Raw genomic sequence first — 57,671 nt, 5'->3', positions numbered from 1 at the left:
GGCTAGTCGCGGCAGGTCTTCCTCCCGCACACCGAGTTGGCGCAGTCCACGCGGCACGCCCACCTGGCGGGCGAGCGCGTCGATGCGCGACGCGACGGCCTCGACGGCCTCGGGCGCGGCACCGCGCGCCTCCTCCAGACCGAGGGTCGCGGCGACCTGGACGAACGGCTCGGGATCGTCGGCACCGTTGAACCGGATGACGTGCGGCAGGAGCACGCCGTTGATGACCCCGTGCGGCAGGTCGAGCAGACCGCCGACCTGATGGCTCATCGCGTGGGCGGCACCGAGGATCGCGTTGGTGAACGCGAGTCCGGCCTCGAGACTGGCCTGGGCCATGGTGGCGCGAGCGGGCATGTAGGTCGGGTCGTCGATCGTGCGCGCGAGCGTGCCGGTGACCATGCCCACCGCCCGCAGTGCGTGATGGTCGGTGAGGGGGTTGTGGGCGCGGGAGACGAACGCCTCGATGCCGTGGGTGAGGGCGTCGAGTCCGGTGGCGGCGTTGAGGTCGGCGGGCATGGTGGTGAGCAGTCGCGGATCGATCACCGTGAGGTCGGGGACGAGCGACCGGCCGATGATGGTGATCTTGCTACCGCGCGCGGTGTCGGTGACCACGCAGAACTGGGAGACGTCGGCTCCCGTCCCGGACGTCGACGGCACCATGACCATCGGCGGGATGGGCAACGGCGCACGGTCGACGCCCTCGTAGTCGAGGATGTTGCCGCCGTTGGCGGCGAGGATCGCGACGCCCTTCGCAGCGTCGATCACCGAGCCACCGCCCAGCGCGACGAGGACGTCGCAGCCCCGCGACCGGTACAGCTCGTGGCCGGCCGCGACCTCGTGGTCCTTGGGATTGGGGGTGAGACCGGCCCACACAGTGGCGTCGACCCCCTGATCACGCAGGTGCTGCAGGAGTTCGTCGACCCACCCGGCCTCGATCAGCCCCGGGTCGGTGACGAGCATGGGGCGGACACCGCCGAGCCGAACCGCGGCGTGGGCCGCTTCGACGAGCGAGCCCTCCCCGAAGACGATCTCGGGAGCGTGGAACTTGACCAGGGCAGGCCCCGAAGCGGGGTGGTCGTCCCGAGGGGTCGCGGAAGCACGGGGATGGGTCGTGTTCTGGTGTCCCGGCATGACGACGGCCACTGTTCACTCCTGACGATCCGCACGATCCGCGCACCTGTGTGATCCAGCTTACGGTGCACGGGTTGTCGGGCGGAGCGGGCACGGGACGCACCGGACCGATGGGGAGGTCGGCACCTATCCCACAGGGTAGGTCACGGGCGTCGATCAGCGCTCGGCGCCGACTCCGTCACTGCCCGCCGGTATCGCCCATCACGGCGCCCTCGCGGCGGGGGTCGGCGCCACCGACCCATCCCTCCCCCTGACGCAGCAGCGCGCTCAGCCCACTGGACTGCGGGGCGACGGACACCTCGTGGCCCATGTCGCGGAGCTGCTGCACGAGCGGATCGTTCGCTCCGTCGTCGGCACCGTCGATCGCCGGATGTTCGCCGCCGACCCCGGTGACGGGGGTGTTCGCGGCGCCGAACGACACGGCCGAGACGGCCTGCTGCGGGTCGAGTCCCCAGTCGAGGGTGTTCACGAGTGTCTTGACGACGAACTGGATGATCACCGAGCCGCCCGGCGACCCGACCACCATCCGGATGTCGCCGCGACCGCCGTCGGGGGTGCGATCGAAGACGAGCGTCGGGGCCATCGAGCTGCGCGGCCGCTTGCCGGGTTCGACGCGGTTGGCGACGGGCAGTCCGTCCTCGTCGACCGGTTCGGCCGAGAAGTCGGTGAGCTGGTTGTTGAGGAGGAAGCCGTCGGTCATGTGGAACGAGCCGAAGGCCGACTCGATCGTGGTCGTCATGGATGCGACGTTGCCGTAGCTGTCCGCGACCGAGATGTGGCTGGTGCCGTGCTCGGGGCTCTGCGGCGGCATGCCGAGGGGGACGGGGCCGAAGTCGCCGGGCTGCGCCTTGCCCATGCTCTTGCCGGGGTCGATCAGCCCTGCGCGTTCGGACAGGTAGTCCGGGTTCACCAGGGTCTCGAGCGAGCCACCCGGCAGGGGCACGAAATCGGCATCGGCGACGTACTTGTCGCGATCGGCGTAGGCGAGTCGTTCGGCCTCGGAGATCAGGTGCACCGCGTCCGCGTCGGGGACGCCACCGTCCGCGTCGACGTCGGACGGTGGCAGTGACGCGAGGTCGAAGTTCTCGAGGATGCCGAGCGTCGCAGCGACCGCCATGCCACCCGAGGACGGGTTGGGCATCCCGCAGATCTCGTACTCGCGGTAGGGCGTGCACAGTGGTTGCCGTTCCTTCGCCTCGTAGACGGCGAGATCCTCGAGGGTCATCGTTCCGGGTGTACGCCCGCCGGAATCGGTGCCGGTGGATTCGACGATGCCGGCCGCGATGTCACCGGTGTAGAAGGCGTCGGCGCCGTCGGTGGCGATCGCCGAGAGTGTCTTGGACATCGCCGGATTCGTGAGGATCTCACCTTCGGGCTTGGGCGAGCCGTCGGCCTGCAGGAAGTAGGCGCGGGCCTCGTCGTCGACGGCGAGCTGCTCGGCGGAATCGGCGATCGACTGCGCCAGACGGTCGCTGATCACGATGCCCTGATCGGCGAGATCGATGGCGGGGCGGAACAATTCGCCCCAGGCGGCACTCCCGTGCTCCGCGTGGACGGTTTCGAGCATCCGCACGACGCCGGGCACGCCGATCGAGCGGCCGCTCGCACGCGCGTCGGGGCGGGGTTCGGTGCGATCGGTGTCGCTGATCCAGCGTAGATAGTTCTCGGTCGCGGACATCGGTGCCGTCTCGCGGCCGTCGTATGCCTTCACCTCACCGGACTCGGCGTCGTAGTACACCAGGAACGCTCCGCCGCCGATACCCGACGACTGGGGTTCGACGAGACCGAGGACCATCTGGGCGGCGACGAGTGCGTCGGCCGCGGTCCCACCGTCGCGCAGGACCTCGCATGCCGCTTCGGTGGATGCGGGATTGGCCGTCGACACGGCGAAGGAGGAGGTGGTCACCGCGGTCATGCCGGCGCGGTAACCGGTCGCGATCTCGGGGTTCGTGGAGATGTCGCGATCCCCGGTCTCCGTCGCCGGCTGCGTATCGGTGATCGGGGTGCCGTTGGGTTCGGCGGTGCAGGTCGCGGCTGCCGCGGTCTCCTGCACGTCAGCTGTACCGCCCGACTCCATATCGCCCGCTTCCGTATCACCCGACGCGGACGTACACGCGCCGAGGAGGGTGATCGAGACGGCCGCGGCGAAGACCGCGCGGACACCGGACCGGACTCTCGAGGGCAGGACCATTCACCGACCGTAGCCGGGCGCGTGAGTGCCCGTAGGGAATTCGACCGCGATCGGTTCGCGTCCGCGCTCCGAACCCCTTGACACGGTCGTGGTCCGGGGAGCATCCTTTATTCAACCGGATGGTTGATAAACCGGAAGGTTCATAAACGGAGGCGATCGTGTACGACGACGACGGGGACGACACCGCGCTCGACCTGGCGTTCACCGCCCTGGCCGATCCGGTCCGCCGCCGCATCGTCGCCCGGCTCAGCCGGGGCCCGGCCACGGTCACCGAACTCGCGGAACCCTTCGCGATCACCACACAGGCGATCTCGAAACACATTCGGGTGCTCGAACACGCAGGGCTCGTCACGCGCACGCGCGACGCCCAGCGCCGGCCCGTCCACCTGAACCCCGCACGGCTGGAGATGCTGACCTCCTGGATCGACCGCTACCGGTTGGTGAAGGAGCAGCAGTTCCGCGGTCTCGACGCCGTGCTGGCCCGGGAAGCGGCCCCCGATCGGCCACGGGGTGCGTAGCCCACCCCGATCCACACAGCGTGCGTAGCCCACCCCGATCCTTGGAGGACCATCATGAGCAGCAACGCAGTCGCCCTCTCGATCCCGGAGGGCGTCCCCTTCATCGATTACGAGCGGGAGTTCGACTTTCCCGTCGAGGACGTCTTCCGCGCCCACAAGGACCCCGATCTCGTCGCACAGTGGCTCGGCCCGCGCGGCCTGGAGATGAAGATCGAGGAGTACGACCTCCGCACCGGCGGTTCGTACCGCTACGAACACTCCGACGACAGCGGCAGCTACCGCTTCGCGGGTGTCTTCCACACCGTCCGCGAGAACGAGCTCATCGTCCAGACCTTCGAATATCTCGGGTTCCCGGACGTGGTGAGCCTCGAGACGCTCACCTTCGTCGACCTCGGGAACGGCCGCTGCAAGCTGGTCGGCCATTCCGTGTACCCGAGCCAGGAGGCTCGCGACGGAATGGCGGAATCGGGTATGGAGACCGGCCTGACCGAGGGCTTCGAACGACTCGAGGAGCTGTTGGCCGGGTCCGCGAAACGGTGAGCGCCGTTCACCGCAGGGCGTGGCCGAGTTCGGCGGCGCGCGCGAGCAGTTGCGCGCCGTCGCGGGCGACGACCACCTCGTCGCACAGTTCGGCGTAGTCGGGCATCGCGCAGGTCGCCTGTGTCCAGTACCGCTCGGGTTCGGGCGTGATCCACGCGAGGCGGTGCACGCGGCGACGGAGTTCCTCGAGCCGGTCGGTGCGCGGGGGCAGGCCGTTGCAGCGCCCGTCCCCCACCACCAGCACCGATGTCCGGCCGTCGATCGATCCGGAGTGCTCGGTGAGCAGTTCGTCGAACGTCCGGCCGTAGTCGCTGCTCGCTTCGAGATCGACTGCGGGATGGGCGAGTACGGCGGCCAGGGCACCGTCGCCGCCGGCGGCCAGCAACTGTGTCGTCACGTCCACCGGACGATCGACGAAGGCGACCACCCGGCACCGGTGCGCCCGCCCGTGCATCGCCTGGGCGAGCCGGAGCGTGAACGCGGTGATCGGACGGACCGACAGCGAGACGTCGGCGAGGACGAGCAGTCGCACCCGGTCGGGGCGGGGCGCGCGGACGACGAGCCGGAACGGCACTCCGTCGGTCCGCATCCCCGCTCGGGCGGTCCTGCGCATGTCGAGCCGTCCGCGGGTCCGCTCACGAGGATGGGGCCGGACCGGTCCGCGCATGCGGCGCAGCACCTCGTGGCACGCGAGCTCGATCTCGGCACGATCGATGCCGGCGGCGTCGTGCGATTCGGGTGCCTCGACGCCCTCGGCGCCCGGCACCGCGGCGGCGAGCGAGGCGACGAACGCCTCGACCGCGTCCACGAGTCGCGCGAGTTGTGAGGCGGAGAGAGGTTCGTCGAGGACCTCTCCCCCGTACGTGCGGTGCGGGTCGTAGGCGTCGAGCCACGCGAGGATCGACGCCGGGTCGTCCCACGACAGCGATCCGACGACCGCGGCCCCGGGTTCACCGGACAGATCACCCACCGTCGTGGTCGCCGCATTCTCGACGTCGATGGTGTAGGTGACGCCGCGACGGCCCGAGTCCGCACCGGTGTCCACCGACAGATCGGCATCGGACGACGTCATCGACACATCGTCGTCGTCCTTGTGCGGGTTGAACCCCTTGCGGGCCTCCGGGGTGTCGAAGTGGTCGCCGACCTCGGCTGCGCGGTCGTTGTACTCGGCGTAGCGCGCGATGCTCGGGTCGTCGCCGATCTCGAGCGCCGCCGGTAGGGATTCGGCGAACTGCGCCCGGGCGGGGCCGCCGCCGCTCGCGGCGATGGCGGCGTCGACCGCACCGAACAACTCGTCGAAGGCGCGCTCGAAACCGGCCCGCTCGTGCGGGTACTTGGCGCACACCGCCCGCAGGCACGAGCGCAGTGAATCCCGTTCGCGGACGGGGACCAGGTCGAGCACCCGGCGCACCTCGATGCTCTCCGCCGGTGACGCCGCGACACCGTGGCGTCGCAGGAGCAGGCCGAACACCGCCGCTACCACGTCGAGCACGTAGCGGGGGCGACGCTCGTCGAGCGCGGTCACCCGTGTGATCCAGGATGCGTGCATTGCGGGGTCACCCCCGCAGTCCGCTGCCCGCGGCGTCGCGACCGCCACCACCGCGTCCCCGGAAGACGGCGGTCGTGGTGTTCGCCGGGCGTGATGCGACCGTCACGCGTTCACGCACCGGAACAGGTTCGGGCGCACTCGCTTCGGACGCGATCGGTTCGGACACCGCGGTTGCCGGTGCCGCACCGCCGAGCCGGGTCTTCGCGAGGTCGACGTCGCCGGTGTACTTGAGCAGCGTCGCCAACAGCACGTCGCGCATGCCGCCCAGCGAATCGGGGTCGTCGGCGTCGTGCCCCATCACCGTCGCCGCACGCGCGGCGTCGATGACCTCCGAGATCGAGGGCCTCTTGCGCAGCGGCAGGTCGCGCAGGCTCCGGGACAGGTCGACGATCTGGTGGGCCGTTCCGGGGCGCACGTCCGGCACCCGCGCGGTGACGATCTCGCGTTCACGCTCGGGTGTCGGGTATCCGACGTGGTAGTGCAGGCAGCGACGCTTGAGCGCGGGCGACAACTCGCGAGTGTCGTTGGAGGTCAGGATCACCCACGGTGTGGACCGGGCCGTGAACGTGCCGACCTCGGGGATCGTCACCTGCCGTTCGGCGAGCACCTCGAGCAACAGCGCCTCCATGGACTCCTCGGTGCGGTCCACCTCGTCGACGAGCAGGACCACCGGCTCCTCCGAGAGCACGGCCTCGAGCAGCGGACGGACCGACAGGAAGGTCTCCGAGTACAGCCCGAAGTCCTGCTGCGCGAGAAACGTCGACGCGTCCGCGAGGTCGGCGTGACCGGCGAGCAGTTCGCCGATGCGGTCGCGCAGCATCTGCACGTGCAGCAGCTGTTTGGCGTAGTCCCACTCGTAGAGGGCGCGGCTGTCGTCGAGCCCTTCGTAGCACTGCAGTCGAACCAGTTTCCGGTCGCCGACCGCGGCGAGTGCCTTGGCCAGTTCGGTCTTGCCGACCCCGGCGGGGCCTTCGAGCAGCAGGGGCCGCTCGAGTGCGGTGGCGAGGTGCACGACGGTCGCGAACTCGTCGTCGGCGATGTAGTCGTGCCGGCGCAGCGCATCCTTCAACTCGGCGCCCGAGGCGAACGGGGTCATCCGGGGTCTCCTTCTGTGGCGTGGTCGCAGCGGAGCAGGGCGCTCCCGGGGCGCAGGGGACGCCCCGGGAGCGCGGGTTCTCAGTAGGACCGGTTGATGCAGTGGTCGACGACCGGGATCATCGAGTCGACGGTGACCTCGCGGGGATTGCCCGGGGTGCACCAGTCGTCCTGGATGTGCTCGGAGATGGCGCGCACGGTCTTCTCGTCGCCGCGGATCGTGTCTCCGCGACCCGCGTACTTCTTGGTGTTCATCTGGTTCTTCTCGTACGAGTCGGTGCGCACCTGACCGAAGTTGTCGGGGATGCCGACGTCCTTCGCGAGACGGATCGCCGCTTCGACCGCCGCGTCGGCGGCCTGGACGGTGGTCATGTTGCGGGTGTCCACGCCCATCGCGGTGGCGATGCGGGCGTAGTGCTCGTAGCGGGAGGGCAGGTTGTACTCCCACACGCGCGGCAGGGCGATGGCGTTGTTGAGGCCGTGGTGGCTGTCGAAGAAGGCCGAGACGGCGTGCGAGATGGAGTGCACGATGCCGAGGCCGCCGGAGTTGAAGGCCTGCGCGGCGATGTACTGGGCGTTCATCATGCCTTCGCGGGCCTTGAGGTTGCGCGGCTCGAAGACCGCTTCACGCAGGTGCTTCGCGACGAGCTCGATCGAGTACAGGGCGTTGCCGAGCGACGGGGCGAAGTCAAGCCGGGAGACGTACGGCTCGGAGCCGTGGGCGAGGACGTCGAAGCCGCAGTAGGCGGTGAAGTGCTGGGGGCAGCTGTAGTAGAGCAGCGGGTCGTCGATCGCGAGGGTGACGATCGTGGCCTCGTCGAAGCCGACCCACTTGTGTGGGTGGTCCATGTCGGAGGTGTCGGTGATGACGTAGGCCCAGGACGTCTCGGAGCCGGTGCCGGCGGTCGTGGAGACGGCGATGTGCGGCGGATTCTCCTTGTTGGTGGACTTCGCGAAGCCCTCGAACTCGTTGATGTTGCGGCCGTCGTGGGCGATCACGACGCGGGCGCCCTTCGCGGCGTCGTGGCTCGATCCGCCACCGACGGAGATGATCGAGTCGCACTTCTCCTTCTGGTAGAGCGCCGCGGCCTCCATGACGTTGTAGTCCTTGGGGTTGGACTCGACCTTGTCGTAGAGGACGACCTCGACGCCCTGGTACTCGATCTTGCCGATGAGCTCCTCGATGATCCCCGATCCGCGCAGGCCGGTGGTCATCAGCAGGGCGCGTTTGAAGCCGAGGTTCTTCGCCTCGACGCCGAGGATGTCGTGGGCGCCGACACCCATCAGCGCGCGGGGGAAGGGATGGAATTCCTTGATCGGGAAGTCCCAGATCTGATTGAGCTCGATTGCCATGGTGTATCTCCTCGCAGAGGGGGTGGAGCGGATCGGGAGTGTGATGTGGACCTCATCCGCGATTCACCATCGACCAGAGCTGCGAGGCGTGAAAGACGTAGCGGCCGAAACCGTCCGGTCGCCGTGGGGGTCACCGTCCGTTCGGGTAGGGCACCTCCCGCTGACCGGGTGGGCGCCGCACCCGCCCGAGCAGTGCCGGTACCGTTTTCCTCATCCCATGCGCGCTGGTAACCTTAATTAGAACACGTTCTAGATTCGGTCGTGCGCGGCCATCTTTGCAGGAGAGGACGAGACCCACCCATGACGACTGTCGAGGTGCCCCACGGCTCACGCTCGGTGATCCTCACCGTGTCCGCCGTCGTCGAGGAGACCGCCGACACGCGGTCGATCGTGTTCGCCGTCCCGGACGAGCTGCGCGACAAATTCGCCTACCGGCCGGGCCAGTTCCTCACCCTGCGCATCCCGAGCGACCGGACGGGCTCCGTGGCCCGCTGCTACTCGCTCGCGAGCTCCCCGTTCACCGACGACGCCCCCAAGGTCACCGTCAAGCGCACCGCCGACGGTTACGGATCCAACTGGCTGTGCGACAACATCGCGGCCGGACAGACCATCGAGGTGCTGCCGCCCGCGGGTGTCTTCACCCCGAAGTCGCTCGACCACGACTTCCTGCTGTTCGGCGCCGGCAGCGGCATCACCCCGGTGATCTCGATCCTCAAGTCCGCGCTCACCCAGGGCGGCGGCAAGGTGGTGCTGGTCTACGCCAACCGCGACGAGAAGTCCGTCATCTTCGCCGAGGAGCTGCGGGCTCTCGCGGAGAAGTACCCGACGCGCCTGACCGTCGTGCACTGGCTCGAGTCCGTCCAGGGTCTGCCCACCGCCGACCAGCTCGCTGCGATCGCAACGCCCTACGAGTCGTACGAGGCGTTCATGTGCGGTCCCGGACCGTTCATGGACACGGTCCACCAGGCACTGAACATCGTGGGCATGCCCCGCGCCCGCGTGCACGCCGAGGTCTTCAACTCGCTGTCGGGCGACCCGTTCGCCGACCAGGCGCCGGTCGAGGTCAGTGACGAGGACGCCGCCGACGCCGCGACCGTCGAGGTCGAGCTCGACGGCGAGGTCCACAAGCTGTCGTGGCCGCGCAAGCAGACCCTCGTCGACATCATGCTCGCGAAGGGCATCGACGTGCCGTATTCGTGCCAGGAGGGCGAATGCGGATCGTGCGCGTGCACCGTGCTCGAGGGCAAGGTCGAGATGGAGAACTGCGACGTGCTCGACCCCGAGGACATCGAGGCGGGCTACATCCTCGGTTGCCAGGCGCGGCCGGTGACCGACCACCTCAAGATCGAGTTCTGATCCGGCGGACTCACGCCCCGCTGCTCACTCTCTCTGCGGAAGTGCCCGGCCCCTACGAACGTGCGGGGACGGGCACTTCCCGCATCCCGGCGGAGTCGGGTTTCGGCTTGCGCACGAGCACGCCGACCCCGGCCACGAGCGCCAGCACGGCGACGATCACACCGTAGCCGACGGCGGTGGACATCAGGCCGAACGATCCGGCCGCCACCCCGGCGGCCATCGCGGGCACCGAGAACGCGAAGTAGCAGACGACGAAGGTCGTCGCGAAGATCCGGCCGCGCTCGTGGGGTCGGCCGAGGGAGCCGACCACGCCCATGGCCGCGACGAAGGTCGAACCCCAGCCGAAGCCGGCGACCGCGGTACCCGCGTAGTACACCGCGACCCATCCCGTGAGGAGCGCGGTGATCACCGCGGCCAGTCCCGTCGCGAGCAACACGGCCCCGAGGATCACGATGCGATGGGGGTCGCGGCGGGCCGTGGTGGTCGCCGCGACCGTTCCCGCCGTGAACAGCGTGCCGATCGCCAGACCCGCGGCGAGCCGGTTGTCGATGCCGAACACCGAGTCGACGATCGACGGCCCCAGCGACATGTACAGCCCGCCGAGCGCCCACGCCGACATCAGACTGGGCAGGATGAGCAGATAGCGGCCCCGGACCTCACGCGGCACCGACGCGCTCGGCACCAGGCTGCGCAGGGCGTCGCGTCGCGACGGGAAACCCACCGACGGCGACGTCTCCGGTACGAAGATCAGCGCGATCGCCAGCACGACGGCGAGAACGCCGACGACCGCATAACTCAGGACCGTCGGGAACGGCGCGAACTGTACGAGTACGCCGGCTCCCGCCGCACCGAGCGCGAGGCCGAGCGACGGCGCCGCGGTGTTGATCAGCGGACCGATGTGCCTGTTCGGCTGCATCTCGATCACGGCCGCCGCCAGCGCGCTCGTCGCCGCGCCCACCGCGAGACCCTGCAGGATCCGCGCGACGATCAGCCACCCCACCCCCGGGGAGGCGATGAAGACCATCATGCTCGCCGCGAGCAACAGCAGGGCCGTCACGATCACGGGTCTGCGCCCGACGTGGTCGGACAGCGACCCCACCGTCACGAGCGCCGCGAGCAGTGCGAGCACGTAGACCGCGAACACCACCGTGAGCATCGCCGCGGAGAATCCCCACATCTGCTGGTAGACGGGGTACAGCGGTGACGGTGCCGACGACGACGCGGTGAGGGTGAACGCTCCCAGGCCGACCACGGCGAAACCGAACGAGCGGATGCGGCCGCGGGGCTGTACGGGAGCAGTCATCGAACCTCCATAAGGTGATCGGCGTGTTCCACGCGGGAAACGAACGGCGTGTCCCACGCGGACACGAACGATGCGCCCCCGCGCGAATCGGTGAACACCCCTTCACCAACATACTTCGCTCGGCGAAGTATTCCTCCGGCCGCCCACAGGGCGCTCGGACACTCAGAGGGAGGTCGCGTCCTCGACGTCCTCGTCCCGCCTGTCGCCGGGCGCCGCGAGCAGGGCGCGACCGGCCGCGAAGACCGTCGCGGCCGACGGCAACTCTCCGGGCACACCGCTGCGGAAGACCTCGACACGGCCCGACCCCGAGGCGGGTCGCCCGAGCGCATCGATCCGGCGCAGCGTCTGCCGTGCGACGGCCTCGGCGCTGTCGAACAGGCGCACTCCGGCCGGCAGGTGTTCGGTGATGGTGTCGGCGACCAGCGGGTAGTGGGTGCAGCCGAGAACCACACCCTGGACGTCCCGAGGGGTGCGCTCGGCCGCGGAGGCGACCGCTGCGGCGACGGCCACCCGATCACCCGCATCGATCGCGTCGGCAAGTCCGTGACACGCCACGCCGACGACCTCGGACCCGTTCGCGAACTGTTCGATCAGATTCGCCTGGTACCTGCTCGCGGTGGTCGCCGCGGTGGCCCAGATCGCCACCGAATCGCACGCGGCGGCCGCGGGCTTGACGGCGGGGACCGTGCCCACCACGGGCACCGACGGACCGAGATCGGCCCGGACGTGTTCGAGGGCGGTCACCGATGCGGTGTTGCACGGGAGCACGACCACCTCGGCGCCGCGATCGACGGCGCGACGGGCGGTGGTGACGACCCGGTCGATCACCCAGTCCGGAGACTTCGGGCCCCACGGGGCGCCGTCGGGATCCGTCGACAACATGAGGTCGAGCTCGGGACGCAACCGTCGCAGCCACGCGGACGTCGGCAAGAGCCCGAGACCCGAGTCGATGAGCGCAACGATCACCCTACGAATCTAGCGGGTCGCGCGCGGCCGGCCCGACGGCGGTCGGTGCGGCGCGCAGCACCACTCCCCTAGACCGCCGCGGTGAGCAGCTCGTCGATCGGGGCGCCCGCGGCGATCTTCGCGCGCGACTTCATGACCAGCGCGGGCAGGCCGCCGCCCACAGCGCCGACGAGCCTGCCGTCGCGCTCGTAGTACGCGAGGAACTTGCGGCCGTCGTCGCGTACGACGTGCACCGTGTCGTCGGCGGTGACCGCACCGAGGCCCTGGATCTTGATGTCGTACTGGTCGCTCCAGAAGTAGGGCACCTGCGCGGCCGCCCCGGCCTCGACACCCATGATGGTCTTCGCGAGGACGGATGCCTGCTCGCCGGCGTTCGTCCAATGCTCGATGCGCCTGCGCCCACCGGCCGGTACCTGCCAGGACGCGACGTCGCCGACCGCCCACACGTGCGGGGTGGAGGTGCGGCCCGTGCCGTCGCACACGACACCGTTCTCGACCTCGACACCCGATCCCTCGAGCCACTCGGTGGCCGGGGTCGAACCGATGCCCAGCACCACGAGGTCGACGTCGATCTCGCTGCCGTCGCCGAGGACGGCAGAGGTGACACGTTCGTCGCCGCGGATCTCCGACAATCCGACGCCGGCACGCACGTCGACACCCTCGGCGGTGTGCAGGCGGGTGACAAGAGCACCGACCTCGGCACCGAGCACCGACGCGAGCGGAGTGGGCTGCGGTTCGACCAGCACGACCTCGACCTCGCGCGCCCGCAGGCTCGCCGCGACCTCGCACCCGATGAAACCGGCGCCGACGACGAGGGCGCGGGCACCCGGAACGATCGCCTCGCGCAGCGCGCGGCTGTCCTCGAGCGACCGCAGGACGTGGACTCCGGCAAGATCCGGCAGACCGGGGATGCGGCGGGGCCGCAGACCCGTGGCGACGACGAGTTCGTCGTAGCCGAGTTCGGTGCCGTCGCTGAGCGTGAGGGTGCGCGACGCGGTGTCGACAGAGCGGGCCGCGGCACCGAGCATCAGTTCGATGCGGTTCTCACCGAAGAACTCGCTCGGCCGGAGGGTCGTGTCGTCGCGATCGCCTCGCAGGACCTCCTTCGACAGGGGCGGGCGGTCGTAGGGCAGGTGCGTCTCGTCGCCGACGAGCACGAGTTCGCCCTCGTATCCGGCGCGGCGCAGCTCCTCGGCGGTACGTACCGCCGCCAGGCCGGCGCCCACGACGACGACGCGCTCCGGCGTACTCTCGGTCTCCCGCTCGTTCGACACCCTCGGCCCATCCTTCGCTTCGTCTGTGACACGCATGCGCGTGCCGCGCGGTAGTGATGCATCCCACCCTGCGTCCCACGTTCTTACCAAACGGCGACGGCGGGCGACAGACCTACGTCGGCCGTTAGAGTTCGAGGCACCGTGAGGACAATGGGATCCAGCACAGGATCGAGCACGGACCACGACCGGTACACCTACCTGGGAGCCCTCATGACCAGCGACAGCGGCGCAGGTATCAGCCGCATACAGTTCGGCGCCGGAACCTCCACCGGACCCGCCGACCCGCAGGGCCGCACGATCATCGCGGACGCGGTGGTGGCCAAGATCGCGGGGCTCGCGACCCGCGAGATCAGCGGCGTCATCGAGGTGGGCGCCGGCACCGCCCGCGTCGTGGGCGCACTGCGCGACCGCATCCCCGGTGCGCGCATCAACCACGGACAGGGTGTCGCCGTCGAGGTCGGTGAGCGTCAGGCCGCGATCGACATCGGCATCGTCGCCGAATACGGCGTTGCGCTGCACGAACTCGCCGTCGCCATCCGGCACAACGTCATCGCCGCGGTCGAGCGCATGACGGGACTCGAGGTCACCGAGGTCAACATCACGGTCTTCGACGTCATGCTCCACGAAGAGGCAGCGGCCCTCACCGACGACGCCAAACCCCGCGTGCAGTGAACCCCGGATCCGCGGCGCAGGCGAGCGCGGCCGACCTGGTCGCGGACGCCGCGCTGTCCGTGCCCGGCGTCGTGGGTCTGCACCGCGGCGCATTCGGGGAGGTCGCCACTTATCTGCCCGGGCGACGGGTCGAAGGTGTGCGGCTGACCGATCAGCTGTGCGCGGTGCATATCGTCGTGCGGATCCCCGCCGATCTCCCGGCCGTCGCCGACGCCGTCCGCGTCCGGGTGTCCCCGCTGGTGGACGTGCCCGTCCAGGTGACGATCGAAGACGTCCACGCCGGTGAACGAGAAGGAGCCCCATCGTGAACCACACACCCGTCAGCAACACCGTCGTCGGACTCCTCGCGGGGCTGCTCCTGGCCCTCGCCGGCATCATCGGCGGGTTCAGCGGTCTGCTGTTCGCCGTGCTGCTCGGCGCGCTCGGTGCCGCGATCGGCGCCCATCGTGACGGCCACCTCGACCTCGGCGCCCTGCTGAGGAGTCGGGGCCGTGGCTGATCCCACCGCGTCCGACGTCGGGACATCCGACGACACCGGGACCGGGGTCGTTCCCCCGGGCGAACGCGGCAGCCTCGTCGTCAAGGACCGTGCGATCGAACGCATCGCCGCGGCCGCCGCACTCGGCGTTCCCGGTGTGGTGCGGCACAGCGGAGGTGGCATCCTGCGTCTCACCGGCCGCGACCTGCCCCGGGCCGACGTCACCACCGGCGCGAAGGCCGTCGCGGTGAATCTCTACATCGCCGCCGAATGGCCGTACGACGCGGCGATGCTCACCCGCCGGGTCCACGACGCGGTCGAACGCCAGCTGCACGACCTGACGGGCATGCGCATCAGCGAACTCAACGTGCTCATCGTCGCGACCGCGCTCGTCGAGGACGGCGAGACCGACGAGGCGCAGCCACCCGTCGAGTACCTGGAATCCGACATCGTCGCGGCGCGGACCACTCCGCATCCCGACATCCCCACCGTCGCTCCCCTGCCACCGCTGGCGCCGCCCGCGGCCGCACCCGCCGCCGCGATCGTGGCGATCGCGGCGCTCGCCCTGTCGTTCGTCGCCGCCCGGGAACTGCTCATCGTCAACGGGACGTACGGCGGTGCCCCGTGGCTGCGCAACTCCTTCGAGTGGTTCGGCCGCCTGCACTGGCACACCTGGCTCGCACCCGTCGCGGGCGTCTGCCTCGTCCTCGGGATCGTCCTGATCGTCGTCGCCCTCAAACCCCGCCGCCGGACGCATGTGCCGCTGCAGGTCGCGGGGCCGGTGCCCACGGTGTGGATGCGGCGCACGGACGTCGCACGCATGTGCAGCGCCCACGCGTCCGCGCTCACCGGTGTGCGCACGGCCCGCACGGTCGTCGACCGTCGCCGTGCCGTGGTGCGCATCTCGATCGAGGACGGGACACCGGTCGACGAGATCACCGCGTCCGTGCGCGGCACGGTCGCTCCGAACCTCGCGGCGCTCGCCGACCCCGTCGAACTCGTGGTGGAGGTGGCTCGGTGAAACTCCGTACCGTGCTGGCGAATCGGCTCGTCACCTTCCTGGCGGGCCTCGCCCTCGCCGGCGCCGGCGCGTTCGCCCTCGCGTGGGTGTGGCAGGTTCCCCTGGCCCGAGAGCAACTCTCGCGTCTCGACCGTCCCCGCGTGACGGACGTCCCGGACCAGTCGTGGTGGACACCGGCCCTGTGGTCGGTCTTCGCGGGCGGACTCGTGCTCGGCATCGCGTTGCTCGCCGTCAACCTGTCGCGCCGGCGCACGTCGACCGTGCAACTCTATGACCAGGTCACCGACGCCACCCTCGGTGTCGAACTCGGTCCCGTCGCCGACGGTGTGGCAGCGGAACTCGCCGCCCTGCCCGGTGTGCGGGCCGTGCGCGGGCGCGCGGTCGTCGAACGCAACCTGCCGACGCTCTCGGTGGTGGTGCACGCCGACCCGACCATCGACGTCACCGAACTGACGGAAGCCGCCGAGGATGCCGCTCAGCGGGTCGCGCGGGCTCTCGGTGGGGCGCACGTGGCGACGCAGGTCCTGGTGCATCTCGACCCGGCTGTGGACGTCCACTGACTCCCTGCGGCCCGGGGCCGCTCAGCTTCGGGCCGCGTCCACGAGGTCGTGCTCGACGCGGTAGTCCACGCGCATTCGGTCCATCGCCACGTCGCGTACCTTGTATGCCCGCTGCGTGGTGCGTTCGAGATCCGGGTAGCGGAGTTCCTGGACGCGGTTGACGAGCGCGAGCAGCGGCCCGACGCGTCCGAGGACGTACTTGAGCGGGCTGTCGGGGATGTGCAGGGCGTCGGCGTCGGCGTCGCCGATGAACACCCGCTGCAGCGAGTGCATCACCGTGCGGGCGACCGTCGTCCGGATCGGCGCGGTGCCCGGCAGCAGGTTCGCCAGCTCCGGGACGAGATATTGCTCGGTCAACGCGGTGACGAACTCCCGGTCCTCGTCGCTGGGGCCGGGCGAGGTGAGCCGGTAGAGGTCCTCGACCGCGATGTGGTCGCGTTCGGTGCGCAGGCCCAGTTCCTCGCCCATCCCGATCACGTGCCCGACATATCGCCACAGGTGGTAGATGTCGTCGAGTTCGCGATCGGTGAAGCGCACCCCGAGGATCTGCATCGCCTCGACCGCGATGTGCCCGAACTCGGCCATCGTCAGCGCCATGTACGACTGCGGGATCGGCACTCCCCAGGCGTCCTCGTCCCACACTCCGCTCGCGAGGATGCCCTTGCGCACGTGGGCGTGGATCAGGCGCACCCGCACCGTGAACGCGAATCCGCCTCCGTCTCGGCGCATTCCACCGCGAGTGAGGACGTGCCGTAACCACTCCCCGACCTCGACCGACCGCACGGCCGGCTGACTCACATAGCGGCCCGTGAGCGCGAGAGGCTTTCCGGCGATGAAGTTTCCGGCACCGCGCAGCAGCGACGCGGCACCGAGCACCATGCCGAGGATCGGGGTGTGCCGCACGAGCGCGTCGGCGGCGTTGTCGATGCGGTCGTGGTCGACCCAGCCGGGTTCGTCGTCGAGGAAGGCGAACAGCTCTCGCAGGGATTCGGGTGCGTCGGGGACCGCGTCGACACCGTCGGCGAGTGCGACGCGCACGGCGTCGGTCGCGGAGGTCGGACCGAAGTCGTCGTTCACCACGGCGTCGGCCGGCGGGTCGGCCTGCCACATGCCGTCGAGCCAGCGCTCGCCGAGATCTGCGTATCGGCGCACCGCAAGGTCGGCGTTGACGAGATCACGTGGGATACGTCGCTCCATGCATCCATGGAAACACGAGGAATCCTCACTTACTATTCACTTTTCATGAGCTCCCCGAGAAGCAACAGAACCGCAGGCAGAACCCCTCGGAAGCGTCCTGTGCAACAGCGGAGTCACGACACTCGCAAGTTGCTCCTCACCTCTGCGTACGAGTTGCTCGAGCGCAGCCCCACCGCGCGGATCAGCACCACAGCACTCGCCGAGCACGCCCACGTGAGCATCGGGACGGTCTACCGGTACTTCCCCGACGTCGACGCCGTGCTCGACGAACTCCGCATGACCGCCGTCCACGCGATCACCACCTCGCTGTCCACCGCCATCGGGCGGGCGATGGACCAGGAGCCGGAGGAGGCCATGGTGACGGTCGTGGAGAGTCTCACCGCCGCGTTCGAGAAACACGCCGCGGTGCTCCGGGTGTCGTACACCTCGGAGGAGCTCGAGTTCGGGCTCGCGTGGGCCGAGGTCGAAGGTCCGCTGCGGCCGCTGGGACGCATCATTCCGGCGCGGCTGCGACCGGATCTCGACGACGCAGCACTCGACGATCTCGTGTTCATCGTGATGGGAGCGACGGCGAGCCTGTGCTCGCGGATCGCCCTCCTGCGGCCCCGGAGATCCGATCGGACGCGGATGATCGCGGTGACGGCGCGGATGCTTCTCGCCGCGATCGAGAGCGCTTGACGCACGGCCGGAAAACAGACTCGACGTCCTGTCGAACGGCACATACTGATAACCGTCGTCTTCACACCGTCGTCTCGACCGGGGAGAGTGCCGTGCGTCGACTACCGATCGTGTTGTCCGCCGTGATCCTCACCGTCGTGGCCGCCTGCGGCAACGACACCTCGGGCGAATCACCGCCCGCCGCAACGTCCGAAGCGACAACCTCCGGTGCGACCGCCACCGGCACGGCGCCCGCCGACGAATTCCAGGACGTGCTCGACCGCGTCCGCGAGGAGGTGGGCTTCCCGGGAGTCGTTGCGCGCGTGGTCACCCCGGAATACGAGTGGACCGGTTCGTCCGGCACGATCGGTGCGGGTCGATCGGAGGAGCCCGGCCCCGACGACCACACCCGCATCGGCAGCATCACGAAGACGATGACCATCACCGCTCTGCTGCAACTGGCGGAGGACGACCGCCTGTCGCTGGAGGATCCGATCGGCCGCTACGTACCGGGCCTGCCGAACGGCGACGTCGCCACTCTGGGGCAGCTGGCCTCGATGGTGAGCGGTATCCCCAGCTACACCTTCGACGAGGAGTTCCAGCAGCAACTCTTCGACGATCCGGAGGCACCGTGGACCCCGGACGAACTCCTCGACTACGTACGAGGTGACGCACCGAACTTCGCTCCCGGGGAGCGGTTCGAGTACTCCAACACCAACACGATCGCGCTCGGGCTGGTCGTCGAGCATGTTTCCGGGCAGAGCCTGCACGAGTACTTCCGGGCGAATGTCTTCGAGCCCCTGGGCATGGCCGACACCGTCATGCCCACCGACGCGGCCATCGCGTCACCGCACCTGTACGGGATCACCGAACAGGGACAGCCGGACGGGCAGACGGCCGATGCGACCGGATGGAACCCGTCGTGGGGATGGTCGGCCGGCGCGGTGATCTCCACCGTCGACGATCTCGAACTGTGGGGCACGGCCCTCGGGACGGGCGAGGGCGTCCTTTCCTCCGAGATGCAGCAGCTCCGCCTCGATTCGTTCCTGTTCGACGTCCCCGGTGCGACCGACACCCGCGCCTACGGCCTCGGGCTCGGTATCGAGAACGGCTGGCTCGGCCACACGGGCGAGCTCCCCGGTTTCAACACCTACGTGGGATACCTGCCCGAACGCCGGGCCGTGGTCGTCGCCGCGGTGAACAGCGACATCCTGACGGCCGACGGGGAGGAACCGGTGACCCCCGTGGCGAACCAGCTGAAGGAGATCGTCGGCTGATCGCCTGTGACCCGAAACGCCGAACGGCGTCCACGCCGGAGCAGAAACGCCGAACGGCGCCCACCCCGGAGGGTGGACGCCGTTCGAGCGTCAGTGAGGACTAGCTCACTTGATGATCTTCGTGACGCGACCGGCGCCGACGGTGCGGCCACCCTCGCGGATCGCGAAGCGGAGGCCCTCGTCCATGGCGACCGGCTGGATCAGCTTGACGGACATCTCGGTGTTGTCACCGGGCATGACCATCTCGGTGCCCTCGGGGAGGGTAACAACGCCCGTCACGTCCGTGGTACGGAAGTAGAACTGCGGACGGTAGTTGTTGAAGAACGGCGTGTGGCGGCCGCCCTCCTCCTTGTTGAGGATGTAGGCCTGGCCCTCGAACTCCGTGTGGGGAGTCGTGGTGCCCGGCTTGACGACGACCTGGCCGCGCTCGACGTCCTCGCGCTTGATGCCGCGGACGAGGAGACCGACGTTGTCGCCGGCCTGGCCCTGGTCGAGCAGCTTGCGGAACATCTCGATGCCGGTGACCGTGGTCTTGGTCGACTCGGGGCGAATGCCGACGATCTCGACCTCTTCGTTGACGTTGATCACGCCACGCTCGATACGGCCGGTGACGACGGTGCCACGACCCGTGATGGTGAAGACGTCCTCGACGGGCATGAGGAACGGCTTGTCGGTCTCACGGACCGGGTCCGGGATGGAGTCGTCGACGGCCTGCATGAGGTCGACGATCGACTGGACCCACTTCTCGTCACCCTCGAGAGCCTTGAGAGCGGAGATCGGGACGACCGGAGCGTTCTCGTCGAACTCCTGCGAAGCGAGGAGCTCGCGCACCTCCATCTCGACGAGCTCGAGGATTTCCTCGTCGTCGACCATGTCGGCCTTGTTCAGGGCGACGAGGATGTAGGGAACGCCGACCTGGCGGGCGAGCAGCACGTGCTCACGCGTCTGGGGCATCGGGCCGTCGGTGGCGGCCACGACCAGGATCGCGCCGTCCATCTGGGCGGCACCGGTGATCATGTTCTTGATGTAGTCCGCGTGACCCGGGGCGTCGACGTGCGCGTAGTGGCGCTTGTCGGTCTGGTACTCGACGTGGGAGATGTTGATCGTGATACCACGAGCCTTCTCCTCAGGTGCCTTGTCGATCTGATCGAAAGCGAAGCTCTCGTTCAGGTCGGGGAACTTGTCGGCAAGCACCTTGGTGATCGCAGCCGTGGTGGTGGTCTTGCCGTGGTCGACGTGACCGATGGTGCCGATGTTCACGTGCGGCTTGGTCCGCTCGAACTTCGCCTTCGCCACTGGATGTCCTCCTGGACTGTTGTTGCTTGCTGTATGCAGCAGTGCGGTTTGTATTACTTGGTCGTGCAGGTGACCGAGGGATAACCCGGAGGCTACTCGCCGGTCGCCTTGGCGATGATTTCCTTCGCGACGTTCGAGGGAACCTCTGCGTAGGAATCGAACACCATGGAGAAGTTCGCACGACCCTGGGTCTTCGACCGCAGATCGCCGATGTAACCGAACATCTCCGAGAGCGGAACCAGCGCCTTCACGACACGGGCACCACTGCGTTCCTCCATGGCCTGGATCTGGCCACGGCGGGAGTTCAGGTCGCCGATCACTTCACCCATGTAGTCCTCGGGCGTGGTGACCTCGACCGCCATGAGGGGCTCGAGGATCACCGGGGCGGCCTTGCGGGCCGCTTCCTTCAGTGCCTGCGAACCGGCGATCTTGAACGCCATTTCGGACGAGTCGACGTCGTGGTACGCACCGTCGATGAGGGTGACCTTCAGGTTCACCAGCGGGTAGCCGGCGAGCACGCCGTACTGCATGGCGTCCTGAGCACCCGCGTCGACCGACGGGATGTACTCGCGGGGGATGCGACCGCCGGTGACCTTGTTCTCGAACTCGTAGGTCGCGCCGTCCTCGCCGACGAACGGCGAGAGGCCGATGATGACCTTTGCGAACTGGCCCGAGCCACCGGTCTGCTTCTTGTGCGTGAACTCGAGCTTCTCGACCGGCTTGGTGATCGTCTCGCGGTACGCGACCTGCGGCTTGCCGACGTTGGCCTCGACCTTGAACTCGCGCTTCATGCGGTCGACGAGGATGTCGAGGTGGAGCTCGCCCATACCGCCGATGACGGTCTGGCCGGTCTCGTCGTCGAGCTCGACCGAGAAGGTCGGGTCCTCTTCGGCGAGCTTCTGGATGGCCGTCGACAGCTTCTCCTGGTCGGCCTTCGACTTCGGCTCGATGGAGACCTGGATGACCGGGTCCGGGAAGGTCATCGACTCGAGGACGATCGGGGCGTCCTGCGCGCACAGGGTGTCGCCGGTCGTGGTGTCCTTCAGGCCGATCATCGCGTAGATGTGGCCCGCGACCGCCTCGTCGACCGGGTTCTCCTTGTTGGCGTGCATCTGGAACAGCTTGCCGACGCGCTCCTTCTTGCCCTTGGTCGAGTTGAGCACCTGGGTGCCCGAGTCGATCCGGCCGGAGTACACGCGGACGAAGGTCAGCTTGCCGAAGAAGGGGTGCGCAGCGATCTTGAAGGCGAGAGCCGAGAAGGGCTCCTCCTTCGAGGGCTTACGACGCAGTTCCTCTTCTTCGTTACCGACCTGATGGCCGATGACGTCGCCGATGTCGAGCGGGTTCGGCAGGTAGTCGATGACCGCATCGAGCATGGGCTGGATGCCCTTGTTCTTGAAGGCGGAGCCGCACAGCACCGGGTAGAGCTCGGAGTTGACGGTCATCTTGCGGATGGCCGCCTTGATCTCGGCGACGGTGAGTTCCTCGCCGCCGAAGTACTTCTCCATGAGCTCTTCGTCGGACTCGGCGACCGTCTCGAGCAGCTTCTCGCGGTACTCGGCAGCCTTGTCGGCGAGGTCGGCCGGGATCTCCTCGACGGTGGCCTCGGTGCCGATGTCGGTGGTGCCACGCCAGGTGAGCGCCTTCATCTCGACGAGGTCGACGACGCCGTCGAAGGCATCCTCGGCACCGATGGGGAGCTGGAGGACCAGCGGCTTCGCGCCCAGGCGATCGATGATCGTCTGCACGGTGAAGTAGAAGTCCGCGCCCATCTTGTCCATCTTGTTGACGAAGCAGATGCGCGGAACGTCGTACTTGGCAGCCTGGCGCCAGACCTGCTCGGACTGGGGCTCGACGCCCTCCTTGCCGTCGAACACGGCGACTGCGCCGTCGAGGACGCGCAGCGACCGCTCGACCTCGACCGTGAAGTCGACGTGGCCGGGGGTGTCGATGATGTTGATCTGGTTCTTGTTCCAGAAGCAGGTCACAGCAGCGGAGGTGATGGTGATACCACGCTCCTTCTCCTGCTCCATCCAGTCGGTGGTCGAGGCACCGTCGTGCGTCTCACCGATCTTGTAGTTGACACCGGTGTAGAAGAGGATGCGCTCGGTGGTGGTGGTCTTGCCGGCATCGATGTGCGCCATGATGCCGATGTTGCGGACCTTGTTCAGGTCGGTCAGCACTTCCTGTGCCACAGGTAACCCCGCTCGTAGCTCGTGTCGGTCCTTGGGTGCGGACCACATGTTCTTGTGTTGTCAGCCGGCCTTTACGGGACCGACACAGTTGTGCGAGCAGCCGACCGGGAGGTCCGTGATGACGGCATCTCCCGGTCGGCGACGACTCACCAGCGGTAGTGCGCGAACGCCTTGTTGGCTTCAGCCATCTTGTGCGTGTCCTCGCGGCGCTTCACGGAGGCGCCGAGGCCGTTGCTCGCGTCGAGGAGCTCGTTGGCGAGCCGCTCGACCATGGTCTTCTCGCGACGCTGACGCGAGAACGTCACCAGCCAGCGCAGTGCGAGGGTGGTGGAACGACCGGGGCGAACCTCGACCGGCACCTGGTAGGTGGCACCACCGACGCGACGGCTGCGGACCTCGAGGGCGGGCTTGACGTTGTCGAGCGCGCGCTTGAGGGTGACGACCGGATCGGTACCGGTCTTCTCGCGAGCCTGCTCGAGCGCCTGGTACACGATGCGCTCGGCGGTGGACTTCTTGCCGTCCAGCAGGATCTTGTTGACCAGCTGGGTGACCAGCGGCGAACCGTAGACCGGATCGGCGATCAGCGGACGCTTGGGAGCGGGACCCTTACGTGGCATCAGCCCTTCTCCTTCTTCGCTCCGTAGCGGCTGCGGGCCTGCTTGCGGTTCTTGACACCCTGGGTGTCGAGCGAGCCGCGGATGATCTTGTAGCGCACACCCGGGAGGTCCTTCACACGACCGCCACGCACGAGCACCATCGAGTGCTCCTGGAGGTTGTGGCCCTCACCGGGGATGTAGGCGGTGACCTCGACCTGGGAGGTCAGGCGCACACGGGCGACCTTACGGAGAGCCGAGTTCGGCTTCTTCGGGGTGGTGGTGTACACGCGAGTGCATACACCGCGACGCTGGGGGCTGCCCTTGAGCGCCGCGCTCTTGACCTTGGCGGCCTTGTCGCGGCGGCCCTTGCGGACCAGCTGATTGATGGTTGGCATTAACCGGCTTTCTTCGTTGTCTGAAGCTGCTCACTTCGAGCAACCTCGGCTGTTCTGAAATTAGGGATCCATCGGTTGGGGCAAGAAAGCTGCTGCCCCGCACTCGCCCCTCGTGTGCACACGAGGTCGGGTGTGTCGCGTACCCCCACACAGGCAGCCGGGGGCTCGCTCCTGCAGATATCCACAGACCGCGCGCACGGCACTACCTCGCATAGGCACACAGACCGGCCCGGGCATGCCGGACACGACCCACAACGATACCCGGCGTGCGCGCATGAGGTCAAAGTGAGGAGCGCGCACCCTCCCGAGGATCCGCACACACCGTCAACTGCTGAGGTTCAGTGTGAGCCGGGCCAACGTAGCAGCAGCTTCACACGGGTCCGCTCCCCCGGAGGTGTACTGCACCCACCAGCCGAAGATGCCGGTCGTCGACGCCCCGGAACTGACCCCGCACGACAGCGGATCGCCGGGTCGACGCATCTGCAGTGCCCGCCGGCCCTCGATGGTCGTGTTCTCGATCTCGTAACCGAGTCCCTCGGCGGCGGCGCGTTCGTGGTCGAGGGAACCGGTCTCGAACCAGTTGAAGGTGACCTTCACTACTCCCGTGGGTCCCTCACCGTCCCAGCGGCAGATCGCACCGAAGAATCCGCGATAGACGTAGTCCGCGCCCACGGCCTCGGCGATCTTCTCGTCGGCGACGGCATCGCACTCGGTGAGCAGCCGGGTGAACTCGGCGCCCGTGCCGCCGCCGATCCCCTCCGGGACGGCCCGCCCCTCGATGGTGCGGGTACATCCGGTGAGCAGAGCACCCGTCGTGAGGACGGTCGCGAATGCGGCGCACCAGCGGCGGGCGTTCACTTCTGCACCCTTTCCACACTCGTGGTGGCCAGGCCGCGAGCGACGACGCAGGCGTCGGCGACGGGCGTGAGGTTCGAGTACGAGACCGACCAGTGGACGAAGTCGCCGCCGAACTCCACGCCGATCTCGCACAGCGTCGTCTGCCCCAGGTCGTTCTGATAGGACCCCATGAAACCGGACCGTCCCCCGATCTCGACGTCGGCAGCGGGCCGGCCGATGAGATCGGAGCCGGCGCGTTCGCGGCCGATGGGACTTCCCCGGTACCACGAGAAGCTCACGCTCGGGCCGCCGACGTAGATCTCCCACTCGCAGCCCACCGAGTTGCGCGTCACCGTCGTGAAACTGCCGAGACCGAAGGCCGCCGCCACCTCGTCGTCGGACATCGCGCCGCACTCGTCGAACAGCGGGCCGGGGTCGGTGACGGACGCGGTCGGCGAGGTCTCGACCTGTCCGGCGTCGTCGGAGTTCCCGCACGCCGCCGCACCGAGACCCATGAGACCGGCCGTCGCCACGGCAGCCGCCGTCCTTCCGATGCGCGGGAGAGGCATGGCGGGAAGACTACCGAGCCGGGCCCGCCTGTGTGCGACGACCCGAGGACTCCCGGAGCACCTCGTCGAGCTGCGCGGCCCAGTGCCGGACGATCTCCCGCCGGCGGGCCGAGTCGTCCGTCAGCACGTCGGCCAGGCCGAGTCCGCGTGCGAGATCCAGGGTCGCCTGCACCGTCCGGTGCACGACCGGGTCGGTGTCGTCGGCACCGAGCTGCTCGACGGCCACGGCGTGCGAGACACGCCCGAACTTCTCCTCGAGCGGCAGGAGCATCTCGCGCAGAGCCGGATCGGCCGCCGCGGCCGTCCACACCTGCAGGGCGGCCTTGAACATGTTGCCGGTGCACTGGTCGACGATGCGCTCGACCACCGCCTCCGTGCGGCCGACGCCCTCGGGCACGTCGAACGGCTCGGTGCGGACCCGTTCGATGCGACTGTCGAACATGAACTCGAGGGATGCGGTGATGAGATCCTCCCGGGTCGGGAAGTGATGCTGGGTGGCCCCGCGCGACACTCCTGCCCGCTCGGCGACCACACTCACTGTGGTTGCGGCCCAACCGGATTCGACGAGACAGTCGATCGTCGCCTCGAGCAGTCGCCGCCGCGTGGCGCGGCTGCGGTCCTGCTTCGGTTCTCGCGCCATCGGGACTCCTGTTCCTGCCTGTCCTGTCACGACCCCCTGGTCACGACCGTTCCGTCACGACTGATCTTCCGCCGTGCGGGTATTCGTGCGACCCCGAGACCGTACGCAAAGCTCATCATCCGTACACTCGTATAACAGGTCGGGGTGAAAGGGGGAGCACCACGTGGCGACCATCGTCAGGCGCGAGGACTACTTCGACGCCGCGCTGGCCATCCTGGCCACCAACGACCATGCCGGACTCAAGCAGGCACGGTTGTGCAGTCACCTCGAGGTGACGACCGGCTCGTTCTACAACTATTTCGAGAGCTGGGCGCAGTTCAAGACCGAATTCCTCCAGCACTGGCTCGAGAGCCAGACGCTCCAGCTCGCCGCCGCGGCGCGCCTCGAGGGTTCGATGACCCGGCGGCTCCGGTTGCTCATCGAATTCGCGTGCAGCCTCCCCCACTCCGCCGAGTCCGCGATCCGCGGTTGGTCTCACAGCGACTCCGGCGTCCACGAGGTGCAGAGCAAGGTCGACGACCTGCGGTACGCGGTGGTGGCCGAAGCGGTGGCCCGGTACCTCGGTTCGAGGGAACAGGCCGAGCGGTTCGCCCGACTGGCCCTGTACACGCTCGTGGGCTACCAGCAGACCGTGCCGCTGCAGGACGTGAGCTCGTTGCGGTGGTCCCTCGCCTATCTGCTGGGCACGCTGCTTCCGGCGGAGGAAGCCAAGGGCCTCTTCCCGCCGGATTCCTTCCCGGCGAACATCGGAACCTCCGGGTCCGAGGTATCGAACCCGGAGGTGTCCGACTCGGAAGCATCGAACACCGAAGCGTCGGCCTAATACGACTTCGGCAGGCCCAGCGAGTGTTGGGCCACGAAGTTGAGGATCATCTCCCGGCTGACCGGCGCCACGCGTGCGATGCGCGCGGCGCCGAGCATCGCCGCGAGGCCGTACTCCCGGGTGAGACCGGCACCGCCGTGGGTCTGGATCGCCTGGTCCAGCGAGGCGATCGCGGCCTCACCCGCGGCGTACTTGGCCATGTTCGCGGCCTCGGCGGCCCCGAAGTCGTCGCCGCTGTCGTAGAGGACGGCGGCCTTCTGCATCATGAGCTTGGCGAGTTCGAGCTCGATCTTGCGCTGCGCCAGCGGGTGCGCGATGCCCTGGTGCGCACCGATGGGCTGTTTCCAGACGGTCCGCTCGTTGGCGTAGCGCACCGCGGCGTCGAGGGCGTACCGGCCCATACCCACCGCCATCGCCGCGCCCATGATCCGCTCGGGGTTCAGTCCGGCGAACAGCTGCATGAGCGCGGCCTCCGGCTCACCGACGAGTGCGTCGGCGGGAAGCCGGACGTCGTCGAAGAACAGGGAGAACTGGTAGTCCGGCTCGAGGATGTCCATCTCCATGGGCGTCTTCGTGAAGCCCGGAGCGTCGGTCGGCACGATGAACAGGGCCGGACGGAGCTTGCCGGTCTTCGCGTCCTCGGTGCGGGAGACGACGAGCACGGCGTCTGCCTGGTCGACACCGGAGATGTACACCTTGCTGCCGGAGAGGATCCAGTCGTCACCGTCACGGCGTGCGATGGTGGTGATGTTGTGCGAGTTGGATCCGGCGTCGGCCTCGGTAATGCCGAAGGCCATGATGCGGGAGCCGTCGGCGAGCCCGGGCAGCCATTCCTGCTTCTGGGCGTCGGTGCCGTACTTGGAGATGATCGTGCCGCAGATGGCCGGCGAGACCACGACGAGCAGCAGCCCGGCGCCCTTCGCGGAGAGTTCCTCCTGCACCAGCGCGAGTTCGTAGATGCCGGCGCCCCCGCCTCCGTATTGCTCCGGAAGGTTCACGCCGAGGAAGCCGAGCTTGGCCGCCTCCGCCCACAATTCGGTGAGCGGCTCGTGCGCGCGCGACTTGGGAAGTACGTAGTCGACGTAGTTGTAGCGCTCGGCCAGAGCCGCTACCGCAGCGCGCAGTTCCTTCTGTTCTTCGGTCTCGATGATGCTCACGAGGATGCCTTCCGGGTCGGGTGAGAGGACGCGCGGCCGTGGACGGTCGCGTGAAGGATCAGGTGGGTCGGACGCCGTAACCCAGCCGCTTGGCGGCGAGTTCGGTGAGGATTTCGGTGGTGCCACCGCCGATGCCGAGGATGCGCATGTCGCGGTACTGCCGTTCGACCTCGGATTCGGCCATGTACCCGAGGCCGCCGAACAACTGGACCGCTTGGTTGGCGACCCACTCGCCGGCCTCGACCGCGGTGTTCTTCGCGAAACACACCTCGGCGATCAGGTCGGTCTCCCCCGCCACGGCGCGTTCGGTGACGTGCCTGGTGTAGACGCGCGCGACGTCGATGCGACGCGCCATCTCGGACAGCGTGCGCTGCACGGCCTGGCGGGTGATCAGTGGCCGGCCGAAGGTCTCGCGGTCGCGGCACCACGCGACCGTCAGGTCCAGGCACCGCTGCGCACCCGAATAGGCCTGGGCGGCGAGGGCGATCCGCTCGGAGACGAAACCCTGTGCGATCTGCCAGAATCCGGTGTTCTCCGTGCCGACGAGGTTGGTGACCGGTACGCGGACGTCGGCGAAGGACAACTCGGCGGTGTCCGACGCGCGCCAGCCCATCTTGTCGAGCTTGCGGGAGACGGTGAAACCCGGTGTGCCCTTCTCGATCACGAGCAGCGAGACTCCCCCGGCGCCGGGACCTCCGGTGCGGACCGCGGTGACCACGAAGTCGGCGCGGCATCCCGAGGTGATGTAGGTCTTCGCGCCGTTGACGACGTAGTGGTCGCCGTCGCGCACCGCAGTGGTGGTCAGATGGCCGACGTCCGATCCGCCGCCCGGTTCGGTGATCGCGAGGGACCCGACGAGTTCGCCTGCGAGAGTGGGCCGTACCCACCGGTCGATCTGATCGGGATCACCGGCCGCGATGAGGTGCGGCAGCGCGATGCCGCACGTGAACAGCGACGCGAACGCACCGCCCGAGGCACCCGCCTCGTGGAACGCCTCGCACACGGTGAGCGTGTCGGCACCGTCACCGCCGGAACCACCGACCTCCTCGGGGAATCCCGCGCCGAGCAGGCCGATCTTCGCGGCCTCGACGTGCAGTTCGCGGGGCAGTTCGCCGGCGCGCTCCCAGTCGTCGAGGCGGGGCAGGATCTCGCGCTTCACGAAACCGGTGACGGTCTCGCGCAGAGCGAGACGCTCGGGGGTGGTCCACATGCTCACGATGTCTCCGATGGTGTTCGGGCCGAAGAATTCTCGGCCGGAGGTGTCTCGACTGCGGGGCGGGTGGTCTCAGGAGGCGGGCTCGCCGGGCTCGCGCCCGGCGCCGGGGGCACCGGCGAAGGCCTGCGCGAGGCCGAGCCATTCCTCCGCGTCCGGGCCGTCGGTGACGAGGGCGGTGTCGTCGCGGTGGATGCGCTGGGTGACGAGCAGGCAGAAGTCGAGGGCCGGGCCGGTGACCGACTGCGCCGCGTCCTCCGGACCCCATTCCCAGCTGTCCCCGCCGGGGGCGGTGAGCACCACACGGAACGGCTCGGCCGGAGGCTTCCGGTCGCGGATGACGTACGCGAAGTCGCGCGTCCGCACACCCAGGTGCGCGACGTTCTTCAGGCGCGCGGTGGGCGTGCGGGTGACGCCGAGGGCGTCTGCGACGTCTCCCCCGTGCGCCCAGGTCTCCATGAGCCGGGCGGTTGCCATCGACGCCGGGGACATCGGCGGCCCGAACCACAGGATCTTCGTACCGCGCGGGAGCTCGGCGAGCGCGTCGGCGAGTTCGCGTCGGGTGTCGCGCCAGTCGGCGAGCAACTCCGCGGGCGGTCGCCCCGCCTGTTCCTCGGCACCGACGTCGACGAATCCCAGCGGGTCGCCGAATGCCGCTTCGACCATCTTCACGAAGGCATCCGAGTCGCGCACGGCGGTGAGCGCCGCCCGGTCGGTCCACAGCAGGTGACCGATCTGGTGAGCGATGGTCCAGCCCTCCGCCGGGGTAGGCAGTGCCCAACTCTCGTCGGGCAGGGTCGCGACGAGAGCGTCGAGATCGTCGCCCTCCGCGCGGAGATCGTCGAGCACGGCGTGCAGATCGGACATGCGGCAAGCGTCACACGTCACAGCCCCAAAATCAAGCACTCGTGATTGTTTTTTGCGGCAGGCGTCGTCCGGACCTGTCGGACAGACTGACGGGATGGCCGACGATTCCCGCACGCACACCGTCGGGCCTGTCGTCGCGGTCCTCACCGCGGTGCTGTCGATGCAGTTCGGGGCGGCCTTCGCCGCGACCCTGTTCGACCGGGCGGGCGCCCTCGGCACGGTGACCCTGCGCCTGCTGTTCGCGGCCGTGATCCTCTGCGCGTTCACCCGGCCCCGGCCGCGGACGTGGACACCGGCACAATGGCGGGCGGTGGTGACACTGGGCGCGAGTCTCGCGCTGATGAACACGGCGTTCTACGGGGCGTTGACGCGACTGCCGCTCGCCGCGACCGTCACCATCGAGTTCCTCGGCCCTCTCGGGCTGGCCGCGATCCTGTCCCGACGTGTGCGCGACGCTCTGTGGGTGGTGCTCGCGCTGGGCGGGGTGGTCCTGCTCGGCGTCGGCGACGGTGCCGGGTTGTCCACCGGTCTCGATCCGCTCGGAGTCACCTTCGCGCTGGTCGCCGCATCGGGGTGGGCCTGGTACATCGTCGCCGGCTCACGTATGGCGACGACCATGCCCGGGTCTGCAGGGCTGGCCGGGGCCACGACGATCGCGGCCGTCGTCGTCCTGCCGTTCGGCGCGGCGACGGCCGGCACCGAACTCCTCCGGCCCGACCTCGTGCTCGCAGGACTCGCCGTGGCGCTGCTGTCGTCGGCGATCCCGTACACCCTCGAGATCCGTGCCCTGCGCGACCTGCCGAAGAAGGTGTTCGCGATCCTCATCGCGCTCGAGCCCGCCGCCGCAGCGCTCGCCGGAGCTCTGGTGCTGGGGCAGGTCGTCGAACCTCTCGCCCTCGCGGGTATCGCACTCGTGGTGGTCGCCGGGGCCGGTGCGTTGCAGCACTCGCGCGCGTGACCCGGCGCCGGACGTAGGACCGGTCAGCGGGTACGGGTGATCAGTCGGACCAACTCCCCCGCCGGACCGGACAACGCCCGCGGCGGCCTCCAGACCGCGCGGAGCACACGCTGTAGGTCGAGTCCGTCCACCGCGACCGCGACGAGCCGACCGGACTCCAGGTACTCCTCCACCGCGAGGGTGCTCAGCACCGCCGGGCCCGTGCCCCCGAGCACGCTCGTGCGGACCGCGGCTCCGCTCCCGAGTTCGAGCAGCGGTGCGGCCCGGTCGTACTCCTGCAACGCGAGGTCGAGGGTGCGGCGGGTACCGGACCCCTCCTCACGGACGACCAGTGGTGTCGCCGCGAGTTCGGCCACGGTGAGCGGGCGCCGCCGCCGCGCCCAGGGATGCTGCGGCGGGACGACCACGACCAAGCGGTCGCGTGCCACCGCGACACTGTGCAGTCCCTCCGGAACCGTCGGCCCCTCGACGAACCCGACGTCGCATCCGCCCTCGGCGACGACATCACACACCCGCATCGAGTTGTGGACCTGCAACTGGATCTGGACGTCGTCGCGGAGCGTGCGGAAGGCGCCGAGCCACCGCGGGATGAGGTGTTCGGCGACCGTCATCGACGCCGCGACCACCAGTTCGGGTTGCTGCTCGACACGCAGTGCTGCAGCGGCGTCGAGGAGGCGTTCCGCATCGGCCAGGACCTCCCGCGCCCAGTGCGCGACCACCGTGCCCTCCGGGGTGAGCACCGAACCCGTCCGGCCCCGCCGCACGAGGACCGCGCCGAGTTGCCGTTCGAGCCGGCGCAGCATGCGGGTCGCGTTGGGTTGGGCGAGACCGGCCGCGCGGGCCGCGGCGCCGAGCCCGCCCCGGTCGTCGACCCCGACGAGCAGTTCCAGAGCAACGAGATCCGGCCAGCTGGTCATGCACGAACGATATGCCGCACTCACTACTCATATCCATTCGATATGACCTCATGTCCGATCGGCGGCTGGTGCGGACACCGCTGCGACGGAAGAGTCGAGGCATGCTCACCGTCCACGCGCCCGCATCCCGGCCCACCGTCGTCCCGGGGCTCCTGGTGGCCGCGGCGGGTGCGGTCGTCGCGCTGGGAGCGGCGCACCTGATCCCCGGGGCGAGTCCGCTGCTCGTCGCGATCGTCCTGGGTGTGGTCGTGGCGAACGTCGGTCTGCCCGCACCGGTGGTCGAGGTTCTGGAGCCGGGCCTGGGTACGGCGGCGAAGCGTCTCCTCCGAGTGGGCGTCGCCCTGCTCGGCGTGCAACTCGCGGTCTCCGATCTCGTCGACCTCGGGTGGGGCACAGCGGTCGTCGCGGCGGCCGTCGTCGTCGCGGGCATCTGCGGGTCGCTCGCCTTCGGCCGGTGGCTCGGGGTGGGCTGGACCCAGCGCCTGCTCATCGCGTGCGGTTTCTCGATCTGCGGAGCCGCGGCCGCGGCGGCGGTCGACGGTGTGATCGATTCGCGCAAACGCGAACTCGTCACCACCGTCGCATTGGTGGTCGTCTTCGGCACCGCGATGATCCCGCTCGTTCCGCTCGCCGCGGGCATGCTCGGGCTGACTCCCGGGACCGCCGGTCTGTGGGCGGGTGCGGCGATCCACGAGGTCGCCCAGGTGGTCGCGACCGGCACCGCCCTCGAAGCCACCGCCGGTGGGGTGCTCGCCGCGGCGGTGACGGTCAAGCTCGCGCGGGTGGCACTGCTGGCCCCGGTCGTGGCGATCGTCGGGGTGATCGCCCGACGGCGCGGTGACGGTCGCCGAGACGAGCGCACTCCCCCGATCGTGCCGGTCTTCCTGCTCGGCTTCCTCGCGTGCGTCGCACTGCGCTCGACCGGACTGCTCGATCCGATCGTGGTGGAGACTACGGGGACGGTGCAGCGCGCGTTGCTGACCGTCGCCATGTTCGCCCTGGGCGCCGGGGTGCGCCGGGAAGTCCTCCGCGGCGTCGGATGGCGCCCGATCGCACTCGCGGCAGCGGCGACCGTCTGGGTCGCCGCGATAGCGCTGATCGGCGTGTCGTCACTCGGCGGGCAGTGAGTATCGGCGGGCAGTGAGGATCAGCGGGCGGTGACGATCAGCGGGCAGTGACGATCAGTACGGCCGACGAGATCGCGAGCACCACGACCGTGGCGGAGACCGAGACGTTGCGCCACCAGAAATAGGGCGCGCGACCCGCGACCAGACCGCGCACCCGCGCGCGGTGACCGATCCGGGAGGCGAGCAGCACCGCGAGCACGGGCACGAGGCAGATCAGGCCGATCGTCGCGACCACGGCACCCGGGCCGGGCACGAACCGCATGAATCCGAGCACCACCGCACCGAGCACCGAGGCGGTGCGCAGCCACGCCAGACTCGTCCGTTCGGGCTGCAGACCTGCGTCGCCGTGCCGCAGATCGTCCCCGCTCACGATGCCGCTCGTCTCACCGGGCGATCGCGACGGCGAGCACGACCCCCGAGACCCCCAGGGCCAGGGCGAGGAAGTAGGCCACCCACGGCACCGGGAGTGCGCGTCCGGTGCGCATCGCGTGCTCGACGCGGTGCCAGCGGATCAGCGCGAACACCGTGAGCACGGCGGCGAAGCCGAGCAACGCGCACGCCAGCACCGTGCGGAGCCCCTCCGACACGATGCCGCCCGCGAAGGTCTCCAGCGCGACCGCCGCGGCGATGACGCCGAGCGCGGTCCGCACCCACGCGAGGAAGGTGCGCTCGTTGGCCAGCGTGAAACGAGGGTCCGGGTCCGTACCGTCACGCAGCGCCTTCGGGCGCCAGCCTCCGCTGGTCTCCACGGAGCGGACTCTATCCCGGACCGATCAGCCCACGACGAGATCGGACCCGCGCGCCGCCACGGGACGGGTCTTCAGCGGCCGCTTCGCCGGTCCTTCGACCGGGGCGCCGTCGAGGTCGTACCGGCTGCCGTGGCACGGGCAGATGATGCGCTCACCCTCGACACCGCTGAGATTGCAGCCCTGATGGGTGCAGATCGCGATGAACGCGCGGAAGTCGCCCTCTGCGGGCTGGGTGACGACGAGCCTCTTCGATTCGAGCATGACGCCCCCGCCGACCGGCACGTCCGCAACGGCGGCGACGACCTCCGCGTCGGGTCCGGGAGTCGCCGTCGTGGTCGGTGCGGGCACCGCCGATCGCGCCTCGCCGGTGTCGCCGGACGATCCGCAGGCCGTGAGGGCCGCGCCGGCCGCCACCACACCGGCGCCGCCGATGAGAGTGCGGCGTGTGAGCGCCGTGCGGTCGAGATTGTCGCTGCTCATACACATGTCCGTTCGGGTCGGGATTCGGTTCTCCCGAGCCTATCGACGAACGTCCGGGCGGGCCGCGACCTGCGTCACCCCCGGCTCGGTCAGCGACGCAACGAGGCGAGCAACGGAAGACGGCGTCGGCGACGACCGAGTTCGACGAGGGTCTCGCGATCGGTGATCTTGACGCGGGGCCGGCCCTGGGCTCGTCCGGCCTGCCGCTCGGCGGCGTCGATGGTCTTCCAGCCGTGCAGGTCCACCCGATCGGGCCTGCGCTGTGCAAGCAACCGGTTCAGCGCCCGACGGTCGCCGCGGGGAGCGGCGAGTGCACCGGAGTCGAAGTCGGCCAGCAGCGCCACGACGGTCTCCTTCGCGCATCCCTTGTTGGTGCCGATGACGCCGCTCGGCCCGCGCTTGGCCCACCCGGTGACGTAGACGCCGGCGTCCACACGACCGCCGGTGTTGGGAACGACCCCGCGGACGTCGTCGAAGGGCACACCCGGCAGCGGAACGCCGCGATAGCCGATCGACCGGAGTACGAGCGTGGCGGGCGAGTCCTCGAACCGGCCGGTGGGGCGGGCGGTGAGGCGGCCACCGTCGTCGACGAGTTCGGTGCGTTCGATCCGCACGCCGGTCACGTGGTCGTCGCCGAGCAGTTCGCTCGGCGCGGCGAGGTACCGGAAGACGATGCGGCGGTGCCCGGTACGGACGGGCCGTCCGGCGTACTCACGGGCGAGACGGACACGCAGCGCGGTCGCCGCGTCCTCCTCCACGGCCCGGGCGCTCACCGGATCGAGTTCGAGGTCGGCGTCGTCGACGACGACGTCGACCCCGGTGAGGTCGCCGAGTGCGAGGAACTCCGGATTGCTGTACGCGGCCTGCGCCGGGCCGCGCCGGCCGAGCAGGACGACCTCGCGGATGTTGCTCTCCCGCAGCGCCTTCAAAGCGTGGTCGGCGATGTCGGTGCGCGCCAGTTCGTCGACGTCCATGGTGAGGATCCGCGCGACGTCGAGGGCGACGTTGCCGTTGCCGACGATGACGGCACGTTCGCCGGACAGGTCGAAGGTGCGGTCGGCGTAATCGGGGTGGCCGTTGTACCAGGCGACGAACTCGGTGGCGGCGTGGCTGCCGGGCAGGTCCTCGCCCGCGATCCCGAGTCGGCGGTCGGACGACGCACCGGTCGCGTAGATCACGGCGTGGTGATGCTCGAGCAGTTCGGCGTGAGTGATGTCGCGTCCGATCTCGGTGGCGAGGTGCAGGGCGAACTCCTCGCGCCGGAACGACCATTCGAACGATTCCGTGACCGCCTTGGTCCCCGGATGATCGGGGGCGACACCGGCGCGCACGAGGCCGAAGGGAGTCGGGAGCCGGTCGAACATCTCGACCTCGACGTCGGACCGTTCGAGCAGTTCCTGGGCGGCGTAGCAGGCCGCGGGGCCGGCGCCGACGATCGCGACCCGCAGCGTTCCGCGATCGCGCGGAGGCGCCGGGACGGGCACGAGGGGCTGCCACCCCTCCGGCGCCGGGTGGTCCTCGTACCAGGCCGCGTTGATCTCGGCGAACCGCTTCTGGGAGGGATCGAGCTTGTCGTCGGGCAGGATCGCCTCGACCGGGCATGCGTCGGCGCAGGCGCCGCAGTCGATGCAGGTCTTCGGATCGATGTGCAGCATCTCGGCGGTGGCGAACTCGGGCTCGTCCGGCGAGGGGTGGATGCAGTTCACGGGGCAGACCGCGACGCAGCTCGCGTCGTTGCAGCAGGTCTGGGTGATCACATAGGCCATGGGAAGGGTCCTCGGCAGCCGGGCGGAGCGTCCGCGATTTTCATGTAACGATCCGTAACAGTTAATTCGACTGTAGCGGCTGTCACCGTAGGTTCGCAAGAGAACCTGCGACCACCCACCGAAGCTGCGAGAATCGCACGATCGGACATCCGAACCGGGGGGACACATGGCCACGTCGACGCCGAGCACCGACCTGCCTCGGACACGACCGCTGACGGAACTGCCCGAGGAGGCGGACCCCTTCTCCACCGAGCGCACCGTCCGCACCGGCGACGTCGACACCGGCAAGCGACTGCGACTCGACGGCATCGCCCGCTATCTCCAGGACATCGGCACCGACAACCTCGCCGCCGTCGGCGCGTCCGAGACCGACCCGCTCTGGATCGTCCGGCGCACGATCGTCGACGTGCACCGCCCCGCCGAGTACGGCCGCACGCTCCGGCTGCGACGCTGGTGCGACGCCCTGTCGACACGGTGGGCGAACGTGCGGGTCCGCCTCGACGATCCCGACGACGACCCGAACGGCCCGCTCATCGAGACCGCGGCGTTCTGGATCGACATCGGCCCCGCCACCGGAGCCCCCACCCGGATCAGCGACGGCCTGTTCGAGCACATGGCCCGCTATGCGCACGACACGCGCCTGAAGTGGACGGCGTGGCTGCCCGGTCGCGCACCCGACGCGGTCGACGACGAACGGGTCTTCCCTCTGCGCGCCACCGATCTCGACCCGTTCGGGCACGTCAACAATGCCGTCTACTGGCACGGCCTCGAGGAGCTCCTGCCCCTCCGGCCGGACGTCCCGGACGCGCCGTACCGGGCGGTGATCGAACACCTGCGCCCCGTCGCCGCCGGTGAGACCCTCACACTGCGGACGACCCTGCGAGAGGACGGACTGACGGTCTGGTTCACGGTCAAGGATCACACTCGCGCGGTCGCGTGGATCGGCCGGGAACCGGACGCTCTACGGTGGACCCCATGACCCGTACCCTGATCTTGCTGCGCCACGGCAAGTCCGCGTACCCGGACGACGTGGACGATCACGAGCGTCCCCTCTCTCCCCGCGGACGCCGCGAGGCCGGACTCGCCGGTCGCTGGATCCGGGCGAACCTGCCCGAGGTGGACGCCGTTCTGTGCTCCACCACGACCCGGACGCGCAAGACACTCGCCGAGGCGGCGGTCGAGGCTCCCGTCGAGTACCGCGACAGCCTGTACCACGCCGATCCGGAATCCCTGGTCGCCGAGATCCGGGGAACGGCCGACGACGTGCAGACCCTGCTCGTCGTCGGGCACGAGCCGACCCTCTCCGCGACCGTCCTCGGGCTCATCACGGATCACAGCACCGATGCTGCCCATCAGGTGGCCGAGAAGTTCCCCACCTCCGCGATCGCGGTCCTCACGGTGAGCGGATCCTGGTCCGAACTGTCGCGAGGCACGGCCGAACTCGTGGACTTCCACATCCCACGCTGACCCACCCCGAGCGCAACCGCCGCGGCACCTCTCAGTATGACATTCTCCTGCATGAGAATGACCTTTCCAAATCATCAGGAGATGCCGTGACCGATGTCGAACGACTCGCCGCGACCGTCGAACAGCTGACCGAACGTGTCCGCCTGCTCGAGGACCGGATCGAGATCATGCAGCTCGTCGCCCAGTACGGACCCGCCGTCGACAGCGGTTCCGGCGACGCCGCTGCCGCGCTGTGGACCGAGGACGGACTCTTCGACGCCGTCCCCCAACGACGGATGGAGGGTCGCGCCGAGATCGCCGCCATGGTGCACGGACCCGGCCACGGCAGCCTGATCGAGAACGGATGCGGGCACGTTCTGACGGTTCCGCACATCGAGATCGACGGCGACGAGGCGACCGGCAGAAGCTACGCGCTCAACATCCGGTGGGACGCCGAGAACGACCTCTTCCGGGTCGCGCGAGTCTCCGCCAACACCTGGCGCTGGGTCCGCACCCCCGAGGGATGGCGGACCGCCGAACGCATCAATGCCAACCTCGACGGCACCCCCGCCCACCGGGAGATGCTCGCACCGAAGCAATGACGGCCCCCCACACATGACGAAGGCCCCGCCCCCGAAGAGAAGAGGGCGGGACCTTCGTCGTCTACTACGGCAGCGAACTACCGGTAGTCGTTGGAGTAACCGTAGTCATCCAGCGGCACTGCAGCGCCGGTGTTCTGGCCGAAGCCGTCCGGCGAGTAGTACTGGTCGTCGTACGCCGGGATGGCGTACGCGGCCGCGCGGGCCTCCTCGGTCGGCTGGACCTCGATGTTCCGGTACTTGTTGATACCGGTACCGGCGGGGATCAGCTTGCCGATGATCACGTTCTCCTTGAGACCGATCAGCTTGTCCGAGCGGCAGTTGATCGCCGCGTCGGTGAGCACGCGAGTGGTCTCCTGGAAGGACGCCGCCGACAGCCACGAGTCGGTGGCCAGCGACGCCTTCGTGATGCCCATGAGGACCGGACGGCCGGCAGCCGGCTCGCCACCCTCCTGGACCACACGACGGTTCGCAGCCTCGAACTCGCTGCGCTCGACGAGCGAACCGGGCAGGAACTCCGTCGAGCCCGAGTCGATGATCGTCACGCGACGCAGCATCTGGCGCACGATGACCTCGATGTGCTTGTCGTGGATCGACACGCCCTGGCTCCGGTAGACCTCCTGGACCTCGTGGACCAGGTGGACCTGAACCTGACGCGGGCCCATCACGCGCAGCACCTCGTGCGGATCGGCAGAGCCCTCGAGGAGCTGCTGACCGACCTCCACGTGGTCGCCGTCCGCGAGCACGCCCTCGGTGCCGTCGGCCTTGCGGATGACGTGCAGACGCTGACGCTTGGACAGCTTGTCGTACACGACCTCCTCGCCACCGTCGTCGGGGATGATCGTGATCTTGTAGAAACGATCGTCGTCCTCGAGACGGATGCGGCCGGAGACGTCGGCGATCGGGGCCTTGCCCTTGGGGACGCGGGCCTCGAACAGCTCCTGGACGCGGGGCAGACCACCGGTGATGTCCTCACCGACGCCACCCTGGTGGAAGGTACGCATCGTCAGCTGCGTACCGGGCTCACCGATCGACTGGGCGGCGACGATACCGACGGCCTCGCCGATGTCGACGAGCTTGCCCGTCGCCATCGAGCGGCCGTAGCAGGTCGCGCACACGCCGGTGCCGGTGTCGCAGGTCAGGACCGAGCGGACCTTGACCTTCTGGATACCGGCCTCGAGCAGCGCCTCGATCGCCGGGTCGCCCAGGTCGGAACCACGCTCGACGACGACGTTGCCGTTCGCGTCGACCGCGTCCGTCGCCAGCGTACGGGCGTAGGTGCTGGTCTCGATGTGAGCGTCGCGCACGAGCTCACCGGTCGGCTGACCGGTCGCGTCGCGTGCGAGCTCGGCGATGGTCATCTCGATGCCGCGCGGCGTGCCGCAGTCGACCTCGCGGACGATGACGTCCTGCGAGACGTCGACCAGACGACGGGTCAGGTAACCCGAGTCGGCGGTACGGAGAGCGGTGTCGGCCAGACCCTTACGCGCGCCGTGCGTGTTGATGAAGTACTCGGCGACGGTCAGGCCCTCACGGAAGGAGGACTTGATCGGGCGCGGGATGAACTCGCCCTTCGGGTTCGTCACCAGACCCTTCATGCCCGCGAGCGATCGGATCTGGGTCATGTTGCCCGCAGCACCGGACTTGACGATCGTGGGGATCGGGTTGTCGTCCGGGTAGTGCGCCTCCATGACCTGACCGACCTCTTCGGTCGCTTCCTGCCACAGCTTGACGAGCGAATCGCGACGCTCGTCCTCCGAGAGCTTTCCTCGGTCGTACTGCCGCTGGATGGCGTCGGCCTGCGTCTCGTACCGCTCGAGGATGTCCTTCTTCTCCGGCGGAACGAGCACGTCCGCCATCGAGATGGTGACACCCGAACGCGTGGCCCAGTAGAAGCCGGCGTCCTTGAGCTTGTCGACGGTCTGCGCGACGACGATCATCGGGTACCGCTCGGCCAGGTCGTTGATGATCGCGGCCTGGCGCTTCTTCGGCATGATGTCGTTGACGAACGCGTAGTTCGCCGGCAGCAGCTCGTTGAACAGCACGCGACCGAGAGTGGTCTGCGTGGTCCACGGCTGACCGAACTTCCAGCCCTCCGGGAACAGCTCGTTCTCGACGTCGCGCGGCGGACGCAGCTGGGTCAGGCGCACCTTGATCGGAGCCTGAACCGACAGCACGCCGCGGTCGACCGCCATCTGGGCCTCGGCCGGCGACGAGTAGACGCCCTGCTCGGGCTCGTCGGCGGTCGCGGCCTTGTAGGCGCCGGGGGCGTCCTCGACCAGACGGGTCAGGTGGAACAGACCCGTCACCATGTCCAGACGCGGCATGGCGAGCGGGCGGCCCGATGCCGGCGACAGGATGTTGTTCGACGACAGCATCAGGATGCGGGCCTCGGCCTGCGCCTCCGCGGACAGCGGGAGGTGCACGGCCATCTGGTCGCCGTCGAAGTCGGCGTTGAAGGCCTCACACACGAGGGGGTGCAGCTGGATGGCCTTGCCCTCGACGAGCTGCGGCTCGAACGCCTGGATACCGAGGCGGTGCAGCGTGGGAGCACGGTTCAGCAGAACCGGGTGCTCGTTGATGACCTCTTCGAGGACGTCCCACACCTGCGGGCGCTGACGCTCGACCATGCGCTTGGCGGACTTGATGTTCTGCGCGTGGTTGAGGTCGACGAGACGCTTCATCACGAACGGCTTGAACAGCTCGAGCGCCATGAGCTTCGGCAGACCGCACTGGTGCAGCTTGAGCTGCGGACCGACGACGATGACCGAACGGCCCGAGTAGTCGACGCGCTTACCGAGCAGGTTCTGACGGAAGCGACCCTGCTTGCCCTTGAGCAGATCGGACAGCGACTTGAGCGGACGGTTACCGGGACCGGTGACCGGCCGACCACGACGGCCGTTGTCGAACAGGGCGTCGACCGACTCCTGCAGCATCCGCTTCTCGTTGTTGACGATGATCTCGGGGGCACCGAGGTCGATCAGTCGCTTGAGGCGGTTGTTGCGGTTGATGACGCGGCGGTACAGGTCGTTGAGGTCGGAGGTCGCGAAGCGGCCACCGTCGAGCTGCACCATCGGACGCAGTTCCGGCGGGATCACCGGCACGGCGTCGAGCACCATGCCCATGGGCGAGTTGCCGGACTGCTGGAACGCCGCCACGACCTTCAGGCGCTTGAGAGCACGGAGCTTCTTCTGGCCCTTGCCGCTGCGGATGGTCTCGCGCAGCGACTCGGCCTCGGCGTCGATGTCGAAGTTCTCGATGAGCTTCTGGATCGCCTCGGCACCCATGGCACCGGTGAAGTACTCGCCGTAGCGGTCCTGGAGCTCGCGGTAGATCATCTCGTCGACGATCAGATCCTTCGGCTTCAGCTTCGTGAAGGTCGTCCAGATCTCGTCGAGACGGTCGAGCTCGCGCTGCGCACGGTCGCGGAGCTGACGCATCTCGCGCTCGCCGCCGTCCTTGACCTTGCGGCGGACGTCGGACTTGGCGCCCTCGGCCTCGAGTTCGGCGAGGTCGGCTTCGAGCTTCTGCGCACGGGCCTCGAGGTCGGCGTCGCGCTGGTCGGCGACCGACTTCTTCTCGACCTCCATCTCGGCTTCGAGAGTGGAGAGCTCGTTGTGGCGCAGCTCGTCGTCGACCGACGTGATGACGTACGCGGCGAAGTAGATGATCTTCTCGAGATCCTTCGGCGCGAGGTCGAGCAGGTAGCCGAGACGGCTCGGCACACCCTTGAAGTACCAGATGTGCGTCACCGGAGCGGCGAGCTCGATGTGGCCCATGCGCTCACGGCGGACCTTGGCGCGGGTCACCTCGACGCCGCAGCGCTCGCAGATGATGCCCTTGAAGCGGACACGCTTGTACTTGCCGCAGTAGCACTCCCAGTCCCGGGTGGGACCGAAGATCTTCTCGCAGAACAAGCCGTCCTTCTCGGGCTTGAGCGTGCGGTAGTTGATGGTCTCGGGCTTCTTGACCTCGCCGTACGACCAGTTACGGATGTCCTCGGCGGTGGCCAGGCCGATCCGGAGTTCATCGAAGAAGTTGACGTCGAGCACGTAACTTCCTTTCCCCTGTGCGGGTTGTATTGCTGCTAGTTGTCGCTATCGCTGCCGGGGCCCGACGCGGTACGCGCCCGGTGGTGTCGGGGTGCGTACCGCATCGGCTCGGCTCCTAGTTCGCGAGGTCGTCGACCGTGGCCGACTCGTTGCGGGAAAGGTTGATGCCCAGGTTGGCGGCCGCCCGCTCGAGGTCCTCGTCGTCGCCGTCGGCCATCGCGATGGCCGCGCCGTCGCTGGAGAGGACCTCCACGTTCAGGCACAGCGACTGGAGTTCCTTGAGGAGCACCTTGAACGACTCGGGGATACCCGGCTCGGGGATGTTCTCGCCCTTGACGATCGCCTCGTAGACCTTGACGCGACCGACCACGTCGTCGGACTTGATCGTGAGCAGCTCCTGGAGGGTGTAGGCGGCGCCGTAGGCCTGCATCGCCCAGCACTCCATCTCACCGAAGCGCTGACCACCGAACTGCGCCTTACCACCGAGCGGCTGCTGCGTGATCATCGAGTACGGACCGGTCGAACGCGCGTGGATCTTGTCGTCGACCAGGTGGTGCAGCTTGATGATGTACATGTAGCCGACCGACACCGGGTACGGGAACGGCTCGCCGGAGCGACCGTCGAACAGCGTCGCCTTGCCGTCGGGGCCGACCATGACCTCGCCGTCGCGGTTCGGCAGCGTCGAGGACAGCAGACCCGTCAGCTCCTCCTCGCGGGCACCGTCGAACACCGGCGTGGCGATGTTGGTGTCGGGCTCGGCGGCGAGCATCTCCTCGGAGAGGTTCTGTGCCCACTCGGGACGGCTGCCGTCGTCGGCCACCTGGATCTGCCAGCCGGCCTTGCCGATCCAGCCCAGGTGCGTCTCGAGGACCTGGCCGATGTTCATACGACGCGGAACACCGTGGGTGTTCAGGATGATGTCGACCGGGGTGCCGTCGGGCAGGAACGGCATGTCCTCCTGCGGGAGGATCTTGCCGATGACGCCCTTGTTGCCGTGGCGGCCGGCGAGCTTGTCGCCGTCCTGGATCTTGCGCTTCTGCGCCACGTACACGCGGACGAGCTCGTTGACACCCGGAGGCAGATCGTCGTCGTCCTCGCGCGAGAACACGCGAACACCGATGACCTTGCCGTTCTCACCGTGGGGCACCTTCAGCGAGGTGTCGCGGACCTCGCGCGCCTTCTCACCGAAGATCGCGCGGAGCAGGCGCTCCTCGGGGGTCAGCTCGGTCTCGCCCTTCGGCGTGACCTTGCCGACGAGGATGTCGCCGTCGCGGACCTCGGCACCGATGCGGACGATGCCACGCTCGTCGAGGTCGGCGAGGACCTCGTCGGAGACGTTCGGGATGTCGCGGGTGATCTCCTCGGCACCGAGCTTGGTGTCGCGGGCGTCGATCTCGTGCTCCTCGATGTGGATCGAGGTGAGCACGTCCTCCTCCACGAGGCGCTGCGACAGGATGATCGCGTCCTCGTAGTTGTGGCCCTCCCACGGCATGATCGCCACGAGCAGGTTCTTGCCGAGCGCCATCTCACCGTTCTCGGTGCAGGGGCCGTCGGCGAGGACCTGGCCGGACTCGACGCGCTGTCCCTCGTCCACGATCGGACGCTGGTTCGAGCAGGTGCCCTGGTTCGAACGGTCGAACTTGCGCAGACGGTAGGTCTTGCGGGTTCCGTCGTCGGCCATGACGGTGATGAAGTCGGCGGAGACCTCTTCGATCACGCCGCTCTTCTCGGTGACGATGACGTCGCCGGCGTCGACGGCGGCACGCAGCTCCATGCCGGTGCCGACGATCGGCGACTCGCTACGCACCAGCGGGACGGCCTGACGCTGCATGTTCGCGCCCATGAGGGCACGGTTGGCGTCGTCGTGCTCGAGGAACGGGATCATCGCGGTCGCGACCGACACCATCTGGCGCGGCGAGACGTCCATGTACTCGACCTGGTCGGCGCCGACGTACTCGATCTCCGCGCCCTTCTTACGGACGAGGACACGCTCGTCCGAGAAGCGGTTGTCGGAACCGATCGGCGAGTTGGCCTGCGCGATGAGGTAGCGGTCCTCCTCGTCGGCCGTGAGGTACTCGACCTCGTCGGTGACGACACCGTCGACGACCTTGCGGTAGGGCGTCTCGATGAAGCCGAACGGGTTGACCCGCGCGTACACCGACAGCGAACCGATCAGGCCGATGTTCGGGCCTTCCGGGGTCTCGATCGGGCACATGCGGCCGTAGTGCGACGGGTGGACGTCGCGGACCTCGAGGCCGGCGCGCTCACGCGACAGACCGCCGGGGCCCAGCGCCGACAGACGACGCTTGTGCGTCAGGCCCGACAGCGGGTTGTTCTGGTCCATGAACTGCGACAGCTGGGAGGTTCCGAAGAACTCCTTGATCGCGGCCACGACCGGACGGATGTTGATCAGGGTCTGCGGCGTGATCGCCTCGACGTCCTGGGTGGTCATGCGCTCACGGACCACGCGCTCCATGCGGGACAGGCCCACGCGGATCTGGTTCTGGATGAGCTCACCGACCGTGCGCAGACGACGGTTGCCGAAGTGGTCGATGTCGTCGACCTCGACGGGAACCTCGACGCCGCCGGGGACGGTCATCTTGTTCTCGCCCGCGTGCAGACGCACGAGGTACTCGATCGTGGCGACGATGTCTTCCTCGGTGAGGGTGGACGCCTCGATCGGCTGACCCGTGTTCAGGCCGAGCTTCTTGTTGATCTTGTAACGACCCACGCGCGCCAGGTCGTAGCGCTTGTCCTTGAAGAAGAGGTTCTCCAGCAGGGTCTGCGCGCTCTCCTTGGTCGGCGGCTCGCCCGGACGGAGCTTGCGGTAGATGTCGAGGAGCGCCTCGTCGGTGCCCGCCGTGTTGTCCTTCTCGAGCGTCGACATCATGATCTCGGAGAACCCGAAACGCTCGACGATCTGCTCGGTGGACCATCCCAGCGCCTTGAGCAGCACGGTGACCGGCTGACGGCGCTTGCGGTCGATACGCACACCGACGGTGTCGCGCTTGTCGACGTCGAACTCGAGCCAGGCACCGCGGCCCGGGATGACCTTGACGCTGTGCAGGTCCTTCTCGGTGCTCTTGTCGACATTCTTGTCGAAGTACACGCCCGGCGAACGGACGAGCTGGGACACCACGACACGCTCGGTGCCGTTGATGATGAAGGTGCCCTTGTCGGTCATCATCGGGAAATCACCCATGAAGACCGTCTGGCTCTTGATCTCGCCGGTGTTGTTGTTGATGAACTCGGCAGTGACGAACAGCGGAGCCGCGTACGTCATGTCCTTGTCCTTGCACTCCTCGACGGAGGCCTTGACCTCGTCGAAACGAGGATCGGAGAAGGACAGGGACATCGAACCCGAGAAATCCTCGATCGGCGAGAGCTCGTCGAGGATCTCCTCCAGGCCACCGACGACGTGACCGTCGCCGCGCTCGGCAGCCTTCGCGCGCCAGCGCTCCGAGCCGATCAACCATTCGAAGGAATCGGTCTGTAGATCGAGGAGCCCGGGAACTTCGAGGGGTTCGCGAATCTTCGCGAACGACACCCTCGTCGGGGCTCCGGGGATTCCGGCTACTGCCTTGGTCTGGCTAGAGACTGCCAAGATGCGTCCTTCCAGCACCTCACGCGGGCCGCTCCAACCGGTGCGACCGCCGCTGTACCTGCTTCTTCATGTGGGGCGTTTTCGCTGGTCGCAACCCGAACGAGAACCCCACCGACGCACCGAAACGGTCTCGCCCGAAAGGGCGAATTCCGACTCGACGATCAGAAGGTGAACAGGAGGCAGCCAGCGCAAAGAACTAACCTACACCTGAGTAGGCGAAATGTCCACAGGGGTGCCTCAAAGAAACCTGGCAAACGACCTCGAGCGGCTCACGAGGAAGCCTTCAGTCGAACAGGCGTACCGATAGAGTGACCCCTCGCGTCGCCTGCGTCAAGACTGCGAGTCCGGAACGATCTGCGCGTCGCGGCCGCGGACGCTCCCGGTGAGGGGGCGATCCGCAGCCGTCGTCACCGGTCGCGGATCTCCGAGACCAGCCATCGTCCGTCCGACTTCTCCATCCTCACCAGCAGCGGTGCGGCCGCGCTCCCCTGGGCGATCCCGTCGCCGGTGGCGCTGACGTTGATGTAGGCGGCGACCTCGGCGCGGGTGTCGTCGAGCATCGTCGCGCCGATGTGCTCGACCATCACCTCGGTGACCGTGCGGGTGTCGATCGCGGCCTTCTTGGTGACGTCCGCAGTCGAGTCGAACTCCTCGAGCCGCTCCGGGGTCAGCAACTCCCGGATCCGGCCGAAGTCCTCGTCGATGGTGCGGTAGTCGTAGCCGTGCATGGTCTCGATCGCGACCTTCGCGGCCTCGGTGACCTCGCGCGTCTCCGCGGTGTCGACCCACGCGACGTTCGAGACCTCGGCGCCGGGACGGAAGGCGGCGACCGCGGCGATCACCGCGAGCACCACCGCCACCGCACCGACGACGATCACCGGGCGCCATCCACCGGAGGCGCGCGACCCGCCGTCGTCACCGGCGGGAGGCTCGGGCGGATCCACCGGCTCGGCCGGAGACTCCGCCGGGTGCTCTGCGGGAGTTCCGTCGCCGGCCGCCGGGGCCGGCTTCTCCTGCTTCTCGTCCTGCTTGTCGAGCGTCACCTCGGAGGGTCGCGACTGCTCGGCAGAAGTTTCCTCGGCAGGCTTTTCCCCTGCCCGGGTCGGGCGTTCGTCCTCTGCCCGGGTCGGGCGTTCGTCCTCTGCCCGGGTCGGGCGTTCGTCCTCTGCCCGGGTCGGGCGTTCGTCCTCTGCCCGGGTCGGGCGTTCGTCCTCTGCCCGGGTCGGGCGTTCATCCTCTGCCGGGGTCATCCGAGGCGGTCGGGACGTGCCGGCGACCTTCGGCCGACGGCGCGGGGGCCCACTGGGGCCGGTCTTCCGTCGCTGCGGGGGCACTACACGTTCTCCTTCGTCGACTTGCCGAACATCACGGACCCGCCTCGCCCTCGGGCGCGGGCGCCCCGGTATCTCCCGGCGCGGGCGCCCCGGTATCTCCCGGCGCGGGCGCCCCGGAATCTCCCGGCGCGGGCGCCCCGGTATCTCCGGGCGCGGGCTGCGCGCCGGGATCGGGGGCCGGCGCACCGGGGACCGGTCCCGACTCCATCTCGACGGAGGCGAGCGGTTCGATGGTCTCGGCCTTCCACACGTCGCCGTCCTTGCGCAGCGACACGAGCACCGGGACCTTGTTGGTCACGAAGTACTCGGGGGTCTGGGTGCGCACGGCCAGGACGACGAGCGCCTTGCCCAGATCGTCGTCGGTGTTGAGTTCGGTGAGCGTTCCGAACAGCACCTCGGCCGACATGCTGGTGCCGGTCTCCGCGACCCGGGCCCGGATGTCCTCCTCGGTCGCCGCGAGATCGTTGCGCAGGGCGTCGCCGGTGATCGACGACCGCATGTTCTCGATCGACAGGTCGACGTCGTTCGCGTCGACGCTGTTCAGGTTGACGGCCGCCTGCATGGCTCCCGAGAGCGCGGCGTCGCGCGCCTCGGCAGCCGAGCGGTCCACCAGGAGCGCACGCCCCCAGCCGTAGCCGAACCACACCGCCGCCGCGAGGGCGACGACGGCGAGCACCGAGACGACGGCGAAGGCCGCCCTGCGTGCCCCGCCCGGTCCCCGACCGTCCGCGGACGAGTTGCCGTCGGCGGAGGGGGGTGGGGTGGGCGGAGCGTCGGAGGAAATTGGTGCACTCACTCCACAAACCTACTAACTGCTCACTTCGGGGTGACTCCGAGCAACGGCGCGAGCTGCGTCGCGATCGGATTCAGGTTGAGCTTGTCGGGGTCCTTCTTCGGCTTGAAATCCCAGGGCTGGATCGTGTTCGGATCGGCGAAGACGATGCGGTTCGCGCTGCGTACGCCGGTGACACTGCCCTGCGGCACCTCGCACGAGGCGTTCGTGTTGAACGGGAAGTCCTGCTGGGTCTCGTCGAAGTTCGGATCCTGCGCGCGCATCTGCGCGAGGATCTCCTGCGTCCCCTCGTACCCGATGGTGCACGAAGGCGGATTGTTGGTCTCGAGCACGATGCCCTGACGCACCGCGCCGTCGCCCGGAGCGACCGTACTCGCACTGCCTGCGACGGCGGGAAGGAAGGCCAGCAGCGGCTGCAGAGCGATCGACTGCGGGGCTGCCGCTTCCGCCACCGCCGCGAGATTGGCGAGGTCGGTGGTCAGGCCCGGGCCGGAGCCCTCGATCAGCTGGGAGAGCTGGTCGCTCGCATCGGTGCCGGTGTCGATCAGGCGCCGCAGATCGGGGTCGCTGTCGCGAAGCTGCGCGGTCACCAGATCCAGATCCGAGCTGAACTGCTGGATCGCCGACGACTGGTCGGACTGCGTGTCGAGCACCGTGAGGCTGTCGCGGATGAGCGTGACGGTCTGCGGCAGGTATTCGGTGCCCTTCTCGCTGAGACCGGCGAGCGCGTCGACGAGCACCTGCAGGTCGTCGCCGCGGCCGTCGAAGGCCGCGCCGAGCTCGGTGACGACGGTGCGCAGCGGCTCGAGCGGAACCGAGTACACGAGGTCGTTCGTGCTCAACAGCAGGTCTTCGACCGGCGTGGGCAGATCGTCCTCGGTGCCCTCGATGACGGAGCCCTGTTCGAGATAGGGACCCTCGTCGTTCGGTGGCTGCAGATCGACGTACTGCTCACCGATCGCCGACCGGTTCGCCACGACCGGTCGCGCCGACGCCGGGATCTGCGGGCCACCGTTGTCGAGGCGCAACTCGACATTGATGCCGTCGTCCGTGAGGGTCATCGGCCCGACGCGGCCCACCGGCACACCGCGGTAGGTGACCTCGGCGTTCGGGAAGATGCCGCCGCCGGTGGGGAACCGCGCGTCGACGGTGTACTGGCCGAAGCCCATGAGGTTGTCGAGCCGCACATACCGGGCACCGACGAACACGATGCCGAGCAGCGCGATGACCACGAACAGCGCGAGCTGCACTTTCACAAGGCGCGATCTCACTGCCCACCCCCGAGTCCGAGCTGATTCAGCAAACCTTCCAGCGGCCCCGGCGGCGGGGCATCGTCGCCCTCGGTGCCGGTGCCGGTGCCGGTGTCCGTGTCCGTGTCCGCGCCGGCCTCGGTGACCCCCGGGATCTCGATGCCGTCGGGCAGCGACACCCCTTCGGGCAGCGTCACCCCTTCGGGCAGGATCACACCGGGCAGACGCGGAGTGGGAAGCACCGGCAGCAACGACACGGTGGGCCAGCCCGGGGCAGGTCCGTTCCCGTCGTAGTACGGGTTGGACGGGTCGACGAGCGGCTTCGGATTGCCGAACTTCGGCTGGCGGTAGACCGGGTCGCCCTGACCCACACCGAGCGCGGCCAGCGCGTTGCCGATCTGAAGGTCGACGACGAGGAAGAGGTTCACCGAGTTGCCCAGCGCGACCTTTTCGACACCGTCCGGGAACGGCACCGTGGGCACGAAGGCGAGCGCCTCGACGAGGTCGTCGCCCGACGCCGCGAGTGCCTGGAGGGTCGGGCGCAGCGCCAGGAGGTCGGCGATCAGATCCTCCTTGGACTGATCGAGGACGTCGACACCTGCGGTGCCGAGCCGGTCGAGCTGGCCGAGCAGCTGCGTCAGCTGCGGCCGCTGCTGCTCGAGCACCTCGGTCGCGACCGGCAGTTCGTCGAGCACGGCGGCGATCTTGTCGTTCTGCTCCGCGACCCGCACCGTGAGCTCGTCGAGTCCGTCGAGCGCCCGGGTGATGTCGTCGCGTTGCTGTTCGAGACCGGTGATCAGGGTCTCGGCCTGCTCGATGAGGCTGCGCGTGGTTCCCTCGCGGCCGTCGAAGGCCGTCGACAACTCGCTGACGATCGGCGCGAGCTGGCCGACACCGCCACCGTTGAGCAGCAGCGACAGCGCGCCGAGCACCGGTTCGAGTTCGGTGGCGTGCCGGGTGCGGTCGAGCGGGATCACGTCGCCGTCGGCGAGCCGACCCGTCGGGGGCTCGTCCTCCGGAGGCGTGAGCTGCACGAACTTCTCACCGAGCAGACTCGACTGTTCGACGCTCGCGAGCGCGTTCGCCGGCAGGTCGACACTCGAGTCGAGCACGATGCCGACGTCGGCGGTCCATCCGAAATCGGATGCGACCGAAATCGATTCGACGCGCCCGACCGGCACACCGTCGACCTTCACGCTCGACTGCGGAACCAGGTCGAGCACGTCGTCGAACTGGATGGACAGACGGATCGGATCGCTACCCACATCGGCGCCGCCGGGCAACGGGACGTCGGACAGACCTCCGCACCCCGTGACCGTCACCGCGACCACGCACGCGGCCGCTCCGAAGACACCTGTGCGGCCCATCCTCTTCGCGCCGCTCACCGATCTCCTCCCTGGAGGTCGAGCCGGGGCGAGACCACGCCGGGCACCGTGCCCGGGGTGACCTGCCGCTGGATGTTCTCGCCGCTCAGGACACCGAACGGCAGGATCAGATCCGGGGACCGCTGGTCCTCGGTGATCTGCGTGGCGACGTCGCGGCACCGGTCGATCAGCGGCTGCATCTGCCGGCCGAGCTGCTCGAAACGCTCGTCGCCGGGCACGAGATTGCCGAGATCGATGAGCTTGCACACTGCTCCCGCAGGATCCTGCAGGTCGGGCAGCACGAGCCGCGATGCAAGCACACCCGCTTCGGCGTCGTACGAGTTGACGAGGTTGCTCACCGCGAGCGGGAGCAGCGTCAGCGAATCCACGAGTTCCTGCCGGCGGTTCGCCAGCGTCTCCGTGATCGGCACGAGTGCGTCGACGTTGTCCTTCACCGCCGCCTGGTTGTCGCGCACGAACGTCGCGACGTCGCCGAGCGTGACCGACAGCGTGTTCAGCGCCTCACCGAGGTTCTGCCGCTCCCCCGCCAGGAATCCCGACAGGTCCGACAGTTGCGCGTTGAACTGGCGCACCTGCTCGTCGTTGGCCGCGAGAGCACTGACGAACAGCTGCAGATTCTCGATCGTGCCGTAGAGGTCGTCGCGCGACTGGTCGAGCGTGCGCGCGGCGGCCGACAGGTTCTCGATGCTCTGCCCGAGGGCCTCACCGTTGCCGGCGAGGTTCTCCGCACCGACCTCGACGAAATCGGTCAGCGCGCCCTCGCGGTTCGCGCCGTCGGGACCGAGCGCGCGGGAGAGTTCGTCGATGCTCGCGTAGAGCTCGTCGACCTCCACCGGGGTGGCGGTGCGCTCGCGGTCGATCACCGCACCGCTGCTCATCGTGTCGCCACCGGTGTAGGCGGGGGTGAGCTGCACGTAACGGTCGGCGACGACCGAGGGGGTGATCTGCACGGCGCGGGCGTCGGCCGGAATGTCGACGCCGCGGTTCACCCGCAGACCGACCTTGACCAGGTCGCCCTGCGGTTCGACGGAGGTAACCTTCCCCACCTCGACGCCGAGCACCCGCACGTCGGAACCCTCGTAGATGCCGACGGCCTTGTCGAAGTAGGCGGTGATCTCGGTGGTGCCCAGTCGGGTGAACAACCACCAGCCCACTCCGGCCAGGGCCACCGCGACCGCCACGACGGCCGCGATCAGCGCGATGCGCCCGCGATTGCTGCGGGACTCGCCGTTCTCGGCGTGTGCCATCAGTTGCCCCCTTCCAGGCGGCGACCGGGTTCGCGGTAACCGGGGATCTCCGGCAGGCCCGGCGGGGTCAGGTTCACGACGACCTGGTCGAACCACCGGCCGTTGCCGACGACGTTGGTGTAGACACGCACGAACGGCTCGTACAGCTCCATGGCCCGATCGAGGTTGTCGTTGTTCTCCTGGAGGACGTCGACGACGCCGCGCAACTGCTGCAGGGCGGGACCGATGGTCTCGCGGTTCTCCTCGACGAGCCCGGAGAGCTCCGCCGACAACCGCTTGGTGCCGTCGAGCAACTGGGAGATCGCCTCCTGCCGGTTGTTCAGTTCCGCGACGAGCAGCGCACCGTCGGAGAGCAACCGGTTGAACTCGGCGTTGCGGTCGGCGAGCACCTTCGAGACGTTGCCGGTCGCGTCGAGGAGTTTCTTCAGCTCCTGGTCACGACTCGCGACGGTCTCGGACAGGCGACTGATGCCGTCGAGCGAGGCCCGGATGTCGTCGGGTGTCTCCGAGAAAGCCTCCGACAGGGTCTGAAAGCCGGTCGCGAGCTGCTCGGAATCGATCTCGCCGAGGGTCGTGGCCGCAGACGAGAACGCCTCGATCACGTCGTACGGCGCGACCGTCCGGTCGAGCGGGATCCGGTCGTCCGGGTCGAGCACCTCCGTACCCCGCGGCTCGAGTGCCAGATACTTCTGCCCGAGGATCGTCTTGATCTGGATGGAGGCCGCCGTGTCGTTGCCGACCCAGGCGTCCTGGACCTTGAACGAGACGATCACGCGATCGCCCTCGAGGTCGACCCCGGTGACCTTGCCGACCTTCACGCCGGCGATACGCACCTCGTTGGTGGGTTTGAGACCTGCGGCCTCGCTGAACTCGGCCTTGTAGGTCGCGCCCGCCCCGATGATGGGCAGTTCGTCGAGGAAGAAGGCGGACAGTGTCCCCAGCAGCACCACGACGATGCCCAGGGCACCGGCGGCGGCCGGACTGCGACGTTTGCTCATCGTCCCTGCAACTCCTGCATCCCCTCCTGCGAGCAACGCTTCGCCGCATTCGTGTAGATGGGTTGGTTCACGGTGGGCAGCCCCGTCGGCAGATTCAGATACGGGACCGAACCGGGACCTGCGACGATGTCGATACCGCACAGGTAGAACTGGAACCACGAACCGTAGCTGGCCACGCGCCCGAGCTTGTCGAGCTTGACCGGCAACGTCTCGAGGACGCGGTCGACCTCGTCGCGGTTCGCGTTGAGATTCGAGGTGACCTGTTCGAGCGCTGTGATCGACTGCGCGATCGACGGGCGGGTGGGCTCGAGGACGTCGGAGACCGCGTCGGTCAGCCCCGCCATCGACGCCACCGCCGAACCGACGGTCGCCCGGTCGGCCGACAACCCGCTGACGAGTGCCTGCGTATTGACCAGCAGCGAATCGAGCTGCTCGTCGCGCTGGTCGATCGTGGCCAGGACGGTGTTGAGGTTGTCGATCACCGCACCGATCACGCGATCCTTGTCGGCGATGGTGTTGGTCAGCGACGCGGTGCTGCGCACCAGATCGTCGATCGTTCCGGCCTCCCCCTGGAAGACCTGGATGATCTGGAACGAGAGCTTGTTGACGTCGTCGGCGCTCAGCGTCTGGAACAACGGCCGGAAGCCGTCGAAGAGCGTCGTGAGATTCACCGCCGGCTTCGTGCGCTCGATCGGGATCGTGTCGCCACCCGTGATCTTCTCGCCCTGGGCGCCCTCACCCTGACCGAGCGCGATGTAGCGCTGGCCGACGAGATTGCGGAACCGGATGGTCGCGGTGGCACCGGCCGGGAGCCAGTCGCGTTCCTCGAGCGAGAAGGTGACCCGCGCCTGCCGTTCGTCGAAGACGGAGATCTCCTCGACCTGCCCCACGCGGACACCCGCGATACGGATGTCGTCGCCCTTGTTGAGCGAGGTGACGTCGGAGAAGATCGCGTGGAACTTCGTTCCTCCCCCACCGCCGACACTGGCGATGGTCGCGGCGAGGACACCCGTCGCGATGACGGTGACCACGGCGAACACGATGAGTTTGATCAGGGGTGCTGCCAGACCTCTCACTGGAAGCTCACCTCCGTACCGCGGATCGCCGGAGCGCCGAGCCGGGTGGTCCAGGACGGGACCTCCTCGGGGTCGACACCGGTGGCCTGTCCGTAGATCACATCGAGCGTGTCCTGTTCCAGACGCGAGCCGGCGTACGAGACGGGAGTCGCGCCGCCGTCCGAGGTGCCGATGATCTCACCGACGTCGTCGGGGACGCCGGATCCTGCCGGGGCAGGGAAGAAATCGATGGTCTCGGGACCGGGATTACGCGACGGCACCTGATACGAACCGTCGTTGACCGAACCGCCCGGATACTGCGGGAAGTTGCGGCCGGGCGCGGTCACGTCGCCGTAGCAGGCCGGTCCGCGATCGTCGAGCAGACGCGGCTCGTCCTGGTTCGGCAGGTAGCGGCCCTTCGGGTTGGTGAACTGGATGTTCGCGCGCACACCCGGGAACGGATCGTCGGCCGCGAGCAGGTCGACGGCGGCCGGCTTCGCGTCGGCGAATCCCTCGAAGGTGCACGGGAAGGACGGCGAGTAACGGGCGAGCAGCTGCAGCGCCTCCTTCGAATCGGCGGACAGCGTGATGATCGAGTTCGAGTTCTGCTCGATGAAATCGGCCGTCTGCGACGACGCTCCCGTCGCGCTCGCGAGCAGCGTGCGGATCTGGTTCTGCTGTTCGACGACCGTGCCACCCGTCGTGCGCAGATTGTTCAGCGCCTCGACGAGATCCGGTGCGGCCTCGGAGTAGGTCTGCGAGAAGTCGGCGAGTCCGCGCAGATCCTCCTGCAGCGTGGGCAGTTCGACGTTCACCTCGCGGAAGATCTGTTCGAGGTCGTCGACCGTCTGCCCCAGCTTCTCGCCACGTCCGCTCAGCCCCTGGGCCAGGGCGCCGAGCGTGTTGGCGAGGTCCTGCGGCGGGACGGCCTCGAGGAGCGGGAGCAGCCCGTCGAGCACGTCGCCGAGTTCGACGGTGCGCTCGCTCGTGTCCTGCACCAGCACATCGCCGTTCGTGACGGGACGGCCCGGATCGTCGGGGATGATCAGCGAGACGTAGCGCTCACCGAAGAGGGTCTTCGGCAGCAGCTGTGCGGTGGCGTTGACCGGGATCAGTTCGGCCTTGTCGGGGTCGAGAGCGAGATGCGCGGTGACATCGCCGCCGTCCGCGCTCGTTCCGCGGACCTCGCCGACGAGCACACCGCGTGCCTTGACGTCGGCGTTGAGCGGCAGGGCGTTGCCGATGCTGTCGGTGCGGAGGTCGACCTTCACGACCTTCGTGAACGTCTTGTTGTACATCGCGATCGTGACGTACAGGAACAGCGCCAGCACCACGAAGAAGATCAGTCCCAGGGTGCGGCGACGCAAGGGCGAAGTGGTCGTGTCGCTCATCCGGCCACCCTCACCGTGGTCGTCGTGCCCCAGATCGCGAGGCTGAGGAAGAAGTCGAGGATCGCGATCGTCACGATCGCGGTACGCACCGCGCGGCCCACGGCCACCCCGACGCCGGCGGGACCGCCGCTGGCGTGGAAACCGTAGTAGCAGTGGATGAGGATGACCACGAACGCGAAGACCAGCACTTTCGCGAACGAATACAACACGTCCTCCGGTGGGAGGAACAGATAGAAGTAGTGATCGTACGAGCCGCTCGACTGGCCGTTGAACAGCGTGCTGATCGTGCGGGTCGCGAGATAGGCCGCGAGGAGACCGATGATGTACAGCGGGATCACGGCGACGAAGCCGGCGATCATCCGGGAGGTCACCAGGAACGGCAGCGACGGCACGGCCATCACCTCGAGGGCGTCGATCTCCTCGCTGATCCTCATGGCACCGAGCTGTGCTGTGAAGCCACAACCCACGGTCGCCGACAACGCGAGCGCCGCGACGATCGGGGCCAGTTCACGGGTGTTGACGTAGGCCGAGAGGAAGCCGGTGAGCACCGACGAGCCGAGCTGCTCGAGCGCGGCGTAACCCTGCAGACCCACGACGACGCCGGTGAAGCCGGACATCATCGCGATGACGCCGATGGTGCCACCGATCACGGCGAGTGCACCGCTGCCGAAGGTGACCTCGGCGAGCAACCGCAGGACTTCCTTGCGGTAGTGGGTGAGGGTTCGCGGGGTCCACGCGACGGCACGCGCGTAGAAGGACATCTGGTCCCCCGCGCGGTCGAGCACGTTCAGCGGTGCGCGCACCGCTCGGCGACCCCGGAGAAGAACGAGATCTCCGCGGCCTCTGGAGACTGTCATCTGGTCAGGATCCCTTCGCAGGAACGATCTGCAGGTACACCATCGTCAGGATCAGGTTCGCGAAGAAGAGCAGCAGGAACGTGATGACGACGGTCTGGTTCACGGCCTCCCCCACACCCTTCGGGCCCGCACCGGGGTGCAGCCCCTTGTAGGACGCGACGACACCGGCGATCAACCCGAAGATCGCAGCCTTGAGTTCGGCGACGTAGAGGTCGGGTAGCTGCGCGAGGGCGGAGAAGGAGGCGAGGTAGGCGCCGGGGGTACCGCCCTGCAGCACCACGTTGAAGAAGTAGCCGCCGGCGATGCCGATCACGGAGACGAGACCGTTGAGCAGGAGCGCGACGAGCACCATCGCCAGTACTCGCGGGACGACGAGGCGCTGGATGGGATTGATGCCCAGCACTTCCATCGCGTCGATCTCCTCGCGGATCGTCCGCGATCCGAGGTCGGCGGTGACCGCGGAACCGGCGGCACCGGCGATCAGCAGGGCCGTCACGATCGGACTGCCCTGCTGGATGACCGCCAGGACGCTCGCGGCGCCGGTGAACGATTCGGCGCCGAGCTGCTTGATCAGCGAGCCGGTCTGCAGCGACACGACGGCGCCGAACGGGATCGCGACGAGCGCCGTCGGAAGAATCGTGACGCTCGCGATGAACCACGCCTGTTCGATGAATTCCCGGAACTGGAACGGTCGGCGGAAGGTGTTCCGCACGACGTCGACGAACAGTTCGACGATGTTGCCGGCCTGGGTGAGTGCGCCGTGAACCGGCCGCACGAGCGAGCTGCCCGCCCCCATCTAGTCTCCTACTTCTCCAGCCTGCGGCTGTACCACTACTGACGCTGTACCACTGCTGCGGCTGTTGTTACTGCTGAGCCTGCTGCTCGTATCCCTCTCCGGTGTAGGCGGGAATGATCTGGGTGTCGTCGTCGGCGTAGCCCCGGGCGGTGTGGGGAGCGCCGTTGTGATCGAGCGACTCGAGGATGGCGCTCTGGGCGGCCGGGGGCAGAGTGTGCAGGATCGAGCGCACCCGCTCCTGCCGACGCGCCACCGCCTGCCGCTCCGGCATCCCCGGCGTGGCCTGCATCTGCGGCACGATCCCCTCGACATCATCGACACCACCGGCATGATGACCCGCCTCGACGAGCGCCTGCTCGTGCGCCATCGTCGCCTCGTCCTTCTCCTCCGACATCCCGATCGGACCGATCATCGTGCCGTTGAGGAACTGCTTGACCACCGGCTCATCCGAGGTCAACAACACCTCCCGCGGACCGAACATCACCAACTGCCGACGGAACAACATCCCGATATTGTCCGGCACCGTGCGCGCCAGATTGATGTTGTGCGACACGATCAGGATCGTCGCATCGATCTCCGCGTTGATATCGATCAACGTCTGCGAAATATAGGTCGTGCGCACCGGATCGAGACCCGAATCCGGCTCGTCCACCAGGATGATCTCCGGATCGAGCACCAACGCCCGCGCCAGCCCGGCGCGCTTGCGCATCCCCCCGGAGATCTCCCCCGGGAGCTTGTCCTCGGCGCCGAGCAGACCGACGAGCTCGAGCTTGCTCATCACGATCTGCCGGATCTCCGACTCGGACTTGCGGGTGTGCTCGCGCAACGGGAAGGCGACATTGTCGTAGAGGTTCATCGACCCGAACAACGCACCGTCCTGGAACAGCACCCCGAACAACTTGCGGATCTCGTAGAGCTCCTTGCTCGAGCACTGCAGAATATCGGTGCCGTCGATGACGATCGAGCCCTCCTCCGGGCGCAGCAGACCGATCAACGACTTGAGGAACACCGACTTACCGGTACCCGACGGACCGAGCAACGCACTGACCTCACCGGCCGGCAACGTCAACGTCACGTCCTGCCAGATACGTTGCGAGCCGAAGGACTTGGTCAGCCCCTCGACGGAAACCTCGACTCCCAC

The 57,671-nt window shown here is 68.4% G+C and carries 53 protein-coding genes (1 of these 53 running past the window's edge); 16 read left to right on the top strand and 37 right to left on the bottom strand.

The genetic code is table 11. The features are described 5' to 3' along the window. Together ACNJ7K_RS27410 and ggt are read right to left on the bottom strand one after the other, a co-directional pair. On the bottom strand, positions 1-1,143 hold the 5' portion of the coding sequence (locus ACNJ7K_RS27410; protein ID WP_268654253.1) for an iron-containing alcohol dehydrogenase. It extends 90 nt beyond the left edge of the window; the window shows 1,143 of its 1,233 coding nt (coding positions 1-1,143); the start codon lies at positions 1,141-1,143; its stop codon lies off the left edge, out of view. Positions 1,144-1,309: 166 nt separating this feature from the next. Beyond that, positions 1,310-3,322: a gamma-glutamyltransferase gene (ggt, locus tag ACNJ7K_RS27405; protein WP_487042637.1), complete on the bottom strand. Its 2,013-nt coding sequence runs from the start codon at positions 3,320-3,322 to the stop codon at positions 1,310-1,312. A 158-nt stretch (positions 3,323-3,480) separates the two neighbouring features. Here ggt and ACNJ7K_RS27400 point away from each other — a divergent pair, with 158 nt between their 5' ends. Together ACNJ7K_RS27400 and ACNJ7K_RS27395 are read left to right on the top strand one after the other, a co-directional pair. Beyond that, positions 3,481-3,840, top strand: coding sequence for an ArsR/SmtB family transcription factor (locus tag ACNJ7K_RS27400; protein WP_120279992.1), 360 nt, complete (start codon positions 3,481-3,483; stop codon positions 3,838-3,840). A gap of 54 nt (positions 3,841-3,894) precedes the next feature. After that, positions 3,895-4,380: an SRPBCC family protein gene (locus ACNJ7K_RS27395; protein ID WP_268654257.1), complete on the top strand. Its 486-nt coding sequence runs from the start codon at positions 3,895-3,897 to the stop codon at positions 4,378-4,380. Positions 4,381-4,387: 7 nt separating this feature from the next. Here ACNJ7K_RS27395 and madC read toward each other — a convergent pair whose 3' ends face one another. From madC to mdo, 3 genes are all read right to left on the bottom strand, one after another. After that, the gene (gene madC, locus ACNJ7K_RS27390; RefSeq protein ID WP_487042636.1) at positions 4,388-5,929 is read right to left on the bottom strand and encodes a MadC family VWA domain-containing protein; all 1,542 of its coding nucleotides are present in this window, start codon (positions 5,927-5,929) and stop codon (positions 4,388-4,390) included. 7 nt (positions 5,930-5,936) lie between these two features. Beyond that, positions 5,937-7,025 carry a MadB family AAA-type ATPase gene (locus ACNJ7K_RS27385; protein WP_487042635.1) on the bottom strand — a complete coding sequence of 363 codons (1,089 nt, stop codon included), beginning with the start codon at positions 7,023-7,025 and terminating at the stop codon, positions 5,937-5,939. An 80-nt stretch (positions 7,026-7,105) separates the two neighbouring features. Beyond that, entirely contained in the window at positions 7,106-8,377 is a 1,272-nt protein-coding gene (mdo, locus tag ACNJ7K_RS27380) for an NDMA-dependent methanol dehydrogenase (RefSeq protein WP_159417779.1), read from the bottom strand. A 300-nt stretch (positions 8,378-8,677) separates the two neighbouring features. On the opposite strand from mdo, the gene ACNJ7K_RS27375 reads away from it, so the two are divergent. Further along, positions 8,678-9,733 (top strand): ferredoxin--NADP reductase, encoded by a 1,056-nt coding sequence (locus ACNJ7K_RS27375; RefSeq protein ID WP_120279996.1) that lies wholly within the window; start codon positions 8,678-8,680, stop codon positions 9,731-9,733. A 52-nt stretch (positions 9,734-9,785) separates the two neighbouring features. Here ACNJ7K_RS27375 and ACNJ7K_RS27370 read toward each other — a convergent pair whose 3' ends face one another. The 3 genes from ACNJ7K_RS27370 to ACNJ7K_RS27360 all read right to left on the bottom strand — a co-directional run bounded on the left by ACNJ7K_RS27370 (position 9,786) and on the right by ACNJ7K_RS27360 (position 13,276). Beyond that, positions 9,786-11,036: an MFS transporter gene (locus ACNJ7K_RS27370; protein ID WP_159417778.1), complete on the bottom strand. Its 1,251-nt coding sequence runs from the start codon at positions 11,034-11,036 to the stop codon at positions 9,786-9,788. A 162-nt stretch (positions 11,037-11,198) separates the two neighbouring features. Beyond that, entirely contained in the window at positions 11,199-12,002 is an 804-nt protein-coding gene (locus ACNJ7K_RS27365) for a glutamate racemase (RefSeq protein ID WP_487042634.1), read from the bottom strand. A gap of 68 nt (positions 12,003-12,070) precedes the next feature. Next, positions 12,071-13,276: an NAD(P)/FAD-dependent oxidoreductase gene (locus ACNJ7K_RS27360; RefSeq protein WP_159417776.1), complete on the bottom strand. Its 1,206-nt coding sequence runs from the start codon at positions 13,274-13,276 to the stop codon at positions 12,071-12,073. 210 nt (positions 13,277-13,486) lie between these two features. On the opposite strand from ACNJ7K_RS27360, the gene ACNJ7K_RS27355 reads away from it, so the two are divergent. From ACNJ7K_RS27355 to ACNJ7K_RS27335, 5 genes are read left to right on the top strand one after another with little or no spacing between them, the layout of a single operon-like run. Then, on the top strand, positions 13,487-13,948 hold the full coding sequence (locus ACNJ7K_RS27355) for an Asp23/Gls24 family envelope stress response protein (RefSeq protein ID WP_120283568.1): 462 nt from the start codon (positions 13,487-13,489) through the stop codon (positions 13,946-13,948). After that, a complete protein-coding gene (locus tag ACNJ7K_RS27350) occupies positions 13,945-14,256 on the top strand; it encodes a hypothetical protein (protein ID WP_487042633.1) in 312 nt (103 codons plus the stop codon). The genes ACNJ7K_RS27355 and ACNJ7K_RS27350 overlap by 4 nt, the downstream gene beginning before the upstream one ends. Further along, positions 14,253-14,447: a hypothetical protein gene (locus tag ACNJ7K_RS27345; RefSeq protein ID WP_006552248.1), complete on the top strand. Its 195-nt coding sequence runs from the start codon at positions 14,253-14,255 to the stop codon at positions 14,445-14,447. Before ACNJ7K_RS27350 ends, ACNJ7K_RS27345 begins: the two co-directional genes overlap by 4 nt. Then, positions 14,440-15,447, top strand: coding sequence for a DUF6286 domain-containing protein (locus ACNJ7K_RS27340; RefSeq protein ID WP_487042632.1), 1,008 nt, complete (start codon positions 14,440-14,442; stop codon positions 15,445-15,447). Before ACNJ7K_RS27345 ends, ACNJ7K_RS27340 begins: the two co-directional genes overlap by 8 nt. Continuing rightward, the gene (locus ACNJ7K_RS27335; RefSeq protein ID WP_487042631.1) at positions 15,444-16,007 is read left to right on the top strand and encodes a hypothetical protein; all 564 of its coding nucleotides are present in this window, start codon (positions 15,444-15,446) and stop codon (positions 16,005-16,007) included. Before ACNJ7K_RS27340 ends, ACNJ7K_RS27335 begins: the two co-directional genes overlap by 4 nt. A 21-nt stretch (positions 16,008-16,028) precedes the next feature. Here the strand turns inward: ACNJ7K_RS27335 and ACNJ7K_RS27330 are convergent, their stop codons facing one another. Beyond that, positions 16,029-17,204: an oxygenase MpaB family protein gene (locus tag ACNJ7K_RS27330; protein ID WP_487042630.1), complete on the bottom strand. Its 1,176-nt coding sequence runs from the start codon at positions 17,202-17,204 to the stop codon at positions 16,029-16,031. A gap of 99 nt (positions 17,205-17,303) precedes the next feature. On the opposite strand from ACNJ7K_RS27330, the gene ACNJ7K_RS27325 reads away from it, so the two are divergent. Both ACNJ7K_RS27325 and ACNJ7K_RS27320 read left to right on the top strand, forming a co-directional pair. Beyond that, entirely contained in the window at positions 17,304-17,882 is a 579-nt protein-coding gene (locus ACNJ7K_RS27325) for a TetR/AcrR family transcriptional regulator (RefSeq protein ID WP_327204005.1), read from the top strand. Between the two features lie 92 nt (positions 17,883-17,974). After that, positions 17,975-19,138, top strand: a complete 1,164-nt coding sequence (locus ACNJ7K_RS27320) for a serine hydrolase domain-containing protein (protein WP_487042629.1) — start codon at positions 17,975-17,977, stop codon at positions 19,136-19,138. A gap of 105 nt (positions 19,139-19,243) precedes the next feature. Here the strand turns inward: ACNJ7K_RS27320 and tuf are convergent, their stop codons facing one another. The 7 genes from tuf to ACNJ7K_RS27285 form a co-directional block, all read right to left on the bottom strand. Beyond that, complete coding sequence (gene tuf, locus ACNJ7K_RS27315) at positions 19,244-20,434, bottom strand: elongation factor Tu (RefSeq protein ID WP_016690893.1); 1,191 nt, start codon at positions 20,432-20,434, stop codon at positions 19,244-19,246. Positions 20,435-20,526: 92 nt separating this feature from the next. Next, positions 20,527-22,629, bottom strand: coding sequence for an elongation factor G (fusA, locus tag ACNJ7K_RS27310; RefSeq protein WP_024101663.1), 2,103 nt, complete (start codon positions 22,627-22,629; stop codon positions 20,527-20,529). 146 nt (positions 22,630-22,775) lie between these two features. Then, entirely contained in the window at positions 22,776-23,246 is a 471-nt protein-coding gene (rpsG, locus tag ACNJ7K_RS27305; RefSeq protein ID WP_006552257.1) for a 30S ribosomal protein S7, read from the bottom strand. Next, positions 23,246-23,620 carry a 30S ribosomal protein S12 gene (rpsL, locus tag ACNJ7K_RS27300; protein WP_006552258.1) on the bottom strand — a complete coding sequence of 125 codons (375 nt, stop codon included), beginning with the start codon at positions 23,618-23,620 and terminating at the stop codon, positions 23,246-23,248. The genes rpsG and rpsL overlap by 1 nt, the downstream gene beginning before the upstream one ends. A gap of 324 nt (positions 23,621-23,944) precedes the next feature. Continuing rightward, positions 23,945-24,478, bottom strand: coding sequence for a DUF3558 domain-containing protein (locus ACNJ7K_RS27295; protein ID WP_064060460.1), 534 nt, complete (start codon positions 24,476-24,478; stop codon positions 23,945-23,947). Further along, positions 24,475-25,026, bottom strand: coding sequence for a DUF3558 domain-containing protein (locus ACNJ7K_RS27290; protein WP_404817767.1), 552 nt, complete (start codon positions 25,024-25,026; stop codon positions 24,475-24,477). The genes ACNJ7K_RS27295 and ACNJ7K_RS27290 overlap by 4 nt, the downstream gene beginning before the upstream one ends. A gap of 10 nt (positions 25,027-25,036) precedes the next feature. Continuing rightward, positions 25,037-25,666, bottom strand: coding sequence for a TetR/AcrR family transcriptional regulator (locus ACNJ7K_RS27285; RefSeq protein WP_120280005.1), 630 nt, complete (start codon positions 25,664-25,666; stop codon positions 25,037-25,039). 163 nt (positions 25,667-25,829) lie between these two features. On the opposite strand from ACNJ7K_RS27285, the gene ACNJ7K_RS27280 reads away from it, so the two are divergent. Then, complete coding sequence (locus ACNJ7K_RS27280; protein ID WP_268654271.1) at positions 25,830-26,489, top strand: TetR/AcrR family transcriptional regulator; 660 nt, start codon at positions 25,830-25,832, stop codon at positions 26,487-26,489. Here the strand turns inward: ACNJ7K_RS27280 and ACNJ7K_RS27275 are convergent. The 3 genes from ACNJ7K_RS27275 to ACNJ7K_RS27265 form a co-directional block, all read right to left on the bottom strand. Then, positions 26,486-27,646 carry an acyl-CoA dehydrogenase family protein gene (locus tag ACNJ7K_RS27275; RefSeq protein WP_016690886.1) on the bottom strand — a complete coding sequence of 387 codons (1,161 nt, stop codon included), beginning with the start codon at positions 27,644-27,646 and terminating at the stop codon, positions 26,486-26,488. The genes ACNJ7K_RS27280 and ACNJ7K_RS27275 overlap by 4 nt on opposite strands. A gap of 58 nt (positions 27,647-27,704) precedes the next feature. Then, on the bottom strand, positions 27,705-28,862 hold the full coding sequence (locus ACNJ7K_RS27270; protein WP_268654272.1) for an acyl-CoA dehydrogenase family protein: 1,158 nt from the start codon (positions 28,860-28,862) through the stop codon (positions 27,705-27,707). Between the two features lie 69 nt (positions 28,863-28,931). After that, entirely contained in the window at positions 28,932-29,726 is a 795-nt protein-coding gene (locus tag ACNJ7K_RS27265) for a TIGR03084 family metal-binding protein (protein WP_487042628.1), read from the bottom strand. 94 nt (positions 29,727-29,820) lie between these two features. Here ACNJ7K_RS27265 and ACNJ7K_RS27260 point away from each other — a divergent pair, with 94 nt between their 5' ends. Beyond that, the gene (locus ACNJ7K_RS27260; protein WP_487042627.1) at positions 29,821-30,684 is read left to right on the top strand and encodes an EamA family transporter; all 864 of its coding nucleotides are present in this window, start codon (positions 29,821-29,823) and stop codon (positions 30,682-30,684) included. A 23-nt stretch (positions 30,685-30,707) separates the two neighbouring features. Here ACNJ7K_RS27260 and ACNJ7K_RS27255 read toward each other — a convergent pair whose 3' ends face one another. Then, the gene (locus ACNJ7K_RS27255) at positions 30,708-31,601 is read right to left on the bottom strand and encodes a LysR family transcriptional regulator (protein WP_268654277.1); all 894 of its coding nucleotides are present in this window, start codon (positions 31,599-31,601) and stop codon (positions 30,708-30,710) included. Positions 31,602-31,702: 101 nt separating this feature from the next. Between ACNJ7K_RS27255 and ACNJ7K_RS27250 the strand changes: the two genes are divergently transcribed. Further along, complete coding sequence (locus ACNJ7K_RS27250) at positions 31,703-32,728, top strand: YeiH family protein (protein ID WP_268654278.1); 1,026 nt, start codon at positions 31,703-31,705, stop codon at positions 32,726-32,728. A 37-nt stretch (positions 32,729-32,765) separates the two neighbouring features. Here ACNJ7K_RS27250 and ACNJ7K_RS27245 read toward each other — a convergent pair whose 3' ends face one another. From ACNJ7K_RS27245 to ACNJ7K_RS27230, 4 genes are all read right to left on the bottom strand, one after another. After that, complete coding sequence (locus ACNJ7K_RS27245; RefSeq protein ID WP_120280011.1) at positions 32,766-33,098, bottom strand: DUF202 domain-containing protein; 333 nt, start codon at positions 33,096-33,098, stop codon at positions 32,766-32,768. Between the two features lie 13 nt (positions 33,099-33,111). After that, positions 33,112-33,477, bottom strand: a complete 366-nt coding sequence (locus tag ACNJ7K_RS27240; RefSeq protein ID WP_120280012.1) for a YidH family protein — start codon at positions 33,475-33,477, stop codon at positions 33,112-33,114. Between the two features lie 24 nt (positions 33,478-33,501). After that, the gene (locus tag ACNJ7K_RS27235; RefSeq protein ID WP_487042626.1) at positions 33,502-33,957 is read right to left on the bottom strand and encodes a Rieske (2Fe-2S) protein; all 456 of its coding nucleotides are present in this window, start codon (positions 33,955-33,957) and stop codon (positions 33,502-33,504) included. A gap of 89 nt (positions 33,958-34,046) precedes the next feature. After that, complete coding sequence (locus ACNJ7K_RS27230; protein WP_487042625.1) at positions 34,047-35,723, bottom strand: FAD-dependent oxidoreductase; 1,677 nt, start codon at positions 35,721-35,723, stop codon at positions 34,047-34,049. A gap of 166 nt (positions 35,724-35,889) precedes the next feature. On the opposite strand from ACNJ7K_RS27230, the gene ACNJ7K_RS27225 reads away from it, so the two are divergent. The 3 genes from ACNJ7K_RS27225 (at position 35,890) to ACNJ7K_RS27215 (ending at position 37,771) form a co-directional block, all read left to right on the top strand. Continuing rightward, complete coding sequence (locus tag ACNJ7K_RS27225) at positions 35,890-36,702, top strand: acyl-[acyl-carrier-protein] thioesterase (RefSeq protein ID WP_487042624.1); 813 nt, start codon at positions 35,890-35,892, stop codon at positions 36,700-36,702. After that, positions 36,699-37,190 (top strand): SixA phosphatase family protein, encoded by a 492-nt coding sequence (locus ACNJ7K_RS27220; RefSeq protein ID WP_230791095.1) that lies wholly within the window; start codon positions 36,699-36,701, stop codon positions 37,188-37,190. The genes ACNJ7K_RS27225 and ACNJ7K_RS27220 overlap by 4 nt, the downstream gene beginning before the upstream one ends. Before the next feature lie 86 nt (positions 37,191-37,276). Continuing rightward, complete coding sequence (locus ACNJ7K_RS27215) at positions 37,277-37,771, top strand: nuclear transport factor 2 family protein (RefSeq protein WP_120280016.1); 495 nt, start codon at positions 37,277-37,279, stop codon at positions 37,769-37,771. 77 nt (positions 37,772-37,848) lie between these two features. Here ACNJ7K_RS27215 and ACNJ7K_RS27210 read toward each other — a convergent pair whose 3' ends face one another. The 13 genes from ACNJ7K_RS27210 to ACNJ7K_RS27150 all read right to left on the bottom strand — a co-directional run. Continuing rightward, complete coding sequence (locus tag ACNJ7K_RS27210; RefSeq protein ID WP_120280017.1) at positions 37,849-41,820, bottom strand: DNA-directed RNA polymerase subunit beta'; 3,972 nt, start codon at positions 41,818-41,820, stop codon at positions 37,849-37,851. 115 nt (positions 41,821-41,935) lie between these two features. Continuing rightward, positions 41,936-45,442 (bottom strand): DNA-directed RNA polymerase subunit beta, encoded by a 3,507-nt coding sequence (rpoB, locus tag ACNJ7K_RS27205; protein ID WP_120280018.1) that lies wholly within the window; start codon positions 45,440-45,442, stop codon positions 41,936-41,938. Between the two features lie 389 nt (positions 45,443-45,831). Then, complete coding sequence (locus ACNJ7K_RS27200) at positions 45,832-46,467, bottom strand: hypothetical protein (protein ID WP_487042623.1); 636 nt, start codon at positions 46,465-46,467, stop codon at positions 45,832-45,834. 322 nt (positions 46,468-46,789) lie between these two features. Further along, entirely contained in the window at positions 46,790-47,434 is a 645-nt protein-coding gene (locus tag ACNJ7K_RS27195; RefSeq protein ID WP_487042647.1) for a hypothetical protein, read from the bottom strand. Positions 47,435-47,574: 140 nt separating this feature from the next. Then, entirely contained in the window at positions 47,575-48,822 is a 1,248-nt protein-coding gene (locus ACNJ7K_RS27190) for an MCE family protein (protein WP_120280021.1), read from the bottom strand. Further along, the gene (locus ACNJ7K_RS27185) at positions 48,819-50,168 is read right to left on the bottom strand and encodes an MCE family protein (protein WP_487042646.1); all 1,350 of its coding nucleotides are present in this window, start codon (positions 50,166-50,168) and stop codon (positions 48,819-48,821) included. The genes ACNJ7K_RS27190 and ACNJ7K_RS27185 overlap by 4 nt, the downstream gene beginning before the upstream one ends. A gap of 14 nt (positions 50,169-50,182) precedes the next feature. Next, positions 50,183-51,433 (bottom strand): MCE family protein, encoded by a 1,251-nt coding sequence (locus ACNJ7K_RS27180; RefSeq protein WP_120280023.1) that lies wholly within the window; start codon positions 51,431-51,433, stop codon positions 50,183-50,185. Next, entirely contained in the window at positions 51,433-52,431 is a 999-nt protein-coding gene (locus ACNJ7K_RS27175; protein ID WP_060650716.1) for an MCE family protein, read from the bottom strand. The genes ACNJ7K_RS27180 and ACNJ7K_RS27175 overlap by 1 nt, the downstream gene beginning before the upstream one ends. Then, entirely contained in the window at positions 52,428-53,507 is a 1,080-nt protein-coding gene (locus tag ACNJ7K_RS27170; protein ID WP_120280024.1) for an MCE family protein, read from the bottom strand. The genes ACNJ7K_RS27175 and ACNJ7K_RS27170 overlap by 4 nt, the downstream gene beginning before the upstream one ends. Beyond that, positions 53,504-54,877, bottom strand: a complete 1,374-nt coding sequence (locus ACNJ7K_RS27165) for an MCE family protein (protein WP_159417763.1) — start codon at positions 54,875-54,877, stop codon at positions 53,504-53,506. Before ACNJ7K_RS27165 ends, ACNJ7K_RS27170 begins: the two co-directional genes overlap by 4 nt. Beyond that, on the bottom strand, positions 54,874-55,734 hold the full coding sequence (locus tag ACNJ7K_RS27160) for an MlaE family ABC transporter permease (protein ID WP_024101684.1): 861 nt from the start codon (positions 55,732-55,734) through the stop codon (positions 54,874-54,876). Before ACNJ7K_RS27160 ends, ACNJ7K_RS27165 begins: the two co-directional genes overlap by 4 nt. Positions 55,735-55,738: 4 nt before the next feature. After that, on the bottom strand, positions 55,739-56,530 hold the full coding sequence (locus ACNJ7K_RS27155) for an MlaE family ABC transporter permease (protein WP_006552286.1): 792 nt from the start codon (positions 56,528-56,530) through the stop codon (positions 55,739-55,741). 67 nt (positions 56,531-56,597) lie between these two features. Continuing rightward, positions 56,598-57,671 (bottom strand): ABC transporter ATP-binding protein (locus ACNJ7K_RS27150; protein WP_487042622.1); only part of this gene is annotated, 1,074 nt, incomplete at its 5' end.

It is taken from the genome of Rhodococcus shunpengi, assembly GCF_048381395.1.
Lineage (GTDB): Bacteria > Actinomycetota > Actinomycetes > Mycobacteriales > Mycobacteriaceae > Rhodococcus.
The sequence above is the reverse complement of the archived record's forward strand: the minus strand, read 5'-3'. Positions and strand labels throughout refer to the sequence as shown.

What these genes read in the sequence shown, in the direction of transcription:
- ggt (WP_487042637.1), bottom strand. Translation starts at nt 3,322, where the DNA reads ATGGTCCTGCCCTCGAGAGTCCGGTCCGGTGTCCGCGCGGTCTTCGCC.
- ACNJ7K_RS27395 (WP_268654257.1), top strand. Translation starts at nt 3,895, where the DNA reads ATGAGCAGCAACGCAGTCGCCCTCTCGATCCCGGAGGGCGTCCCCTTC.
- madC (WP_487042636.1), bottom strand. Translation starts at nt 5,929, where the DNA reads ATGCACGCATCCTGGATCACACGGGTGACCGCGCTCGACGAGCGTCGC.
- ACNJ7K_RS27385 (WP_487042635.1), bottom strand. Translation starts at nt 7,025, where the DNA reads ATGACCCCGTTCGCCTCGGGCGCCGAGTTGAAGGATGCGCTGCGCCGG.
- mdo (WP_159417779.1), bottom strand. Translation starts at nt 8,377, where the DNA reads ATGGCAATCGAGCTCAATCAGATCTGGGACTTCCCGATCAAGGAATTC.
- ACNJ7K_RS27375 (WP_120279996.1), top strand. Translation starts at nt 8,678, where the DNA reads ATGACGACTGTCGAGGTGCCCCACGGCTCACGCTCGGTGATCCTCACC.
- ACNJ7K_RS27370 (WP_159417778.1), bottom strand. Translation starts at nt 11,036, where the DNA reads ATGACTGCTCCCGTACAGCCCCGCGGCCGCATCCGCTCGTTCGGTTTC.
- ACNJ7K_RS27355 (WP_120283568.1), top strand. Translation starts at nt 13,487, where the DNA reads ATGACCAGCGACAGCGGCGCAGGTATCAGCCGCATACAGTTCGGCGCC.
- ACNJ7K_RS27330 (WP_487042630.1), bottom strand. Translation starts at nt 17,204, where the DNA reads ATGGAGCGACGTATCCCACGTGATCTCGTCAACGCCGACCTTGCGGTG.
- rpsG (WP_006552257.1), bottom strand. Translation starts at nt 23,246, where the DNA reads ATGCCACGTAAGGGTCCCGCTCCCAAGCGTCCGCTGATCGCCGATCCG.
- rpsL (WP_006552258.1), bottom strand. Translation starts at nt 23,620, where the DNA reads ATGCCAACCATCAATCAGCTGGTCCGCAAGGGCCGCCGCGACAAGGCC.
- ACNJ7K_RS27290 (WP_404817767.1), bottom strand. Translation starts at nt 25,026, where the DNA reads ATGCCTCTCCCGCGCATCGGAAGGACGGCGGCTGCCGTGGCGACGGCC.
- ACNJ7K_RS27285 (WP_120280005.1), bottom strand. Translation starts at nt 25,666, where the DNA reads ATGGCGCGAGAACCGAAGCAGGACCGCAGCCGCGCCACGCGGCGGCGA.
- ACNJ7K_RS27265 (WP_487042628.1), bottom strand. Translation starts at nt 29,726, where the DNA reads ATGTCCGATCTGCACGCCGTGCTCGACGATCTCCGCGCGGAGGGCGAC.
- ACNJ7K_RS27260 (WP_487042627.1), top strand. Translation starts at nt 29,821, where the DNA reads ATGGCCGACGATTCCCGCACGCACACCGTCGGGCCTGTCGTCGCGGTC.
- ACNJ7K_RS27255 (WP_268654277.1), bottom strand. Translation starts at nt 31,601, where the DNA reads ATGACCAGCTGGCCGGATCTCGTTGCTCTGGAACTGCTCGTCGGGGTC.
- ACNJ7K_RS27250 (WP_268654278.1), top strand. Translation starts at nt 31,703, where the DNA reads ATGCTCACCGTCCACGCGCCCGCATCCCGGCCCACCGTCGTCCCGGGG.
- ACNJ7K_RS27235 (WP_487042626.1), bottom strand. Translation starts at nt 33,957, where the DNA reads ATGAGCAGCGACAATCTCGACCGCACGGCGCTCACACGCCGCACTCTC.
- ACNJ7K_RS27230 (WP_487042625.1), bottom strand. Translation starts at nt 35,723, where the DNA reads ATGGCCTATGTGATCACCCAGACCTGCTGCAACGACGCGAGCTGCGTC.
- ACNJ7K_RS27225 (WP_487042624.1), top strand. Translation starts at nt 35,890, where the DNA reads ATGGCCACGTCGACGCCGAGCACCGACCTGCCTCGGACACGACCGCTG.
- ACNJ7K_RS27220 (WP_230791095.1), top strand. Translation starts at nt 36,699, where the DNA reads ATGACCCGTACCCTGATCTTGCTGCGCCACGGCAAGTCCGCGTACCCG.
- ACNJ7K_RS27185 (WP_487042646.1), bottom strand. Translation starts at nt 50,168, where the DNA reads ATGGGCCGCACAGGTGTCTTCGGAGCGGCCGCGTGCGTGGTCGCGGTG.
- ACNJ7K_RS27180 (WP_120280023.1), bottom strand. Translation starts at nt 51,433, where the DNA reads ATGGCACACGCCGAGAACGGCGAGTCCCGCAGCAATCGCGGGCGCATC.
- ACNJ7K_RS27175 (WP_060650716.1), bottom strand. Translation starts at nt 52,431, where the DNA reads ATGAGCAAACGTCGCAGTCCGGCCGCCGCCGGTGCCCTGGGCATCGTC.
- ACNJ7K_RS27165 (WP_159417763.1), bottom strand. Translation starts at nt 54,877, where the DNA reads ATGAGCGACACGACCACTTCGCCCTTGCGTCGCCGCACCCTGGGACTG.
- ACNJ7K_RS27160 (WP_024101684.1), bottom strand. Translation starts at nt 55,734, where the DNA reads ATGACAGTCTCCAGAGGCCGCGGAGATCTCGTTCTTCTCCGGGGTCGC.
- ACNJ7K_RS27155 (WP_006552286.1), bottom strand. Translation starts at nt 56,530, where the DNA reads ATGGGGGCGGGCAGCTCGCTCGTGCGGCCGGTTCACGGCGCACTCACC.